A 55780-nucleotide genomic window follows, 5' to 3' on the forward strand; every position below is an offset into this window, starting at 1 on the left:
TGTCGGCAACCCACGTTCACATGTGAGTGAGGCCCCAGCCCCCCATACCGTCTAGGGAGGCTTGGCCCAGCGCGGTCAGGGAGGCGGCGCCCAATACCGTTGGATCGGCGCCCATCTCATCGAGCGTCACCGTGCACAGCGCGGCCCGCGGAGCGGCGTCGGCCCATTCGGCGGCTACCGGCAGCGGATGAACGAGGTCGTCGACGGCGGCAGCCACACCCATCGGTACCGACAGCTTCCCCAGCTCGGTGAGCGTCGGCGCCACATAGGCAGCGGCCTGCTCCAGCGCATCGGGCAGCTGCGGCCACTGCGCGGTCCAGGAGCGGGTCAGCTCATCGCCGAGCCAGGCCGGGCTGGACGCCCGCATCTCGGCGACCACGGCCGCCAACCCGTCGCGGCGCAACTGCCCGGCGCTGAAACGGGCGGCCTGGGCGGCCGGGGCTCCGTCGGGTGTACCCGACCAGGCCGGTAGCGCGGCCAGAACCGCGACCACTTGCCGGGGATGCTGCAGCGCCCAGGCGGCGGCCACCGCCGCTCCGATCGACACGCCGCCGGCGATGATCGGCCCCGACCGGGCCGCCGCGTCGTCCAGCGCCGCCAGGTACCCGGCGATCAGCCGGTCAGGTTCGGGTCGGGGTGCGATCAATCCGGCGCCTACCTGCTGCAACGGTGCCGAAAAAGCCCGGCGGATGTAGTCGTCGTCGGATCCGGTACCCGGAAGTAGAACGGCCGTCGTGTCGTGTAGATCGAATGCCACCCCATGATCGTGCCGGGTCATGTGGCATTCGCTAATCAACAGGTCTACCGTAGCGGTCGCACACACATGAGGAGAGGGCATGGCTGCGCCGAAAGGGTATCTGCGTCGGCTGACGCGGCGGCTGACGGAAGATCTCGAACTGCAGGACGTTGAGGAGCTTTCCGACGAAGCCGCTAACACCGGCGCGCAGCGCGCGATCGACTGCCAACGTGGACAAGAGGTCACCATGGTGGGGGTGTTGCGCAGCGTGGAGGCCAACGCCAAGGGCTGTGTGGGCGGTGTTCGAGCCGAGCTCTTCGACGGTACTGACACGGTGACCCTGGTCTGGCTGGGGCAGCGGCGAATCCCCGGAATCGACTCGGGTCGCACCCTGCGGGTGCACGGCCGACTCGGCAAGCTCGACAGCGGCTGTAAGGCGATCTACAACCCCCATTACGAAATCCAGCAGTGACAGGTGATTTCGACGCCCAGGGGCCGCAGCGGCTTCTGGATCAGATCGGCGGCGTGGCCGGGCTCATCTATTCGTCACTGCCGGTGGTGGTGTTCGTGCCCGTGTCCAGTGCCTTCGGAGTGCGTGCCGCCGTTTTCGCGGCGCTGGGCGTCGCCGCCGCGGTGCTGGTCTGGCGGCTGATCCGCCGGGAGTCCACCCAGCCGGCGATGTCGGGGTTCTTCGGGGTGGCCGTCTGTGCCCTGATCGCCTATCTGATGGGTGACTCCAAGGGGTATTTCCTGCTCGGCATCTGGACGTCGCTGGGGTGGGCGGTGGTGTTCGCCGGTTCGATACTGGTCCGCCGTCCCGCGGTCGGCTACATCTGGAGCTGGGCCAGCGGCCAGGGCTCGGCGTGGCGGGAGCTGCGCGCGGCGATCTACGCCTACGACATCGCCACCCTGGTGTGGGTGCTGGTGTTCGGCGCCCGCTTCGTGGTGCAGCGGTTGCTCTACAACGCCGACCAGACCGGCTGGCTGGGGGTGGCCCGCATCTCGATGGGCTGGCCGCTGACCGCGGTGGCGGCGCTGGTGACCTACCTGGCGGTCAAGTACGTGCAGCGGGCCGTGGATGACGCCCAGCCCGCGCCAGGCGCCGACCGCGAAAGCTCAGTGCGCGGGTAGCAGCAACTCGCGCAGTTCGTCCTCCACACCGGAGGTCGCGACGAACAGCAGCTCGTCGCCGCCTTCGAGCGGCTCGTCGTCCTGCGGCACGATCACCCGCGTCCCACGCAGGATCGTCACCAGCGCGGCGTCGCGAGGCAGCGTGAGCTTACGCACCGGCTTGCCGCCCCACGGGGTGTCGTCGGGCAGGGTGATCTCCAGCAGATTGGCCTGGCCCTTGCGGAACTCCATCAGCCGCACCAGGTCACCGACTGCGACGGCCTCCTCGACCAGTGAGGCCAGCATGCGCGGGGTGGACACCGCCACGTCGACGCCCCAGGCGTCGGTGAACAGCCATTCGTTACGGGGATCGTTGACCCGGGCCACCACCCGCGGCACCGCGAATTCGGTCTTGGCCAACAGCGACAGCACCACGTTGGCCTTGTCGTCGCCGGTGGCGGCGATGACGACGTCGAAGGACTCCAGGTGCACCGACTCCAGCAGGCTCAGCTCGCAGGCGTCACCGAGGTGCCACTGCGCGTCTGAGATGTCCTCGACGGCGATGTGATCGGGATTGCGCTCGATCAACGTCACCTGATGGTCGCTGTCGAGCAGCTCACGGGCGATGGAACGGCCGACGGCTCCGGCCCCGGCTACCGCGACCTTCATTTGTCCAGATCCTCGCTGGGCGGCAGCGCGGCGATCGCGATGGACTCGGCGACTCGGCCGGACACCGCGACGATGTAGACCTGATCGCTGGCCTGGATGACCGTTTTGGGCTCGGGCAGGATCCCGGTGCCGAACCGGATCAAAAACGCCACCCGGGCGTTCACGGACGCCTCCAGATCGGTGACGGGGCGGCCGATCCAGTCCTCGTGCAGGACGACCTCGGCCACCGCCACCGTCCCGGTCGGGTCGCGCCACTTGGTGGTCTCGCTTTCGCGGGTCAACGCGTCGAGCAACCGGTCGGTGGTCCAGGGCACGGTGGCGATGGTGGGAATGCCCAGGCGCTCGTAGACCGCGGCGCGCTTGGCGTCGTAGATACGGGCGACCACCCGCGACACACCGAACGTCTCGCGGGCCAGCCGCGCCGCGATGATGTTCGAGTTGTCACCCGAGGACACCGCGGCGAACGCGCCCGCGTCCTCGATGCCGGCCCGCAGCAGCACGTCGCGGTCGAATCCCATGCCCAGCACCCGCTCGCCGTTGAATTCCGGGCTGAGACGGTTGAACGCAGCGCTGTCACGATCGATGATGGCGACCTCGTGGCCGATCCGGGAAAGCCCGTCGGCCACCGAGGCGCCGACCCGGCCGCATCCCATCACAACTACCCGCACGTGCATGGTCCTTTCGTATTCGGTGAACGCTACCGGCATCGCCGCGCTGCCTTACCCTTGGCTCTCGTGTCGAAGATTTCCACGGCCGCGCGCCGGTTGCTTCTGGGCCGGCCGTTTCGCAGCGACAGGCTCAGCCACACCCTGTTGCCCAAGCGTGTCGCTCTGCCGGTGTTCGCCTCCGATGCGCTGTCTTCGGTGGCCTACGGGCCCGAAGAGGTCTTCCTGGTGCTGTCGGTGGCGGGCATCACCGCCTACCGGATGACGCCCTGGGTGGGTCTGGCGGTGGCGTTCGTGTTCATGACGGTGGTGGCCAGCTACCGCCAGAACGTGCACGCCTACCCGTCCGGAGGCGGCGACTACGAGGTGGTCACCACCAACCTCGGGGCCGCCGCGGGGCTGACGGTGGCCAGTGCGTTGATGGTGGATTACGTTCTGACCGTTGCGGTTTCGATCTCGGCGGGGATCGCCAACATCGGATCGGCGATACCCTACATCGCCGAGCACAAGGTCGTCTTCGCGGTGGGGACGGTGATCGTGGTCGCCGCGGCCAACCTGCGTGGCATCCGGGAGTCGGGGACGGCGTTCGCGATCCCGACGTACGCGTTCATGATCGGCGTGTTCGCCATGCTCGGCTGGGGGCTGTTCCAGATCTTCGTGCTGGGGCACCCGCTGCGGGCCGAGTCGGCGTCGTTCAAGATCCACTCGGCGCACGGTGAGGTGGTCGGACTGGCTCTGGTGTTCCTGGTGGCGAAATCGTTTTCCTCGGGCTGTGCGGCACTGACCGGGGTGGAGGCGATCAGCAATGGTGTGCCGGCCTTCCGCAAACCGAAGTCGCGCAACGCCGCCACCACGCTGCTCATGCTCGGCGGGATCGCGGTCACCCTGATGATGGGCATCATCGTGCTGGCCGGCCAGACCGGGGTGAAGATCGCCGCCCGCCCGCACGAGCAGCTGATCGGTGCGCCGGCCGACTACGACCAGAAGACCCTGCTGGCCCAGTTGGCCGAGACGGTGTTTCGCGGATTTCCGCCCGGCCTGTGGGTTATCGCGGGGGTGACGGCGCTGATCCTGGCGCTGGCCGCCAACACCGCGTTCAACGGGTTCCCGGTATTGGGGTCGATCCTGGCCCAGGACTCCTACCTGCCGCGCCAGTTGCACACCCGCGGCGACCGGCTGGCCTTCTCCAACGGCATCGTCTTTCTGGCGGTGGTGGCCATCACCTTCATCGTGGCGTTCGGCGCGGAGGTGACGGCACTGATTCAGCTCTACATCGTCGGGGTGTTCGTCTCGTTCACGCTGAGTCAGATCGGCATGGTCATCCACTGGAACCGGTTGCTGCGCACCGAAACCGACCGAGCGGCCAGGAGCAAGATGATGCGGTCCAGGGTGGTCAACACCATCGGCTTCATCGCCACCGGTTCGGTGCTGATCGTGGTGGTCCTCACCAAGTTCCTGGACGGGGCGTGGATCGCGATCGTCGCGATGACCGTGCTGTACGCCCTGATGAAACTGATCCGCCGGCACTACGACGCGGTCAGCCAGGAGTTGGAGGCACAGACCGCGGCCTCCGCGGACGAGGCCGTGCTGCCCAGTCGCAACCACGCCCTCGTCCTGGTGTCCAAGCTGCACCTGCCGACTCGGCGCGCGCTGGCCTACGCGCGGGCGACCCGTCCGGACGCCCTGGAGGCCATCACCGTCAGCGTCGACGACACCGAGACCCGAAAGCTGGTGCGGGACTGGGAGGACAGCGACATCACCGTGCCGCTCAAGGTGATCGCGTCGCCGTATCGCGAGGTCACCCGCCCGGTGCTCGACTACGTCAAACGCATCAGCAAGGAGTCGCCGCGTACGGTGGTGACCGTCTACATCCCCGAGTATGTGGTGGGCCACTGGTGGGAACAGGTGCTGCACAACCAGAGTGCGCTACGGCTCAAGACCCGGCTGCTGTTCATGCCGCAGGTGATGGTGACGTCGGTGCCCTGGCAGCTGAACTCCTCGGAGCGGCGCAAGGTGCTGGCGCCGCATCACGCGCCCGGCGACGCCCGACGAGGATTCATGGAGTGAACGAACATCAGCTGACCCTGGTCGCCGAGGCTCCCGCGAACGGCGGCAGTTGTGTGGCCCGCCATGAAGGCCGGGTGATCTTCGTGCGCTATGCGCTGCCCGGAGAGCGGGTGCGGGCGCGCATCACCGCGCAGCGGGGCTCGTACTGGCACGCCGAGACCATCGAGGTGCTCGATCCCGCGGACGGCCGGGTGCCCTCGCTGTGCCCGATCGCCGGGGTGGACGGTGCCGGATGCTGCGACCTGGCGTTTGCCGACCCGGCGGTGGCCCGCGGCCTGAAGGGCGAGGTGGTCGCCAACCAGCTGGCCCGGATCGGCGGGCATCAGTGGCAGGGCGCTGCAGAATCCCTCGGGGACGACGGAGCCACCGGATGGCGAAGCCGGGTCCGGTTGGAGGTCGGCGCCGACGGGCGGGCCGGGTTCCACCGCTATCACAGTGATGAGCTGGTCTGTGACCTGCGTTGCGGGCAGCTGCCGGCCGGGATGATCAAGGGCCTGGCCGAGCAGACCTGGCGGCCCGGTGACCACCTGCACGTGGTGGCCGACGACGACGGCGTCCGGCATGTGGTGAGCACCGGGCGTGATCATCGACCGGAGGTCATCGAGGGCGACTATCACGCCACCCAGTGGGTCGGGCGGCGCCGCTGGCAGATCCCGGTCACATCGTTCTGGCAGGCGCATCGGCGGGCGGCCGCGCTCTACAGTGACCTGGTGGCGCAATGGGCGCAGGCCGAGGCCGGGATGACCGCATGGGATCTCTACGGTGGGGCCGCGATCTTCGCCGCGGCGCTGGCCGAGGCGGTGGGGGAGTCGGGCAAGGTGATCAGCGCCGACACGTCCCGCGCCGCAACCGGTGCCGCCCGGGTCGCGCTGGCAGACCTGCCGCAGATCTCGGTGCGCACCGACTCGGTGCGCCGGGTCTTGGCCGACGCGCAGTCCGGTGCCGATGTCGCTGTGCTGGACCCGCCGCGTGCCGGGGCCGGGCGCGAGGTGATCGAGGCGCTGGCCGCCGCGGACGTGCCACGCATTGTGCACATCGGTTGTGAGGCGGCCTCGTTCGCCCGCGACATCGGCCTGTATCGCAGAAGCGGGTATGCCGTGGAGGCGATCCGGGTGTTCGACGCGTTTCCGCTCACCCATCACGTGGAGTGCGTGGCAGTGCTGACCCGCTGACGGGGCGCTCAGCCGAACACGAAGTAGCGCAACCACAGATACAGCGCTGCGAGCGCAACCGAGACCGCGGTGACCACGATGCCCTTGCGGGTGAACTCCCAGAATGTGATGGGATTCCCTGCGCGACGGGCGATTCCGAGCATTACCACGTTGGCGCTGGCACCCACCGCGGTGAGGTTGCCGCCGAAGTCGGCCCCGAGCGCCAGCGCCCACCACAGTGCGTCCGGGTGCAGGTCGTTGGGAAGTGTGGTGCTCAGCTCGGCCACGATCGGAGTCATGGTGGCGACATAGGGGATGTTGTCGATGATCCCGGACACCGGTGCCGAGACACCGAGGATTCCCAGCGTGGTCAGCACCGCGTTGCCGCCGGTGATGTCGGTGGCGGTCCGGGCCAGTGCGCCGATCGCACCGGTGTCCACCAGCGCGCCGACCATCACGAACAGGCCGGCGAAGAACAGCAACGTCTCCCACTCCACACCGGACAGGTAGTCCGAGCGCTCCATCTTGGAGATCACGATCAGTACGCCGGCGCCCAGCAGTGCGACCACGGATGGTTCCAGGTGCAGGGCCCCGTGACCCAGAAACCCGACGAAAACCGCGGTCAGCACCACGCCGCACTTGATCAACAGGCCGCGATCGCGGATCGCCTCGCGTTCCTCGAGTGCCATCACGTCGGCGACCCGGTCGGGATTCACGGTGAACGATCCGCGGAACAGCCAACGCAGCATGACGATGAACACGACCAGCACAATGGCCACGATCGGCGCCAGGTGCACCAGGAAGGCGTTGAATGTCAGCCCGGCTCGGCTGGCGATGATGATGTTGGGCGGATCGCCGACCAGGGTGGCGGCCCCGCCGATGTTGGAGGCGAACACCTCGGCCATCAGGTAGGGCGCGGGGTTGATCTCGAGCCGGTCGCAGACCAGCAGGGTTACCGGGGCGATCAGCAGCACGGTGGTGACGTTGTCCAGCAGTGCCGATGCGACCGCCGTCACCAGCACCAGCAGGATCATGATCCGCAGCGGAGAACCGTTGGCGCGCTTGGCCGCCCAGATCGCGACATACTCGAAAACGCCGGTCTGGCGCAGCACGCTGACGATGATCATCATGCCCAGCAGCAGGAAGATGACATCCCAGTCGATGCCGGTCTCGCGGGAGTAGAAGATGTCGTCGGAGGAGATGACCGGCAGGATCACCACGGCAGCCGCGCCCGCCAGCGCAACCAGCGTCTTGTTGATGCGGTCGGCGGCTATGAACGCATAGGCGGTCAGAAAGACCGCCACCGCCAGAAATGCCACCCGATCAGACTTCTAGGGCTGCGGCCAGCAACTGCGACGCGGTGATCACGCCGTGCAGTTTACCGTCCTTGACGACGGCGATCAGCGGGGTGCGCAGTCTGGCCATGGTGGAGGCCACTTCGACCAGGGTGTCGGCGGCTCCCGCGGACGGCACATCATGCTGGTGTTCAGGCAAAACGTCGCGCACCGTCTTGCCGTGCAGTTTCTCGGCGACCCGATCGGCCGCGGTCTCGCTGAGCACCCCGGCCAGCGACGGGTCGTCCTGTACGTAGCCCGGCACGATGAACCGCACCACCTGCGAGGCCGGCAGCACCGCGTACGGCATGCCAGTCTGATCGGTCACCACCAGGCCCGGCAACCGGTGTTCGGCCAGCAGCCTGGCCGCCTCCAGTGCCTCGGAGTCGACGGTTACCACCGGGTATTCCTCGGCAATCTCCTCAGCGTGCATGACTCAAGACCATACGGTGCGTGTTCCCCGTCATGCGTAGACTGAGCCGATGCTTGAAGGGATCCGCGGCCCCGCCGATCTGCAGCACCTGTCACAGGCGCAGTTGACCGACCTAGCGGCGGAGATTCGTGAGTTCCTGATCCACAAGGTCGCCGCCACCGGGGGCCATCTGGGGCCCAATCTGGGTGTGGTGGAGCTGACGCTGGCGCTGCACCGGGTGTTCGACTCGCCGCATGACCCGATCGTCTTCGACACCGGGCACCAGGCCTATGTGCACAAGATGCTCACCGGGCGCGCCCCGGACTTCGGCACCCTGCGCAAGAAGGGTGGGCTGTCCGGGTATCCCTCGCGCGCCGAGAGTGATCACGACTGGGTGGAATCCAGCCACGCCAGCTCCGCGCTGTCCTATGCCGACGGACTGGCCAAGGCGTTCGAGCTGACCGGGCACCGCAACCGGCACGTCGTCGCCGTCGTCGGCGACGGGGCACTGACCGGCGGCATGTGCTGGGAGGCGCTGAACAACATCGCGGCGGGCCGCCGGCCGGTTGTGGTGGTGGTCAACGACAACGGCCGCAGCTACGCGCCCACCATCGGAGGCTTCGCCGACCACCTGGCCGCGTTGCGGCTCCAGCCCGCCTACGAGCGGCTGCTGGAGCGGGGCCGCTCTGCGGTGCGTGGCATGCCGGTGGTCGGGGAGTTGGGCTACCAGGTGATCCACAGCTTCAAGGCGGGCCTCAAGGACGCGCTGGCGCCGCAGGCGCTCTTCACCGACCTGGGCCTGAAGTATCTGGGCCCGATCGACGGTCACGACGAGGCCGCGGTGGAGTCCGCGCTGCGGCGCGCGCGCGGCTTCGGCGGGCCGGTGATCGTGCACGTGGTCACCCGTAAGGGCAAGGGTTACGGCCCCGCCGAGAACGACGAGGCCGAGCAGATGCACGCCTGCGGCGTGATCGACCCGCTGACCGGGTACGCCACCGAGACCTCGGGACGTGGCTGGACATCGGTGTTCTCCGACGCGCTCATCGAGTACGGCGCCAAGCGCCGCGACGTCGTCGCGATCACCGCGGCGATGCCCGGCCCGACCGGGCTTGCGGCGTTCGGCCAGCGCTATCCGGACCGGATGTTCGACGTCGGGATCGCCGAGCAGCATGCGGTCACCTCGGCAGCCGGCCTGGCGATGGGCGGCCTGCACCCGGTGGTGGCGGTGTACTCGACGTTCCTCAACCGCGCCTTCGACCAGGTGATGATGGACGTGGCGCTGCACAGGCTGCCGGTCACGCTGGTGCTGGATCGTTCCGGCGTCACCGGGCCGGACGGCGCCAGCCACAACGGCATGTGGGACCTGTCGATTCTGGGGATCGTGCCGGGCATGCGGGTGGCCGCGCCCCGTGACGGCTCCCGGTTGCGCGAGGAACTGGCCGAGGCACTGGATGTCAACGACGGACCCACCGCACTGCGGTTCCCCAAAGGCGATGTGGGCGAGGACATTCCGGCTATCGAGCGGCGCGGCGGGGTGGACGTGCTCGCGGTGCCGGCCGATGAGCTACCCGCCGATGTGCTGCTGGTCGCGGTCGGTGCGTTCGCGCCGATGGCACTGGCGGTCGCCGAGCGGCTGCGCAACCAGGGGATCGGTGTGACGGTGATCGACCCGCGCTGGGTGCTGCCGGTGCCCGCGGTGATCACCGAGCTGGCCGCCGCCCACAAACTGGTGGTCACCTGCGAGGACAACGGGGTGGCCGGCGGCGTCGGCTCAGCGGTGTCGGCGGTGCTGCGGGCCGCCGATATCGATGTCCCGTGCCGCGATATCGGTCTGCCGCAACGTTTTTACGACCACGCCTCGCGGGGCGAGCTGCTGGCCGAGGTCGGCCTGACCGCGCAGGACGTCGCTCGCCAGGTCACCGGCTGGGTCGCGGCGATGGGCGCCTGCAACTGCGTGGAAGAAGTCAGCGAGCAGCTGGATTAATTCGCGCCGCCGCCGAGTGCGGCGGCCAGCACCGACACCGTCAGCTCACGCTGCCATTCCCGGGCGCCGCCGTCGATCAGGAACGCCTCGATCACGGCCGCGGCGTCGCCGGTCGGGGGTTTCCAGTCCCAGCACAGACGGCGCACCAGGTCGGGGCTGAGCAGGTTTTCGGTCGGCACCGTCACCTGCTGCGACAGTTCGCCCAGCGCGAGGCGGGCGGCCTCCAGCCGGGCGGCGGCCTCGGGTTTGCGCCGTGACCAGCGCGATGGCGGCGGGGGACCGGTGTTGGACTCGACGGCCTCCGGCGGATCCGGATTGTCACGGGCGGCGGCCAGCGCCCCCAGCCAGGTGGCCGCGCTGCGCCGCTGCTTGGGCCCGCTGAACACCGGCAGCGCGATCAGGTCCTCCACCGTGGTGGGGTTGGCCACGGCGGCGGCGACGATCGCCGAGTCGGGCAGGATCCGCCCGGGCGCGATATCGCGGCGCTGGGCGATCTGGTCGCGTACCAGCCAGAGCTCGCGCACCGCTGCCAGGCCGCGCTGGTCACGCACCTTGTGGATTCCCGACGTGCGGCGCCACCGGTCGCGCCGGGTCGACGTGGCGATGTCGGTGACCCGAAGATGATTGAATTCCTGTGCCGCCCAGTCGGTTTTACCCTGATCCGCCAGCACCTCGGCAATCGCATGACGCAGTTCGATGAGCACCTCGACGTCCAGTGCGGCGTAGTTGAGCCAGTCCTGGGGAAGCGGGCGTTTCGACCAGTCGGCAGCACCGTGGCCCTTGGCCAGACCCAGCCCCAGCAGGCGCTGCACCATCGCGGCGAGGTTGACCCGGTCGAAACCGGCCAGCCGCCCGGCCAGTTCGGTGTCATAGAGCGCCTTGGGCCACATGCCGACGTCGGACAGGCAGGCCAGATCCTGGTCGGCGGCGTGCAGAATCCATTCGTCGTCGTCGAGCACCTCGGCGACCGGGCGCAGCAGTGCTGCCGGGTCCTCGCCGGCGTCGACCGGGTCGATCAGTACGGTGCCGGCGCCGGCACGCCGAATCTGGATCAGGTACGCCCGATTCGAGTAGCGGAACCCAGATGCCCGCTCGGCGTCCACCGCGAACGGGCCCCGGCCGCCGGACAGCAGGTCGGCGGCGGCGCGGATCTGCGCGGGCGTGACCGACACCTCCGGTACCCCGTCGGCCGGACATGGCAGCGGCGTCGGCTCGGGCTCCTCGGACTCCTCGGGTGCCGGTTCGGTGATCTGCTCTGACATCTCAGACGCGGGTTCGCGAGCTCAGGTCGGTGATCCCGACCGGTGGCAGGCCCGCGGCGTGTTCGAGGACTTCGCAGAACGCCTGCACGTGCGTCCCCAGTTCTGGGGTGGTCGCCGTCCAGGACGCCCGCAGCTCCAGCTGGTGCCCGCGGGGCGGGCCGGAGATGTCGCCGTAGCGCACCGAGGTGGTCGCGGTGACGGTGCCGCCCAGCGCGGTGACGTGCTCGGTGCGGGCCCCCAACGCCTCGACCAGCCAGCTCCATGCCACTTCGGGCAACAGTGGATCGATCGCCTCATTGTGGTCCAGGTCGGCCTGGATGAACGCCACCAGCCGCATGGTGCCATCCCAGGCGTCGGTGCCGTCAGGGTCGTAGAGCAGGATCAGCCTGCCGAACGCGTCGCCGTCGGAGTCCTCCGGGATGAAGTCGGTCTCGGGGTGCTTGACCTCGGCGCCCAGTGCGTAGCTGTAGGGCGCCAGCCGCTGGGGCGGACGGATCGGGCCCAGTTCGATCTCGGACCGCACTGTCGCCGCGTGCATGGTCGCCACCGCTTCACGAAAGGGGGCAGGCTCGGCTGATGTCACGGATGCCGCTCCTTTAACTCATCGCTGTGCGTCGCAGTGACAGCCAGCGGCCGACCCCCAGATGCTGATGCGCACCGCAGCGCCGCGGGTCGCCTGACCTCACGCTAACCCCCGGCGCCGGTCGGTGTGAACAGGCTCGCCGGGCATGGCAGCATTGAGCACGATGAGTGCCCGTCGTGAACTGCCCGATTCCCCCTACCTCAACGCCGCCACCGGCCGGACACCGAGCCGTGTTCCGGTGTGGATGATGCGGCAGGCCGGCAGGTCCCTCCCGGAATATCGGGCGTTGCGCGCACAGCACAGCATGCTGTCGGCCTGCTTCGATCCCGAGCTGGTCTGTGAGATCACCCTGCAACCGGTGCGCCGGCACGACGTCGACGCCGCCATCCTGTTCTCCGACATCGTGGTCCCGCTGCGCGCAGCTGGGGTGGACCTGGACATCGTTCCTGACGTCGGACCCGTGATCGCCGACCCGGTACGCACCGCCGCCGACATCGCCGGGCTCCCGCCGTTGGAGCCCCAGCGGGTGACCGCGGTTGCCGAAGCGGTGTCGTTGCTGGTAGCCGCGCTCGGCGAGGTGCCGCTGATCGGCTTCGCAGGGGCGCCGTTCACCCTGGCGTCCTACCTGGTCGAGGGTGGGCCCAGCCGCACCCATGCTCGCACCAAGGCGATGATGCTGGCCGATCCGGACAACTGGCACCAGCTGATGACCAGGCTCACCGACCTGACCATCGCGTTTCTGACCGTGCAGCTCGACCACGGCGTGGACGCCATCCAACTGTTCGACTCCTGGGCCGGGACCTTGTCGCTGGCCGACTACCGCGCCTTCGTACTGCCGCACAGCTCCCGGGTGTTCGCCACGCTGGCCGACCGGGATGTGCCGATGACGCACTTCGGGGTCCAGACCGCCGAGTTGCTCGGGGCCATGGCGGAAGCCGGTGCCACTGTGGTCGGGGTGGACTGGCGGACGTCGCTGACCGCTGCCGCCGCCCGGGTCGGCGCCGGCACCGCAGTGCAGGGCAACCTGGACCCCGCCGTGCTGCTGGCGGGATGGCCGGTGGTCGAGCGGGCCGCCCGCGCCGTCGTCGACGACGGCCGGGCTGCGGTCGCCGCCGGGGCAAGCGGGCACGTGTTCAACCTCGGGCACGGCGTGCTACCAGACTCCGACCCCGGCATCCTCACCGATCTGGTCTCGTTGGTCCATACGTTGTGACAGCATCGTATTGCGTTGTCGGAGGCGGTATCTCCGGTTTGGCCGCCGCCCACCGGCTGCGTGCGACGCTCGGTGGCGCCGTCGACATCACCGTCTTCGAGCCGGCTGAGCGGCTCGGCGGGGTGCTGCGCACGGAGAGCCTCGGTGGCATCCCGATGGACGTGGGTGCCGAGGCGTTCATCGCGCGCCGACCCGAAGTGCCCGCTCTGCTGGCGGAGCTCGGCCTGGCCGATCGGCAGCGCAGCACCACCGGGGTGCGACCACTGCTCTACAGCCGTCGGCTGCTACACCGGTTGCCGCCGGGCACGCTGAGCGGCATTCCGGCGTCACCGGAATCGATGACCGGCCTGGTCGACGACGAGACGCTGACCCGCATCGCCGCCGAACCCGGCCGGCCGCTGGAGTTCGAACCGGGCAGCGACCCGGCGCTGGGTGCGTTGGTCGCCGACCGGTTCGGCGAGCAGGTGGTGGCTCATTCGGTCGATCCGTTGATAGGCGGGGTGTACGCGGGATCGGCGGCCACCGTAGGGCTGCGCTCGGCGGTGCCCGGCCTGGCCACCGCGTTGGACGCCGGCGCCCCCAACCTCACCGAGGCGGTGCGGCGGGCCCTGCCGGCGACCAGCAGCGCACCGGTGTTCGGCGCCATCGACGGTGGTTACCAGGTGCTGATCGACGCCCTGGCGCGCAGCAGCGGACTGCGTTGGATCCAGTCGGCGGTGACGCAGATCGACCCGGTGGGCGACGGCTGGCAGCTACGCGATTCGGCCGGCGGCGTCCATCGTGCCGACCGGGTGGTGATGGCCGTGCCGGCCCATGTGCTGGCACGGGTCGCGACCGGGTTCGCGCCCGTCGCCGCGGCAGCGGCCAGCCGGATCGACCATGCGTCGTCGGTGGTGGTGGCGATGGCGGTGCCCGCCGGGGCGGCGTTGCCGGACAACTCCGGGGTTCTGGTCGCCACCGGGGAGCGGTTGCACGCCAAGGCGATGACTCTGACCTCGCGCAAGTGGGGCAGCTGGGGCCACGGCGGCAAGGTGGAGTTGCTGCGGCTGTCGTTCGGCCGGTTCGGCGACTCCCGCATCCGGGCCTCTGACGGCCAGCTGGTCACCTGGTCGGTGCAGGACATCGAAGCCGTCTTCGGGGTCGTGGTGGATCCGGTCGAGGTGCGGGTGCAGCGCTGGCCTGCGGCGATGCCGCAATACCGCTCCGGGCATGCGGCGCTGGCCACCACGCTGCGGGCCGGACTGCCTCCGACGGTGGCCGTGGCGGGAAACTTCCTGGACGGTATCGGGGTGCCGGCGTGCATCGCGGCGGCCGATCGGGCGGTGGCGGCCGTGATAAGTGCCACCCCGGCGCCCTAGAGCCTTTTACGACGACCCGTGGCAGCATATGGGCCATGGCGCACCTCGATTATGACAAGTTGAATTCCACCATCCGCTACGTGATGTTCTCGGTGTTCTCGGTTCGTCCTGGAGTGCTCGATGACGGCACGATCAGCCGTTCCGAGGTGGCCGACCAGGCCGCTACCTTCCTCAAGCAGCAGGAGGAGCGCGGCGTGGTGGTCCGCGGTGTCTATGATATCGCGGGCATGCGTGCCGACGCGGATTTCCTGATCTGGACCCATGCCGAGCGGGTCGAGGACCTGCAGGCGGCCTACTCCGAATTCCGGCGCACCGCGCTGGGCCGGGCCAGCAGCCCGGTCTGGAGCAACGTCGGGCTGCACCGGCCTGCGGAGTTCAACAAGAGTCACGTCCCGGCGTTCATCGCCGGTGAACCGGCGGGTGCCTACCTGTGCCTGTACCCCTTCGTGCGCTCGCACGAGTGGTATGTCCTGCCCGAAGAGGACCGCCGCCGGATGCTGCATGAGCACGGGATGGCCGCCCGGCCGTACAAGGAGGTCCGCGCCAACACCGTGCCGGCGTTCGCACTCGGGGACTACGAGTGGTTGCTCGCCTTCGAGGCGCCCGAACTGCACAGCATCGTCGACCTGATGCGCGACCTGCGCAACACCGAGGCCCGCCTGCACGCCCGCGAGGAGACCCCGTTCTTCACCGGCCCGCGAGTTGAGATCGAGCAGCTGGTCGCCTCCCTGCCATGACGGGAAGCTCGGACGCCGAACGCTTCGAGGAGATCTACCGCACCGATCTGACCACCCAGGGACTGCCCGCGGCGACACCCTGGGACATCGGCGGACCGCAACCGGCGGTGCGCCGGCTGGTCGCCCTGGGCGCGATCCGGGGTGCGGTGCTCGACCCCGGCACCGGCCCGGGACATCACGCGATCCACTTCGCCCAGAACGGTTGCACCGCAACCGGTGTCGACGTGGCGGAGACGGCCATCGACCGTGCCCGCGCCAACGCACGGGCGGCCGGGGTGTCGGTGGACTTCCAGGTCGGGGATGCCAAGACCCTCGACGGCTTCACCGACCGCTTCGACACCGTGGTCGACACCGCGTTCTACAACACCTTCGGCGGCCAGGCTCAGCAGCACTACCTGCGGGCGCTGCATCGGGCCACCAGGCCGGGGGCCCGGCTGTTCATGATCGAGGCCGCCGACTACAACATCAACGGATTCTTCATGCCGCCGGCGATGTCGGCCGAGGAGCTGCGGACCGGGCTACCGGCAGGCGGCTGGCGGATCGACTATCTGGGGCCGACCAGCTACCTGGTCAATGTCAGTGCGGCCCGGTTCGCCGCGCAGGTGCAGGAGAATCCGGCTGCCCCGCCCCGGATCCGGGCGATCGCCGATCGACTGGCGGTCATCGAACCGCTGATGGACGGCCAACTGGCGCACGCCCCGTTCTGGGAGATCCACGCCACCCGAATCGACTGATCTCAGGACTCCGGCACCAGCCGCAGGCAGATGGAATTTATGCAGTACCGCTGGTCGGTCGGGGTGGGGTAGCCCTCGCCTTCGAAGACGTGCCCCAGGTGGCTGTGGCAGGACGCGCACAGCACCTCGGTGCGGCGCATCCCCAGCGAGTCATCGGAGCGCAGGATCACCGCGTCGGAGTCCGCCGGGTCGAAGAACGACGGCCAACCGCAGTGCGAGTGGAATTTCTCGGTGCTGCGGAACAATTCGGCGCCGCAGGCCCGACACTCGTAGGCGCCTTCGGTGGTGGTGTCGGTGTACTCGCCGGTGTTCGGCGGCTCGGTGCCGGCGCGGCGCAGCACCGCGAACTCATCGGGGGTCAGCTTCGCGCGCCACTCGTCGTCGGTGAGCGACACCTTGGGAGAGGTCATGCCTCCACGTTAGCCTTCGCCGGCTCGGCGGCCAGCCACGCGGGATCGATCCCGTCATCCAGGCGACCCTGCTCCTTGGCGTCCAGGTAGCGGTAGCACAGCACGGTGGTGATCACGATCAGCAGCAGCGACCAGCCGTAGGTGATCTTGAGGTAGTCCAACGGCCGGCCGACATTCATCCACCGGAAGATCAACCACTTGTCCAGGGTCATGAAACCGTAGATGCCCAGCCACGCCGGCCAGTTGCGCAGGACCGAATTCGGCAGCACCACCGTCATCAGGAACGGGAACAGCACGATCGAGTAGTAGCCCTGGCCCAACGACAGCACCAGGAACGACGTCGTCAGCAGCACTCCCGAGGAGGTCAGCATCCAGAACCGCGGGTCGCGGGTGCGGTAGTAGCGGTACAGCAGCCACAGGCTCACAGCGGCCAGCAGCGTGAAGCCCACCCGCATGAACAGGATCAGCGCGGGCGGCAGGCCGAAGAACATCCCGTTGCCCAGGATCGAGGAATTGAAGTAGTCGCGGGTGCCCATGATGTAGGGCACCGTCTGGGTGAAGTAGCTGGTCGGGTCGCTGGCCAGCGGGTATGCCACCAGGTTGAACAGCACCGGTACCGCGATCGCTCCGACGAACGGCCGCCACTGCCGGCTCAGCAGCGGCAGCAGCAGCAGCGGTGCCAGCACCGGCTTGACCACCAGGGTCACTCCGATCGCCACCCCGGCCCACCACTGCCGGCTGGTCCGGGCGTCGAGCAGCCAGCACAGATACAGCACCTCGGCCAGCAGGATCACACCGTTGATATTGGTGAACACCAGTGTGCTGCTGACACTTTCGGTGAGGAACATGGTGGCCAGCAGCGCCGGCGCGGCCACCGAGCCCAGTCCGAATCCGAACATCCGCAACAGCAGATAGGCGGCGAGCACGATCGCGACGGTGTTGGCGGCGATGAAGGTGTAGCGCGACAGGGTCTCGGGCAGGAACCCGAACGGCGACATCAGCAGGGTGCCGCCGGGGGAGTACAGGTAGTGCGGGTCGACGTAGTCGAAATGCTCGTTGTAGATGTCCAGGCCGTGGCGGAAGTTCAGCACCGCCCGGTACACCGGCTTGAAGTCGTCGGTGATGTTGCCGTTCAGCGGAAGCACCACCGCGCGGTGGATCAGCGACATGATGGCCACCGGCCACAGCACCGAACGCAGCACGGTCGCGGTGCTCGGTGCGCTGGTGGGCGGCCGGAAGGCGGCCGATAGTGCGGTGCTCACCCGGTTTGCAATGGAGTCGGCTGCGCTCACCTGCGCACCGTACACCGAGGCGATATCAGGCCGGGCAGAAGACGTCGGTGTCGGGAAGTTTCCCGCTGTCGAGATAGCCGATCAACGGTGTCAGGGTGCACGCGGAGTACACCGCCGCGCCGTGCCCGGTGCCCTGCCACATCACCCGCTTGCTGGTGGTCCCGGCGTTGATGACCGCTGCCGCGGTGGCCGCCACGCCCTCCTCGCCGACGATCGGATCGTTCTGCGCCCCGAGCAGCAGCACGTCGATCTTGAGGTCCTTCGGCAGCTCCGGGGCGCTGCTGCTGGGCCAGCTCAGGCACTGCGCCATGTCGAGTGCGCCGACCACGCCGAACTGCGGGTAGAGCTTGCCCCAGGCGACCACCAGTTCGCGGATCCGGTCGGGGGTGGGCCGGTTGAGGGCGTCGGCGCACGCGTTGACGAAGTGGCCGTCGGTGCCGACCGTGCCCTGCGCGCGGTTGATGAGGTTGTTCAGCAGGTTCGCGTCGCCGGAATTCGCCGCCGCCAGGGCTTTGCCCAGTTCATTGGTGTTGCTGACCCGGTCTCCGCTGGGGTAACCCAGCGCGGTGACGATGGCCTGGGTGACCGCGGCCGCCGACGGCCCGCCCGGACTGTGTGCCGACCGCGCGGAGTCCAGGACCGCGTTGATCCCACCCTTCGGGTCGGGCGCCAGCGGGCAGTTGATCGCGATGCACTGGGCGGTGAAGGCCTCGAAGGCCGCCTCCTGGCCCTTGATCCGCTGCTCGGCCGCGGCTTCGGCGGCCACCCCCAGCGCAATCGGTGAATCCAGCGCGAGCCGGGCCACCTTGCCGGGGTGGGAGCCGGCGTAGGCGAGCGCGATCTGGGCGCCGTTGCCGATCCCCATCAGCGCCAGTGCCGGAACGTCGAAGATGCTGCGCAGTCGTTCCAGGTCGGTGGCGGCGTGGATGTTGTCGTAGGACGATTCGCCGGGCGAGATGGCGTCGGTGCAGTCGGTGGTGGCCTCGATCACGACGGTGCCCAGGTTGGCGACCGGGTCGTCGCCGGGAGAGAACTGCGCCTGGTTCCACATCGTGTCGCGCTGTGCGCGGTTGCGGCAGTCGACCGGGCTCGACAGCCCGGTACCGCGCCGGTCCACGGCCAGGATCGGGTGGCTCTTGAGCACGTCCGCGCCGGACCGGGCCAGCCAGACCGGGAGCTGCTGCGACGACGGCATGTCCCAGCCGGTGGTGAACACGATCGGCCCGGCGTCGGGCGGGGTCTGCACCGATCGGGCCCGCACCACGCCGATGCTGATCGCCGAGGAACCCCCGCCGAGTGGGTCGACGTCGGCGTCATAGCTCGAACAGTCCAGCCGAACTCCCGGGGTGGCGGGGACCGCGGCGTCACCGAACAGCCGTGCCGTGCAGTCACGCCAGCCCAGGTCGTTCTTGGGGGCCTCGATCGGCGGCGGCCCGGCCTGGTCCGAGGTGGATTCGGGCTGTCCCTGCGGCCGGGCGTCCGAGTTGGTGGCAAAGCGTGGGTCGGCCGCCAGGCCGGGGGCGCAGCCGGCCAACGTCACCGCCACCGGCAAGAAGGCCGCGAGCGCGATCGTGGCGAATCCGGTGTGCCGACTCATGACAGTCACCTTATAGGCGCGTGCTTTTGACGTAGCGGCTGTAGAGGTAGCCGGCCTCGTCGCTGAGCAGATGTGCGCGGTGCATCGGGGTGCTCTGTTCGCCGGCACCCGTGGCGATACGTCGGGCCAGACCCCCGACCAGGTACGGCGCCACGGTCAGGCACAGCTCGTCGAGCAGATCGGCTTCGATGAACGAATCCAGCAGACTCGGGCCGCCTTCGGTGAGCACCCGATGCTGGCCGCGATGGGCCAGCGCGCTCAATACCTCGGCCACGTCGACCCGCGTGGTGTCGGCGCCCGAGCAGGCCAGCACCTCGGCGCGTCCGGCGAGCCGCCGCGCCGTGTCGTCGGCGGCGGCCGCGCTGGTCAGCATCAGTGGCGGCAGTTCGGTTTCGGTGAACACCCGCAGATCGCGGTCCAGGCGCCCGGAACCGGAGACGATCGCCAGCCGGGGTACCTCGGTCTGGCCGCGGTCCCGGCGACGCTGACGTTCGGTGACGTTGAGGTGGGCGCCGCCGTAGTTCTCGACTCGGATTGTGCCGGCTCCGACCACGATGATGTCGGCCAGCGTCCGCAGCAGGGTGAACACGCTGCGGTCGCCCGGCCCGGCCATGCCGCCGGAGGTGCCCGACATGGTCGCGCCGCCGTCGATGCTGCTGATGAAGTTGGCCCGCACCCAGGGGCGTGACTCTTCGGGGTAGGCGTAGAGCTCGGCGAGCTCGGTGTCGTCGACGGGGGCCGTGGAGCCCAACCGCATGAAACCCAGATCGGCACTCAGGTCGGACATGCCCTCGATTGCACCATGTGGCTACAGTTCCTGCGTGCCCAATCCCGCTGTAGCTTCCGTCGACCACCTGGTGGACCGGCATCCCGCGGTCTCGCCGGAGCTGTTGATCGCCCAGCTCACACCGCCGCCGACGTTTGCCGGCGCCAGCTTCGACAGCTACCGGCCCGACCCGGCGCAGCCCACCCAGGCGGCGGCCGTGGCGTCGTGCACCGCGTTCTGCGGGCAGGCACTGACGCGGCGGGCTGGTCGGCGCAAGCTGCTCGGCAGACGTGAGGTGCTCCCCGGTGTGGGGCTCTACCTCGATGGCGGATTCGGGGTCGGCAAGACCCACCTGCTGGCCTCGATCTATCGGCGGATCACCGAGGGCACCGACGGCGGTGACGCGCACCAGACGGCGTTCGCCACCTTCATGGAGCTGACTCAGCTGGCCGGGGTGTTCGGATTCACCGAGTGCATCGAGCTGCTCGGCGGCTACACCGTGGTGTGCATCGACGAGTTCGAACTCGACGACCCGGGCAACACCACGTTGGTGTCACGGCTGCTGTCGGAGCTGGTGGCGCGTGGGGTGTCGATTGCGGCCACCTCCAACACCCTGCCCGATCAACTGGGCGAGGGGCGGTTCGCGGTCCAGGACTTCCTGCGTGAGATCAGTGCGCTGGCAAGCATTTTCACCTCGGTGCGGGTCGACGGCCCGGACTATCGGCACCGCGACCTGCCGCCGGCGCCCGAACCGCCGTCGGCCCAGCGGGTTGCCCAGCTCGCCGCGGCGCGGCCCGGTGCCACGTTGGACGACTTCGACGCCCTGTGCGCGCACCTGGCGACCATGCATCCCTCGCGGTATCTGACCCTGATCGACGGCGTCACCGGTGTGTTCCTGACCGGGGCGCACCCGATCGATGACCAGAATGTCGCGCTGCGACTGGTGGCGCTGACTGACCGGCTCTACGACGCGGGCACTCCGGTGGTGGCCTCGGGGACCAAACTGGACGCAATCTTCAGCGCGGAGATGCTGGCCGGCGGCTACCGCAAGAAGTACCTGCGGGCCACCTCGCGGCTGCTGGCGTTGAGCAGCCCCGGGGCGGGGCTTCGCTAGGGCAGGTTCCACTGCGCCAGGCGCAGGCCGGTGTTGCGGGACAGCATGGTGACGTGGGTGACCAGGCCGCGGTAGACATCCCAGTAGACCCCGCCGGTGATGGTGGAGCCCGCCGGCGCGTTGGTCAGCAGCGCGTCCAGGGTGGTGGGGTCGTCGGTGTGCTTGGCCACGTAGGCGTCTCCGCCCGGAGTGACGCCGTTGAAGGTGGTCGAGGCCGCCATGATGTAGGGGTTGGGTACCGAGATGGGGTGGACGGTGATGTTGGCCCGCCACGGACCGCCCTGATTGCGCCACCGCGGCGAGCCGTTCTGGCCCCAGCCCGGCGGGATCTCGCTGGGCAGCACGTCGTGCACGGTCACGTCGGCGACGATCGGGCCGAAGGCCTCGTCCTTGTACTGGATGCGCAGCGTGTCGCCGAGGCGCCCGATTGGAGCCTCCGGATTGGTGGTCGGCGTGGCGTATCCGGTGGCCGGCGCGCTCAGGGCGGCCGCCACGGTGATGACGGAAGTGGCCAGGGCCAGAATCCAGCGGTGCATCATGAACTTCTCCGATTTCTTTTGGGGAATGATGGCACATCGGCCGCAGCGGTGCAGCAGCCTCTGCGCAGCCGGTCAGTTCGCGGCGATTGACTTCAGTGCCTGCGCCAGGTCGCTCTCGGCTTGGTCCCGGTCCACGCCGGCGCGGTGCAACGGCCCGGTGTCGTCCTCGCACTCCAACAGTGCGAGCAACAGGTGCTCGGTGCCGATGTAGTTGTGGCCCAGGCGAAGTGCGGTACGGAAGGTCAACTCCAGTGCCTTGCGGGCCGGGCCGCTGAACGGAATCAGTGCGGGGGACTCGGCCCCGGCGGGAGGCAGGGTGACGCCGGCGGCGAGGGCTGCGGGGTCGACGTTCTGGGCGGTGAGCAGTGCGGTGGCCAGGGCGCCGGGATCATCGAGCAGTCCCAACACCAGATGGTCGGGGGTGATCTCGGCGTTGCGGGCCCGGTGGGCGGCATTCTGGGCCGCCACCACCGCACTGCGTGCCCGTGGCGTGAAGCGGGCGAAGCCCTGCTCGTCTGCGCCGGCGGCTTCGGCGCGTGGGACGAATCGCTTCTGGGCGGCCTGTTTGGTGACGCCCATGCACTTGCCGATGTCGGTCCAGGACGCCCCGGATCGGCGAGCCTGGTCGACGAAGTGTCCGATCAGATGATCGGCGACCTCGGCGAGGTGCTCGGCGGCCAGCACCGCGTCGGTCAACTGCTCCAGCGGATCGGCGTGTACGCCGGTGATGGCGTTGATCAGGTCGTCGAGGCGGACGGACGGGATGAGGGGCGTGGGATCGACCATGCCGTCAACCCTAGGTTGACGATAAGGGACCGTCAACCACAAATTGACGCTCTTGTGCTCAGGGCAGGTTCCATTCCCCGAAGTCCTCGGCGAATCCCGATGACGGCAGGTATTTGAGCTTGGCCGGGCTGACGTTGGGCGGCAGCGCGAAGACCACGCATCCGGTTGCCGATTGGCCCGGTTGGAGGTTGAACACCCCGGAGTCGAAGTTCGCGCATTCGCTGACGTTCCGCAGATCCGGTGCGAGGCTCTGGCCGTCCGAGGCCACCATCGAGACGTTGATGTTCACGTTGCCCTCGATCGCCGCTGTTCCCGGCGCCGCGACCATCAGCTTGGTGGCGATGTAGGTGACGCCCGGATCGCCGGGGCTGGGAGTCGGTGTCGCGGGGTTGATGACCTCTTGCAGGGTCACCGCGATGGGGCTGTCGTCGGCGCGGGTCAGAGTCAGGGTGTCGCCGATGTGCCCGGTCGCCGCCGGTGTGCCCGTGCCGGGTCCGGAAACGCGGGGGGTCGCGGCCGGCGCGGTCTCGGCGTGGCTGGAGCATCCCGCTGACACGGCGACACTCAACATGGCAGACACCGCAAGGGTCACGTCCGGTCGATTCATGGAAGGCTCGCCTTTCGTCAGTGTGGAGCTGCGCGTGTGGTTCCCAATTGTGCTGCCTGGCCGCCCGTCGACTCGGCTCGACCCCGTCTCGGCTTGAGCGGGCGCGAATCTTGCGCGTCGACGATTTTCATGTTGCCTATTTTCATGTTGCCTGATGAAGGGCAAGAAGGCCTGAGCCGGCACGGAACGCGAAAAACCCCTGTCGTCACCCGGTGACGGCAGGGGTTTTCAGTATGCGAAACCTGGTGCGCGGTACTGGGATTGAACCAGCGACCTCTTCCGTGTCAGGGAAGCGCTCTCCCGCTGAGCTAACCGCGCTTAGAGCCTTGGGACGGAGGTGGAGACGGGAATCGAACCCGTGTGCACGGCTTTGCAGGCCGTTGCCTCACCACTCGGCCACTCCACCGCAAGGGGGTTGAAACCACTTGACACCCTCGAGCGGATGACGGGATTCGAACCCGCGACCCTCACCTTGGCAAGGTGATGCGCTACCAACTGCGCTACATCCGCGTGCCACGGGCGAGATCGTCGCCCGTCGCGAAGCAGAACATTAGTCCACTGATGTGAGGCAACACAACTTGGCCCGTCAGATCGGCGAGTCGATCGGAATTCGGCCTGCGCGTTGAGGCTCCGGGCTTCGGGCGTGCTAGTCTTCGACCTCGTTCATCCGGTCTCGTAGCTCAGGGGGAGAGCGTCCGCCTCACACGCGGAAGGTCGCTGGTTCGATCCCAGCCGGGACCACAAAAAAGCCACCCAAGGGGTGGCTTTTCTGTTTCAGATCGCATGGCTACGCGATCATCGGGTCGATTGCCGCCCTGGGCACCAGCACGTGCAAACCCCCGGCCGAGGCGGGTAACAACACGCCCTGATCGAAGAAGAAGATCACCCCGTCGTTGACCACTGCGAAATTCTGATAGTTGTTCGGGTCGTACAGCGCGGCCGGGGCGATCGGCAACGGTGCCGGTGCCGGTGCTGTGGCGCTGGCCGTGGTGCCGGATGTGTTCGTAGCCGGCGGCGGCGGCGCCAACTGCTGCTGCAGTTCGGTCTGGACGATCGGCGCGACGGTCTTCAGCGGATCGTCCACCTGCCACAGCGGAGCATGGTCTTTGTCGTCCGCTGCAGCCCCGAACAGGATTGACTTGCGGTAGGTCTGGTCCCAGTTGAACGCCTTGTACGTCGTCTGTGGCTGTGCCCCGCCGATGTTCTGGTTCACCGTGAACACCACCGACTGTGTGCCGCGCGGGGGAATCGCCGAGCTGTATTCCGTTGGCTTGATGCTCAACTTGGACTGCGTGCTGCCGGACGCACCGGCCTTGGCCGAGTTGAGGAACGCGTCGCGGGTCGCGGCGATGTACTCGGCGACCGGCTTCTGGTCGGGGTAGTTCAGCGGCATGCTGATGTCGACGGTGTACCCCGTCTCGGAGAGCTGGATCTCACACGTACGGCCGGCATTGCCACCGTGGAGCTCGGCGCAGTAATCCGTCGGGGCCGCCACGGCAACGGCTTGGCAACCGAACGTGGTGGCGCCGATGGCGACCACGGCCACCGCAAAGGACCGCATGGGGATACCTCCTAGCAAAGGCGGCAAGGCGCCGCGACCAAAGAGTAGCGTGCGGTCACCGATACCGAAGCGCGCCCCAGCGGCAGCTTCGCCCAATACGGCTGACGGCGATCAGGCCATCTCCGGCACGTTCAAATGCGCTATCGCCAAGTCGAATTCGGCGACCTCCACCACTTCGGCGGAGGCGTCGTTGACGGCCCTGGCCCAGATCGCCTGCTCGCCGCCCCGGCTGGCCACCATCGCCGCCCGGTCATCGAAGCTGACCGACGACACCGCCCGGCCGGAGCGCCGGTCCACCATCAGCGTGGCGCTGCAGAACCCGCCGAGATCCTCCACCTCGGGCATCAGCGCCAGGTTGTAGGTGTCGATCAGTCGCTCGCACCGCGCCGGGTCGGTCCGCAGCCAGGTGACCCGAGCGCCGGCGTGACGTCGGGACCGGTGGTCGCGGTGCACCGCGGCGATCTCCCAGCGGCTGATCTCGGCGGTGGCGTGAAAGATCTCGGTGGCCCGGTCGCACAGCTGCTGGGCACTGATCTCGCTGGCACGCAGGGTGTCCTCGTCCAGCCAGGACGAGGTGATGATGCAGCGCCCGGCGTCGCGGTCGACCAGCATGGACATCCCCGCGCAGCCGTCGGTGTCGGCCAGTGTCGGCATCACCACGCCGCGGACGTGGGTGATCCCCTCATCGAGGAATGATGGATGTGCGTGTATCGAGGTAGCGCGCGCGAACATGTCGGCCTCCGGGTGATCGGGGCGACACCCCGGCGGTGCCGCCGGTCTCGGTGTCCACCATGCTCCGTCGGCGCGGCGGCGACAACCCCTATTCGGCTGAATAGTCGCTGACAGGATCCGGTTCGGGGCGGTGCTGAGCCTCCAATTCGGCGATCCGGGCGCCGACGCGCCCGCGCAGCGCCATGGTGCCGATGACACCGGCGAGCACCGCGACCAGCAGCGCAACCCAGGAGAAGCGCGACAGCCAGTGCTCAGCCGCCATCCCGGCGTAGTACACCAGGGCGGTGGTGCCCCCGGCCCAGCAGATCGCACCCGTCACGTTGGCCATCAGGAACCGCGGGTATGCCATCTTCAGTGCCCCGGCCAGCGGTCCGGCCAGGATGCGCAGCAGGGCGACGAACCGTCCGAAGAACACCGCCATGACACCCCAGCGGTCGAACAGGCTTTGAGCAAACGCGATGTGGCCGGGCCCGAAGTGATTCGGATAGCGCGCTCCGACCCGGTCGAACAGCGGCATGCCGAATCGCCGGCCGATGGAGTACCCGATCGAGTCGCCCACCACCGCGCCGATGATCGCCGCCGCCGCGACCCCGGCGGGGTGTACCGGCAGATCGTGCCGCGACGACATCAGTGCGGCTCCGACCAGGACCACCTCGCCGGGCAACGGGATTCCGAGGCTTTCGATGCCGATCACCCCGCCGACGAGCAGATAGACCAGCAGGGGCGGTATCGACAACAGCAGGGCATCCACCGACATGCGGCCAAGCATGCACGACGCCCGCCGAATCCGCCCGCAGACCTGCACGCCGCGACCTTGTACGGTAGCGCGGGCAGATGCCCAACCTGCTGGTGCGCGAATCGGAGGAGCGGCAGTGGAGTTCAACCTGGCCCAGGTGTTCACGGCGGTGGCACAGGCCGTCCCCGATCGCGTCTGCATCGTCTTCGGCGACCGGCGATTCAGCTACCGGCAGGTCGAGGATCGGTCGCGCCGGCTGGCGCGGGCGCTGCACGAGCGCGGCCTCGGCCTGCGCCGCGAGCGCTCGGAGCTCGCCGGGCATGAATCCGGTCAGAGCCACTTGGCGTTGTACCTGGCCAACGGCAACGAATACCTCGAGGGCATGCTGGGCGCCTTTTACGCCCGCGTCGCCCCGTTCAACGTCAACTACCGCTACGTCGCCGACGAGCTGGTCTATCTGCTGACCAACGCCGAGGCCGAGGCGATCATGTACCACGCCCGCTACGCGCCGGTGCTGGCCGACGCACTGGCCCACAGCGGCGACCGGTTGCCCACCCCGGTGCTGATCCACGTCGACGACGAGTCGGGCAACGAGCCGCTGCCCGGTGCGGTGCGCTACGAGGAGCTGCTGGCGGCCACCTCGCCGGAGCCGCTGGAGCTGGAGCTGTCCCCGGACGACCTCTATGTGCTCTATACCGGCGGCACCACCGGCATGCCCAAGGGGGTCCTGTGGCGTCAGAACGACATCTTCATCAACGCGATGGGCGGTCGGCCGTTCGGTTCCACCGAGGCAGTCACCAGCATCGCCGAGATCGTGGAACGTGCCTCGGCCGGCGGGCCGGGTTCGATGACGGTGGCGCCGCTGATGCACGGCGCCGCCCAGTGGGCCGCGTTCACCAGCCTGACAGGTGGCCGGCCGTTCGTGATGGGTGCCAACACCGACCGGTTCGATGCCGCCGAGACCTGGGAGATGGTCGCCCGGGAGAAGGTCATCTCACTGTCGGTCGTCGGTGACGCCTTCGGCCGTCCGCTGGCCGACGCGCTGCAGGCCGGGGGCCCGAAGCTAGTTGAAGACCTGTCCTCGTTCTTCGTGGTGGCCAACGGTGGTGCCGCGCTGACGCCGGGCATCAAGGCGCGCCTGCAAGACCTGCTGCCGCATCTGACGATCATCGACGGCGTGGGGTCCTCGGAGTCCGGTGCCCAGATGGGCCAGGTGTCCAGCAAGAGCCAGGCCGCCAGTGGCCGATTCGCCCCGAACCCCGGTGCGGTGGTGGTCAGCGCGGACATGGCCAGGGTGCTCAGCCCCGGCGACGACGAAATCGGCTGGCTGGCCCAGCAGGGCATAGTGCCGCTGGGCTATCTCGGTGACGCGGAGAAGACCGCGCGCACCTTCCCGGTGATCGACGGCATCCGACATTCGGTCCCCGGCGACCGGGCCCGATGGGACGCCGACGGCGGTATCGAGCTGCTCGGCCGCGACTCGGTGACGATCAACTCCGGAGGAGAGAAGATCTTCGCCGAGGAGGTCGAAGCCGCGATCGCCCAGCATCCCGCCGTCTACGACGTGGTGGTGGTCGGCCGGCCCAGCGAACGCTGGGGCAACGAGGTCGTCGCCGTGGTGCAACTGGCCGAGGATGCACAAGCCGCCACGGAGGACATCGTCGCCGAGGCGGCCCGCCACATCGCGCGCTACAAGCTGCCCAAGGACGTGGTGTTCTGTGCGAAGGTGCAGCGTTCGCCGTCCGGCAAGGCCGACTACCGCTGGGCCAAGGAGCAGGCCACCGGCTAGGTGAACCGCGGCTTGCGCTTCTCGCGCACCGCGGCCAGCCCTTCGTGTCGTCGCGGCCGGAGATCGTCTCGCGCCGTGCAGATTTGCCGATTCGGCGGCCTGGAGGGGGCATCGCGACGAGCGCCCGAAATTTAGGCCTACCTATGTCGTTTCTCCAAAAATTCTTGTGTAAACTCTGCTCCCATGGCATATGTGATCGGGAAGCCGTGCGTTGACGTGATGGACCGGGCCTGCGTGGAGGAGTGCCCGGTCGATTGCATCTATGAAGGCGGTCGAGCCCTCTACATCCACCCGGACGAGTGTGTGGACTGCGGCGCCTGCGAGCCGGTCTGTCCGGTCGAGGCCATCTACTACGAAGATGACCTGCCGGACGAGTTGCAGCCCCACCAGGCCGACAACGCGGCGTTCTTCAACGACCCGCTGCCGGGGCGCGACGAGGCGCTCGGCTCACCCGGTGGCGCCGCCAAGATCGGCCCGCTCGGTATCGACACCCCGCTGGTCGCCAGCTTCCCTCCCCAGGGGGAGTGAGCAACATCGCGAAGCTGCCTGGGCCGCCCGGAGGACGTCGCCTCGACGTGCTTCGGCTGCTACAGGCCGCCGAGGCTCCGCTGAGCATCGCGCAGATCGCCGATGAGTTGGGGGTGCACCCCAACACCGTGCGTTTCCACCTCGACACCCTGGTGGAAGAAGGCCGGGTCGAACACACCGAACCCGACCACAAGGGACGTGGTCGCCCCGCGCTGATGTTCCAGGCGATCCGGCAGATGGACCGCGGCGGTACCCGCCATTTCCGGTTGCTGGCCGAGATCCTCACCATCGGGCTGGCAGCCGATCAGGACCCCAGCGGCAAGGCGCTCGCGGCCGGCCGGGAGTGGGGGCGGCGCCTGCGGCCGGCGGACCACAACGGCGATGCACCCGAGGACGCCGACACCACCGATCAGCTGGTGGACATGCTCGACGAGTTGGGATTCGCACCCGAGCGCCTCGAACCCGACACCGCCGGGCAGGAGAGGCTCGGGTTGCGGCACTGCCCGTTCCTCGAACTCGCCGAGGAAGCCACCAACGTGGTGTGTCCGATCCACCTCGGTCTGATGCAGGGTGCCCTTGAATCGATTGACGCATCGATGACGGTGGATCGCCTCGACCCGTTCGCCCAACCCGATCTCTGTGTGGCACACCTGAAGTCGTCGTCGCTGTCGCAGGCCGATCCGGCAGACGGTGCCGTCGGATGAGCCTCGGGTCTGCCGTTGCCACCGCGGCGACATTCCTGTGGCTGGGGATGGTCACCGCGATCTCGTTCATGGAAGCGCCGCTGAAGTTCCGTGCGCCCAACGCGACCATCCCGATCTGCCTGGGTATCGGCCGGCTGGTGTTTCGGGCCCTGAACACCGCCGAATTCACCCTGGCGGCCGCCATCGCCGCGTCGTTCGTCTCCACCCGGCCGACCACGCCCATCGCGGTGACGTTCGCGATCGCGGTGATCATGCTGTTGGCCCAGGTGGTGGCGGTCCGGCCGCGGTTGGGGCGCCGCGCCGATCAGGTGCTGTCCGGGCTGGAGGCGCCGCGCTCCCGCGCCCACTACGCCTATGTCGTCCTGGAAGTGATCAAGGTCGCCGCTCTGGTGCCATTGGGCATTCTGTTGTTGTCCCGCTGAGGTATCCACCGAAAGGAATCCCGATGGAATCGACTTCTCTGAACGCGTTGGCTGACGAGAAGCTGGCCGAGGCGGCCGCTCACCACAGCGGGCGTGCGGCACACACCGTCTACGGCGGCTCCGTGCATCACCTGCGCCAGACGCTCGTCGCGCTGAAATCCGGTCAGGCGCTGGCCGAGCACGACAGCCCGGGGGAGTCCACCTTGCAGGTGCTGCGTGGCCGGGTCCGCCTGACCGCCGGCGACGACGCCTGGGAGGGCTCCGTCGGTGAGATCGTCACGCTGCCGCGCACCCGGCACGCGCTGGAGTCGCTGGAGGACTCGGTGATCCTGCTGACCGTGGCCAAGAGCGCCTCACACTGACCGTGCCGCTGGCCACACCCTGGTCGTCGCGCGCCGGGCTGCGATTGCCGGTGCTCAACGCCCCGATGGGTGGCGTCGCCGGGGGACGGTTGGCCGCCGCGGTCACCGCTGCCGGTGGGCTGGGCATGATCGGCATGGGCAGCACCGCCACCGCAGCCACCCTGGCAGGCGAACTGGCGCACCTGGGAACCTCGTCTCGGTTCGGAATCGGTCTGGTGGACTGGGTGATTCGTAACCAGCCCGATCTGCTCGACGCCGCACTGGCCGCCCGGCCGACCCTGCTGTCGGTGAGTTTCGGCACCGACCTGTCCTGGGTGGACCGCGCACACGGTGCCGGAATCCTGGCCGTCACCCAGGTCTATGACGCCCAGACCGCGCTGCGCGCCCAGGATGCCGGGGTGGACGTGTTGGTGGCCCGCGGCGCCGAGGGCGGCGGACATGGGGAGATGCGGCTGGCCACCCTGCCACTGCTCGACGCCGTGCTCGACATCGCGACCGTGCCGGTGCTGGCAGCCGGTGGGATCGCCTCGCCGCGCAGCCTGGCCGCCGTATTGGCGGCCGGCGCCGCCGGTGCCTGGCTGGGCACCTGCCTGTCGGCCTGCCCCGAGGCGCTGACCGGCGACGGCGCCCGGCGTGCGCTGATCTCCGCGGCCGGCACCGACACCGTCGCCACCCGGGTGTTCGACGTCGGTCAGCGGCTCGACTGGCCGGCGCGGTTCCCGTCGCGGGTGTTGGACAACGACTTCGTGACGCGCTGGGCGGGCCGGGAAGACACCCTGGCCGATGATCCGGATGCCGCCTCGCAACTGGCCGCCGGGATCGCCGCCGAGGATCAGCGGGTGGCTCCGGTCGACGCCGGCCAAGGCGTGGGCATGGTCGTCGACAGCCGTCCGGTGGGGATTTTGCTTGAGGAGCTGTGCGCCGGGGCGGCGGAGTTACTGGCGCGCTGGGGGTAGCCAAGGGCCTGGCAAAATTTCTATAAAACAAAACTCTTGACGGTAGAGCCGGTTCGTTCTAACGTACAAAATATTAGCCGTTAGAACGAGGAGGACGTCATGAGCACCACCAATCGGGCGGGTTCACCCGCTGTCTCGGAGCGCTTGAAGGATCCGCTGTTCGAGGCGTTCTTCCTACTACGCACCCTGTTCACGGTCGCTCCGATCCTGTTCGGCGTGGACAAATTCTTCAATCTGCTGCCGCACGTGCCCGGCGCAACGGGATCGAGTCACTGGGACAAGTACCTCGCCGGGTGGATCAACGACATTCTGCCGGGCAACGGCGACCAGGCCATGTACCTGATCGGCGTCATCGAGATCGTCGCCGGTGTGCTGGTTGCGGTCGCGCCGCGCATCGGGGCCTGGGTGGTGGCGGCGTGGCTCGCCGGCATCATCTTCGACCTGCTCACGCTGTCCGGCTACTACGACGTCGCCCTGCGTGACTTCGGTCTGCTGGTCTCCGCGGTCGTGCTGGCACGGCTGGCACAGGCTGTGCACGTCCGTCAGCTGACCTGACACCGCCACGACCCCCCACCGGCTTGCGGCCGCGCCACGGCTGACCCCGACCTGTCCGTGGCGTGGCCGCATCTTGTCGGTCATGTCAACTCATGTCAGTGAGGCCACCACCCTGCGCGGCGGTCGTAGCGGCAACGCTTAAATAGGGGGGGTGCCACACGCCGGCGGCGGTTTCAATCCGCCCGAACCGACCGATAAGGGCGGGCCGGACTACGGCCGGTTCCTGGAGGCCATGCGCGCTCTGCAGGACCACGCCCGGGCCGCCAACGCCCCCGACGAGGTGTTCAGCCGGGCTGCCGACGCAGTGCAGCAGGTCTGCGACCTGCTGGCGCCGTTCGACGCCGACGAATGGTCGTCGCCGTCGGGGCGCCGGCTGGACCTGCCGATGCGCGGCAACCTGCTGCCGGTGCCGATGAAGGTGGAGCGGGAACGCTCGCAGGACGGGTCCGCCGACCGGCTGCGTGGCTGGGCCCGATTCCGGCGCTTCCACCTAGGGCGCAACGGGGCAGCGCACGGTGGGGCCATCGCGTTGCTGTTCGACTCGGTGCTGGGAACCGCGTCGTGGCTGCTCACCGGCGGGCCCTATCAGCGCACCGCCTACCTGCACATCAACTACCGCAACATCGTCCCGATCGACAAGGAGCTGCAGATCGAGGCATGGGTCAGCCGCACCGAGGGCCGCAAGATCTTCGTCGAGACCCGGCTGTGCGACGGCGACACGCTGCTCACCGACGCCGAGGCCTTGTTCGTGGTGCTCAAACCCGGCCAGCCGTGAGGTCGGCGTACTCCCGAGCGGCCGGCCGGATCAGCCCCGATAGCATGGCCGCAGACGTTTCGACACTTCACATCCCCTTGGAGACCACACCATGAGTGCGCCCGCACAGCCCGCCCCGATCCGGGTTCCTGCCGGCACCACTGCCGCCGACGCGGTGCGCACAGCGGGTCTGCCCAGCCGGGGGGCGCCGGACGCGATCGTGGTGGTGCGTGACGGGTCCGGCAAACTGCGCGACCTGAGCTGGATTCCCGACACCGACGCCGAGGCGGTCCCGGTGCCGGCCGACACCGACGACGGCCGCAGCGTCATCCGGCACTCGTGTGCCCACGTGCTCGCCCAGGCGGTCCAGGACCTGTTCCCGGCCGCCAAGCTCGGCATCGGCCCGCCGATCACCGACGGCTTCTACTACGACTTCTACGTGCCGGAGGCCTTCACCCCGGAGGATCTGGAAAAACTCGAGAAGCGCATGCGCGCGATCATCAAGGACGGCCAGCTGTTCGCCCGCCGCGTCTATGAGTCCAAGGACGCCGCCCGCGCTGAGCTGGCCGGTGAGCCGTTCAAGCTGGAGCTCGTGGACGACAAGTCCGGTGACAGCGACATCATGGAAGTCGGTGGAGATGAGCTCACCGCCTACGACAACCTGAATCCCCGTACCCGGGAACGGATCTGGGGCGACCTGTGCCGTGGCCCGCATATCCCGACCACCCGGTTCATCCCGGCGTTCAAGCTCACCCGCTCCTCGGCTGCCTACTGGCGCGGTGATCAGAACAACGCAAGCCTGCAGCGCGTCTACGGCACCGCATGGGAATCGCAGGAGGCCTTGGACAGCCACCTCGAGCTGATCGAGGAGGCGCTGCGCCGCGACCACCGCAAACTCGGCGTCGAGCTGGACCTGTTCAGCTTCCCCGACGAGATCGGTTCGGGCCTACCGGTTTTCCACCCCAAGGGCGGCATCATCCGCCGGGAGCTGGAGGAGTACTCGCGACGCAAGCACATCGAGGCCGGCTACCAGTTCGTCAACACCCCGCACATCACCAAGTCCGAGCTCTACGAGACGTCCGGCCACCTGGAGTGGTACCGCGAGGGCATGTACCCGGCGATGCACATCGACGCGGAGCTCGCCGAAGACGGCACCCTGCGCAAGCCCGGCCAGGACTACTACCTCAAGCCGATGAACTGCCCCATGCACCACCTGATCTTCCGGTCGCGGGGGCGCTCCTACCGAGAACTTCCATTGCGGCTCTTCGAGTTCGGCAGCGTCTACCGCTACGAGCGTTCCGGTGTGATCCACGGGCTGACCCGGGTCCGCGGCATGACCCAGGACGACGCGCACATCTACTGCACGCGCGAGAACATGCGCGAGGAATTGACGTCGCTGCTGCGGTTCGTGCTCGACTTGCTCGCCGACTACGGCCTGGACGACTACTTCCTGGAGTTGTCCACCAAGGACCCGGAGAAGTACGTCGGCTCCGACGAGGTGTGGGAGGAGGCGACCGAGACGCTGCGCGAGGTCGCCGAAGCCTCCGGGCTGACCCTGGTTCCCGACCCCGGTGGCGCGGCGTTCTACGGGCCGAAGATCTCGGTGCAGGTCAAGGACGCCCTCGGGCGCAGCTGGCAGATGTCGACCATCCAGCTCGACTTCAACATGCCCGACCGTTTCGAGCTGGAGTACACCGCCAGTGATGGAACCCGGCAGCGGCCGGTGCTCATCCACCGGGCACTGTTCGGTTCGATCGAGCGGTTCTTCGGGGTGCTCACCGAGCATTACGCCGGCGCCTTCCCGGCCTGGCTGGCGCCGGTGCAGGTGGTCGGCATCCCGGTCGCCGGCCAGCACGTGGGCTACCTGGAAGACGTTGCCGCGCAACTGCGCAGCCAGGGCGTGCGCGTCGAGGTGGACGCCAGCGACGACCGGATGCCCAAGAAGATCGTCAACCACACCAACCAGCGGGTGCCGTTCATGCTGCTCGCCGGCGACCGGGACGTCGAGGCGGGCGCGGTGAGCTTCCGGTTCGGCGACCGCACCCAGATCAACGGGGTGCCCCGAGATGAGGCGGTGGCGGCGATCACCGGCTGGATCGCGGCGCGGGACAACACCGCACCGAACGCCGACACGGTGAAGGTGGGCGGCAGCGCGTGACCGCCGGCGAGGAGCAGTCGATCGTGGACACCGGCGCCGGTGAGCCCGATCGCCTCGAGCGGCTCTGGACCCCCTACCGGATGACCTACCTGGCCGAGGGACCGCTGCAGCGCACCGGGTCCGCACGCTCCAGCCGGCCCTTCACCGACATCCCCACCATGTCCGACGAGGACGGGCTGGTGGTGGCCCGCGGCGAACACGTCTACGCGGTACTGAACCTCTACCCGTACAACCCCGGCCATCTGATGGTGGTGCCCTACCGGCGATTCTCGGAGTTCGAAGACCTCACCGAGGCCGAGGGCACGGAGTTGATGAAGTTCATCCAGAAGTCGATTCGCGTCATCAAGGCGGTCTCCCACCCGCACGGGTTCAACGTCGGGCTGAACCTGGGCGAGTCGGCCGGCGGGTCGCTCGCCGAGCACCTGCATGTACACGTGGTGCCGCGCTGGGGCGGCGACGCGAACTTCATCACGGTCGTCGGCGGGTCCAAGGTGATTCCACAGCTGCTGCGCGACACCCGGCGGCTGCTCGCCGAGGAGTGGGCGAAACAGCAATGAGCCGGCTGCCTTTCCTGTCCCGGGCGACCTTCGCCGGTCTCACCACTCCGGTGGCGCGGGCGTTTCTGCGCGCCGGGCTCACCGCCGACATGGTCACGATCATCGGAACCGCCGGTGCGGTGCTCGCGGCGCTGACCCTGTTTCCCGCCGGGCATCTGTTCGCCGGCACCCTGATCGCCTGGTTCTTCGTGCACTTCGACATGGTCGACGGCGCGATGGCCCGCCAGACCGGCGGCGGCAGCGCTTTCGGCGCGGTGCTGGACGCCACCTGCGATCGGATCAGCGACGGTGCGGTGTTCTGCGGGCTGGCCTGGTGGGCGGCCTTCGGTCTGCACTGCCCGCCGCTGGTGGTTGCGACGTTGATCTGCCTGGTCACCTCGCAGGTGATCTCCTACATCAAGGCGCGCGCCGAGGCCAGCGGCCTGCGCGGCGACGGCGGCTACATCGAGCGCCCCGAGCGGCTGATCATCGTGCTGGTGGGCGCCGGGCTGTCTGATCTGCCGGGCTTCCCGCTGCCGTGGGCGCTGCACGTGGCGATGTGGCTGCTGGCGGTGGCAAGCCTGATCACCTGCGCCCAGCGCCTACACACCGTGCGGACCTCGCCGGGCGCGATGGAGCCGCTGCCTTCTGCCGACGCGCAGGGGAACACGGGATCGTGACCTTCATCCCGAGCGGTCTGCGCGTTCCCGGCCTGAGCCAGCTCGACGCCTGGGCCACCGACGCCGGTTTCGCCGCCGGCTGGATGATGGTCCGTGCGATGCCGGAGTTCTTCGCCCGCAACGCGTTCGATGCCGGTGCGTTGTATGCGGCGCGTGGTGGGGGACCGGAGCAGCTGCGCAAGAACCTGGCGCGGGTGCTGGGAGTGACACCGGCACAGGTGCCCTCGAAGCTGATGCGCGAGTCGCTGGCCTCCTACGGGCGGTACTGGCGTGAGGCGTTCCGGCTGCCCGCCATGGACCACGCGGCGGTGGCCGCCCGGGTCGACGAAACCGTCGTCGGTGCCGACAACGTCGACGCCGCGTTGGAGGCCGGTCGCGGGGCGGTGCTGGCGTTGCCGCACAGCGGCAACTGGGACATGGCTGGGGTATGGCTGGCCCAGACCCACGGCGGGTTCACCACGGTGGCCGAACGCCTCAAACCGGAGTCGCTCTACCGGCGTTTCCTGGCCTTCCGGGAAGGCCTCGGATTCGAGGTGCTGCCGCTCTCGGGTGGGCCCCGCCCGCCGTTCGAGGTGCTGGCCGAGCGACTCACCGCGAACCGGCTGGTGTGCCTGATGGCCGACCGGGACCTGACCCGCAACGGTGTGCCGGTCGACTTCTTCGGCGAACAGACCCGGCTGCCCGCCGGCCCCGCCAAACTCGCGATCCAGACCGGGGCGGCGCTGCTGCCCACGCACACCTGGTTCGACGGCGACGGCTGGGGGCTGCGCATCGGCCCGCCGCTGGACTGCCGTGGTCGCGGCGACGTCGCTGAACGAGTTGAAGCGATCACCCAGGCGCTGGCCGACACGTTCGCAGCCGGGATCGCGGCTCATCCGGCCGACTGGCACATGCTGCAGCCGCAGTGGGTCGCTGATCTCCCCGAGTCCCGACGGGCACGGTTGGAGGAGAGCTGATGCGGATCGGCATGGTCTGCCCCTACTCGTTCGACGTGCCCGGCGGCGTGCAGGCGCACGTGCTGCAGCTCGCCGAGGTGCTGCGCAACCGCGGTCACGACATCAGCGTGCTGGCACCGGCATCGCCACACGTCGAGCTGCCCGAGTACGTGGTGTCGGCGGGCAAGGCCGTGGCCATTCCCTACAACGGGTCGGTGGCCCGGCTGCAGTTCAGCCCGGCCGCGCACCGCAAGGTCAAAAAGTGGCTCAAGCGGGGCGATTTCGATGTGTTGCACCTGCACGAACCCAACGCACCCAGCCTGTCGATGCTGGCGCTCAACACGGCCGAGGGCCCGATCGTGGCGACTTTTCACACCTCGACGACCAAATCGTTGACCCTGAGCATGGTGCAGGCGCTGCTGCGACCGATGCACGAGAAGATCATCGGCCGGATCGCGGTGTCGGATCTGGCCCGGCGCTGGCAGATGGAGGCGCTCGGGTCCGACGCGGTGGAGATCCCCAACGGGGTCGACGTCGCCTCTTTCGCGTCCGCCCGGCCGTTGCCCGGGTATCCGCGGCCCGGCCGAACCGTGCTGTTTCTGGGCCGCTACGACGAACCGCGCAAGGGCATGGCGGTGCTGGTGGCCGCACTGCCGACTCTGGTCGCGAAGTTCCCCGACGTGCAGGTGTTGATCGTCGGTCGCGGCGACGAAGACGAATTGCGCAGCAATGCGGGGAAGTTAGCTTCGTGCCTTCGTTTTCTCGGGCAGGTCAACGACGCTGAGAAGGCATCCGCGTTGCGCAGCGCCGACGTCTACTGCGCACCCAACACCGGTGGCGAGAGCTTTGGGATCGTGCTGGCCGAGGCGATGGCCGCGCGCACCGCGGTGGTCGCCAGCGACCTCGACGCGTTCCGCCGGGTGCTGCGCGACGGACAGGCGGGCCGGCTGGTGCCCGTCGACGACTCCGCGGCGCTGGCGGCCGCACTGATCGAGGTGCTCGACGACGACACTTTGCGGGCGTCGTATGTTGCGGCCGGCTCCGAGGCGGTGCGGCGCTACGACTGGTCGGTGGTGGCCGACCAGATCATGCGGGTCTACGAGACGGTCGCCGGCGTCGGCGGCAAGGTCACGGTGGGTGACTGATGGGGTGGCCGACGGTGGTGACCCTGCTGGTGCTCACAGGCGTGGCGGTGCTGGCCGCCTGGTTGGCCTGGGCGTATCAGACCGCCAGCCGGCTCAACCGGCTGCACGTGCGCTGCGATCTGTCCTGGCATGCACTGGATGCGGCGCTGGCGCGCCGCGCGGTGGTGGCGCGGGCCGTCTCGATCGAGGCCCATGGCGACGCGGCGGCCGGCCGGCGTCTGGCGGGCCTGGCCGACGCCGCCGAGCGGGCGAAACGCGAGGATCGTGAGGTCGCCGAGAACGCGTTGTCAGCCCAGCTGGCGATGATCGGCCCTGATTCCCTGCCGGTGGCGCTGGTCGCCGAGATGGCCGACGCCGAAGCCCGGGTGCTGCTGGCCCGCCGGTTCCACAACGATGCGGTCCGCGACACCGTGGCGCTGCGGGAGCGCCCGCTGGTGCGGGCATTGCACCTGGGCGGGACCGCGCCGATGCCACGGTATTTCGAGATCGTCGAGCGGGCCGTCATGCACGGGGGCGCCCCGCCTGCGGAGAGCGGGTAGATGCCGCGCGTCTCGGCGCGGGTGGTGCTGCTCGACGAGGGCGGGGCGGTGCTGCTGCTGCGGGGTCGCGATCCGGCGCTGCCCGACGACGGCCCGGCCGGCCCGGCGCCGCGCTGGTGGTTCACCGTCGGCGGGCAGGTCGGGCCGGACGAGCCGCTGGCCGACGCCGCGGCCCGCGAAGTGGCCGAGGAGACCGGCCTGCGCGTCGAGCCGGGGGAGCTGATCGGACCGATCTGGCGCCGCGAGGCGGTCTTCGAGTTCAACGGCGAGCGGATCGACAGCCAGGAGTTCTTCTTCGTCCACCGCACCGGCCGGTTCGAGCCGTCCGGCGCGAACCGGACCGGGTTGGAGCAGCGCTACCTGAATGGTCATCGCTGGTGTGATGCGCAGGAGATCGCCGAACTGGCCGGCGCGGGGGAGACGGTGTACCCGTTGCAGCTGGGTGAGCGGCTGACCGAGGCCGCGGCGCTAGCCGACACGACCGGCGTGACCCCGGGCATTCGCCGGATCGCCTGACCGAAGGCAGGTGCTGCTCGCACGCTGGGTTGCCGCTCGGGGGCGGCATAGGATCCACCCATGTCATCCCACCGCGCCGTGCACGTCCAATCCGCCGGGGCCGCGCTGGCCCTCGTCGACGTCGACACCTCGGGCCCCGGGGCCGATCAGGTCCGCATCGCCGTTGCCGCCTGCGGTGTGTGCGGCACCGATCACGGCATCGTCAACGGCGGATTCCCCGGCCTGCGCTGGCCGTTGACTCCGGGACACGAGATCGCCGGGACCATCGCCGAACTCGGGACCGGTGTGACGGGGTGGGCGGTCGGCGACCGGGTCGCGGTGGGCTGGTTCGGCGGGCACTGCAACCATTGCATCCCCTGCCGCAAAGGCGATTTCATCCACTGCGCCAACGGGCAGGTGCCCAGCTTGGCTTACCCGGGCGGCTACGCCGAGTCGGTCACCGTGCCGGCCAACGCGCTGGCGCGCATCCCCGATCAGCTGTCCTTCGCCGAAGCGGCACCGATGGGCTGCGCCGGGGTGACCACTTTTCATGCGCTGCGCTCCACCCGGGCACTGCCCGGTGACCGGGTCGCGGTGCTGGGCCTCGGCGGACTGGGGCATCTGGGTGTGCAGTTCGCCGCCGCCATGGGTTTCGAGACTATTGCCATCGCCCGCGGCGCCGGCAAGGCCGAGGACGCCCGCGCGCTGGGAGCCCACCACTACGTCGACTCGACCGCCGGTGACGTCGCGGCCGCGTTGCGCGACCTCGGCGGCGCATCGGTGGTGCTGGCCACGGCCGCCAATTCGCAGGCCATGGCCGACACGCTCGGCGGGCTGGCGCCGCGCGGCGAGCTGGTGATCATCGGGGTGAGCGCAGAGCCGTTGCCGATCTCCCCGGTGCAGTTGATCGGGCCGGGACTCAGCGTGACCGGCCACCCCTCGGGCACCGCCCGCGACGTCGAGGAGACCATGGCCTTCGCAGTGCAGTCGGGGGTGCGGGCCCGCATCGAAGAGATGCCGCTGGCGCGGGCCGCCGAGGCCTACGCCGCCATGGCGGAGGGCCGGGCGCGCTACCGCATGGTCTTGACCATGTGAGCGGTGTATCCCTCAGGCGGCGTCGTAGTCCCAGCGGGTCGGCGGCTTCATGGATCACCGTGGACTGACGAGGGGAAAATCGGCTGGCGACCGCCCACTACACTGGATCGGTATCCCGGTCAGCAAGGAGAAGCATTCAGTGGACAGCGCGGCGCAGAACGGCTCGGCAGCCGGCGGACAGACCGGCACGGCACGGGTCAAGCGCGGCATGGCCGAGATGCTCAAGGGCGGCGTCATCATGGACGTCGTCACCCCCGAGCAGGCCCGCATCGCCGAAGCCGCCGGCGCCGTCGCGGTGATGGCACTCGAGCGGGTGCCCGCCGACATTCGCGCCCAGGGCGGGGTGTCGCGGATGAGCGATCCGGACATGATCGAAGGCATCATCGCGGCGGTCACCATCCCGGTGATGGCCAAGGTCCGCATCGGCCACTTCGTCGAAGCGCAGATCCTCCAAAGCCTCGGGGTGGACTACATCGACGAGTCCGAGGTGCTCACCCCCGCGGACTACACCCACCACATCGACAAGTGGCGCTTCACCGTGCCGTTCGTGTGCGGGGCCACCAATCTCGGTGAGGCGCTGCGCCGTATCACCGAGGGTGCGGCCATGATCCGCTCCAAGGGCGAGGCCGGCACCGGCGACGTCTCCAACGCCACTACCCACATGCGTTCCATCGGCGGGGAGATCCGCCGGCTCACCTCGCTGTCGGAAGATGAATTGTTCGTTGCGGCAAAGGAATTGCAGGCGCCCTACGAGCTGGTCGCCGAGGTGGCACGGGCCGGCAAGCTGCCGGTGACGTTGTTCACCGCCGGCGGCATCGCCACCCCGGCCGACGCGGCGATGATGATGCAGCTCGGCGCCGAAGGCGTGTTCGTCGGCTCCGGGATCTTCAAGTCCGGCGACCCGGCGGCCCGTGCGGCGGCCATCGTCAAGGCCACCACCTTCTACGACGACCCCGATGTACTGGCGAAGGTGTCCCGCGGCCTGGGCGAGGCCATGGTCGGCATCAACGTCGAGGACATCGCGCAGCCGCACCGGCTGGCCGAACGCGGCTGGTAGCGGTACACGGTGGCGATCCAAGAGATCCTCGATCTCGAGCAACTCGAGAACGACATCTTCCGCAGTACCGTCGTCAACGATTCCCCCGGAATCCGCAACCGCGCATTCGGTGGCCGGGTGGCCGGCCAATCGCTGGTGTCGGCGGTGCGCACCGTGGACCCCCGCTACCAGGTGCACTCACTGCACGGGTACTTCCTGCGGCCCGGAGATCCGGTGGCTCCCACAGTGTTTCTGGTTGAGCGGGTTCGCGATGGCAGCTCGTTCTGCACCCGCCGGGTCAGCGCGGTACAGCACGGCAAGTCGATCTTCCATATGCAGGCGTCCTTTCAGGTGCCCCAACTCGGTATCGAGCACCAGAACACGATGCCGAGTGCACCCGAACCGGACAGCATCCCCGAGATCAGCAGCATGATCGCCTTTGACGACGAAGGCTTCAAACAGTTCGAGGAATGGGACCTGCGCCGGGTGCCGCGTACGCAACTGCCGCACCTGCCGGGCAAGGTCGCCGAGCAGCAGGTGTGGTTCCGGCACCGCGATCCGCTGCCCGATGACCCGGTGCTGCACATCTGCGCGCTGGCTTACATGAGCGACCTCACCCTGCTGGGCACCTCGTGGGCGATTCACCCGAAAGAAGAGCGCGACCGCCTGGAGGTGTCGTCGCTGGACCACGCGATGTGGTTCCTGCGGCCGTTCCGCGCCGACGAATGGCTGCTCTACGACGAGTCGTCGCCATCGGCGGTCGCCGGGCGAGCGCTGTGTCAGGGCAAGATCTACAACCGCTCCGGAGACATGGTGGCCGCGGTGATGCAGGAGGGCCTGACCCGGTTCCCGCACACTGGCGCTTCGTGACGCCCCGCATCGGGGTGCTCGCACTGCAGGGCGACGTCCGCGAACATCTGACCGCCCTGACGGCCGCCGGCGCCGAACCGGTGCCGGTACGCCGCCGCACCGAGCTCGACGCCGTCGACGCGCTGCTGATCCCGGGCGGCGAGTCGACCACGATCAGTCACCTGCTGCGCGAGCTGGAGCTGGCCGATCCACTGCGGGCCCGGCTGGCCGGCGGCATGCCGGCCTACGGATCGTGCGCGGGAATGATCCTGCTGGCCACCGAGATCGTCGACGCCGGGGCGCCTGGGCGTGCCGCCATCCCGCTCTGCGGTATCGATATGACCGTGCGGCGCAACGCTTTCGGACGCCAGGTCGATTCCTTTGAAGGCGACGTGGACTTCGACGGCCTGGACGAACCGGTGCATGCGGTGTTCATCCGGGCGCCGTGGGTGGAACGGATCGGACCCGGCGTGCAGGTTTTGGCCGAGGCCGCTGGCCACCCGGTCGCGGTGCGTCAGGGCGCTGTGCTGGCCACCTCGTTTCATCCGGAGGTGACCGGTGATCGGCGCGTCCACCGGCTCTTCGTCGACGTCGTAGCCGGGTGGGCCTGACGTGCCCGCGTAGACTGATCAGCCTGACTTTGCGAGCGAGAAGAAGAGGTAGTGCATGAGCGGCCATTCCAAGTGGGCCACCACGAAGCACAAGAAGGCCGTCATCGACGCCCGCCGGGGCAAGAACTTCGCTCGGTTGATCAAGAACATCGAGGTCGCGGCCCGGGTCGGCGGCGGCGACCCGTCGGGTAACCCGACGCTCTACGACGCCATTCAGAAGGCTAAGAAGAACTCGGTGCCCAACGACAACATCGAGCGGGCCCGCAAGCGCGGCGCCGGTGAGGAAGCCGGTGGGGCGGACTACCAGAACATCACCTACGAGGGCTACGGGCCCAACGGTGTGGCGGTGCTCATCGAGTGTCTGACCGACAACCGCAACCGCGCCGCCAGCGAGGTGCGGGTGGCGATGACCCGCAACGGCGGCCAGATGGCCGACCCCGGTTCGGTCGCCTACCTGTTCAGCCGCAAGGGCACGGTCACCCTGGACAAGAACGGGCTGACCGAGGACGACGTGCTGGTGGCGGTCCTCGATGCCGGCGCCGAGGACGTCAACGACCTGGGCGAGAGCTTCGAGGTCATCTCCGAGCCGGGGGACCTGGTGGCGGTGCGCAGCGCGCTGGTCGAGGCCGGCATCGACTACGACTCGGCCGAGGCGAGCTTTCAGCCGTCGGTCAGCGTCCCGGTTGACGTCGAGGGGGCCCGCAAGGTGTTCAAGCTGGTCGAGGCCCTCGAAGACAGTGACGACGTGCAGAACGTGTGGACCAACGTCGACCTGTCCGACGAGGTGCTGGCCGCACTCGAAGCCGAGTAGCGGACAGTACTGGTGCCGGCGATCCATTTCATCTCGGGGTTGCCCCGCTCGGGCTCGACGCTGCTGGCCGCACTGCTGCGCCAGAATCCGCGTTGTCACGCCGGTATGTCAGGGCCGTTGGCGGGGCTGTTCGGCGCCCTGCTGGGTGAGATGAGCGCTCGCAACGAGTTCTCGGTGTTCATCGACGACGCCAAGCGGGAGCGGGTTCTGCACGGGCTGTTCGACAGCTTCTACGCCGACAATCCCGCCGAGGTCATCTTCGACACCAACCGGGCGTGGTGCGGCTGGATGCCCGCGGTCTCACGACTGTTCCCGGACGCCAAGGTGATCGCCTGTGTGCGCGACGTGCAGTGGGTGGTCGACAGCATCGAGCGACTGATCCAGCGCAACGTCTTCACCCCGTCGTCGATCTTCGGCTTCAACCCCGGCGGCACCGTCTACACCCGCGCCAACGGGATCGTGGCCCAGGACGGGCTGGTCGGCGCGCCCTACGACATGCTCAAACAGGCCTGCTTCGGTGCGCAGCGCGACCGGCTGCTGGTGGTGCAGTACGAGACCCTGACCACCGACCCGGAACGCACCATGCGGGCGGTCTATGACTTCATCGGCGAGCCGGCCTTCGAGCACACCTTCGATGACATCGACTACGATGTCACCGAGTTCGACGAACGCGCCGGGACGCCTGGACTACACACCGTGCACAGGAAGATCGGGTCCCGCTCGCGGGAGACGATTCTGCCGCCGGACCTGTTCAATCGCTTCGTCAACGACGCGTTCTGGCGCAATCCCGAAACCGTGCCCGAGGGCCTGAGGGTCGTCTAGTCCGGATTTACCCGGGCGAACCGCCGCGTGTCGTGCGTGCCGGTGTCAGCCCGACCCGCTACTGTTCGAACAGATGTTCACAACGGTAGGGAGCGCGCGGTGCGGGTGATGGGTGTCGACCCCGGGCTGACCCGCTGCGGGCTGTCGGTGGTCGAGGGCGGGCAGGGCCGCCAGGTCACCGCGCTGGACGTCGACGTGGTGCGCACACCCGCCGATCAGCCGCTGCCGCAGCGGCTGCTGACGATCAGCGATACCGCCGAGCACTGGTTCGACACCCACCGGCCCGACGTCGTCGCCGTTGAGCGGGTGTTCGCCCAGCAGAACGTCTCCACCGTGATGGGCACCGCCCAGGCCGGCGGAGTGATCGCACTGGCGGCCGCCCGCCGCGGTATCGAGGTGCACTTCCACACACCCAGTGAGGTCAAGGCCGCGGTCACCGGTAACGGCGCCGCGGATAAAGCGCAGGTGACGGCCATGATCACCAGAATCCTTGGCCTGCAACAGAAGCCGACACCTGCCGACGCGGCGGACGCGCTGGCGTTGGCGATCTGCCACTGCTGGCGAGCCCCGATGATCGCCCGGATGGCCGCCGCCGAGGCGCTGGCCGCCGAACACAAGCGCCGGTATGCCGCCAAACTCAAGGCGGCCCGGGCATGATCGCCTCGGTGCGTGGCGAGGTCATCGACATAGCCCTGGACCACGCGGTCGTCGAGGCGGCCGGGGTCGGCTACAAGGTGATGGCCACTCCGTCGACGTTGTCGACGCTGCGCCGGGGAACCGAATCCCGTCTGATCACCGCGATGATCGTGCGCGAGGATTCGATGACGCTGTACGGCTTTCCCGACGGCGACGCACGCGACCTGTTCCTGACCCTGATCGGGGTGTCGGGCATCGGGCCCAAGATCGCCCTGGCCGCACTGGCCGTCTACGACGCCACCGCACTGCGCCGGGTACTCGCCGATTCCGATGTCACCGCGCTGACCCGGGTTCCCGGGATCGGCAAGCGCGGCGCCGAGCGGCTGGTGCTGGAGTTGCGCGACAAGATCGGTGCCGCCCCGGCGTCCGACGGACTCGCGTTCAGTGCTCATGGCGTGCGCGCACCGGTGATCGAAGCGCTTGTGGGGCTTGGCTTTGCCGCCAAGCAGGCTGAGGAGGCCACCGACAAGGTGCTCGCCGATGACCCGGAGATCAGCACCCCCGCAGCCCTGCGGACCGCGCTGAGCCGGCTGGGGAAGACCAAGTGAGTGAGCCCGACGACGCTCGGGAGATGTCCCCGGCGCTGACCGTCGGCGAAGGGGACGTCGACGCCGGACTGCGCCCGCGCAGCCTGGCTGAGTTCATCGGCCAGCCCCGGGTCCGCGAGCAGCTGCAGTTGGTGCTCGAGGGCGCCAAGAATCGTGGTGGCACACCGGATCACATCCTGCTGTCCGGCCCGCCCGGGCTGGGCAAGACATCGCTGGCGATGATCATCGCCGGTGAGCTTGGCAGCTCGCTGCGGGTCACGTCGGGCCCAGCTCTGGAACGGGCCGGTGACCTGGCGGCGATGCTGAGCAACCTGGTCGAGCACGACGTGCTGTTCATCGATGAGATCCACCGCATCGCCCGGCCGGCCGAGGAGATGCTGTACCTGGCCATGGAGGACTTCCGCGTCGACGTCGTCGTCGGCAAAGGCCCTGGGGCGACATCGATTCCGCTGGAGGTGGCGCCGTTCACCCTGGTCGGTGCGACCACCCGGTCCGGTGCGCTCACCGGCCCACTGCGCGACCGGTTCGGGTTCACCGCGCACATGGACTTCTACGAGCCGCCGGAGTTGGAGCGGGTGCTGGCGCGCTCGGCGAGGATCCTCGGCATCGAGCTCGGGTCCGAGGCCGCCGCTGAGGTGGCGCGGCGCTCCCGCGGCACGCCGCGGATCGCCAACCGGCTGTTGCGCCGGGTGCGTGACTACGCCGAGGTGCGTGCCGACGGGGTGATCACCCGCGACGTGGCCAAGGCCGCGCTGGCCGTCTACGACGTCGACGAACTCGGCCTGGACCGACTGGACCGGGCGGTGCTCTCGGCACTGACCCGCAGCTTCGGCGGGGGACCGGTGGGGGTGTCCACTCTGGCGGTGGCAGTGGGTGAGGAGGCCACCACAGTCGAGGAGGTCTGCGAGCCGTTCCTGGTGCGCGCCGGGATGATCGCCCGGACGCCGCGCGGCCGGGTCGCCACGCCGGCGGCCTGGACTCATCTGGGCATGGTGCCGCCGGTCGGGGCGGGCAGGCTGGGGCAACAGGGGCTCTTCGAGACCGACTGAGCCCGCTAGAGCTTCCCCAGCTCGCCGATCAGCACGTCCAGACCTTCTTCGAGCAGCTCGTCGCTGATGGTCAGCGGCGGCAGCAGTCGCACCACGTTGCCGTAGGTTCCGCAGGTCAACACGATCACGCCGGCCCGGTGGCACGCCGTCGCCAGCGCCTTGGTCAGTGCTCGATCCGGTTCGCAGGTTCCCGGCTGAACCAGCTCGACGGCGATCATCGCGCCGCGACCGCGAACGTCGCCGATCCGTTCGTCGTCGGCCTGCGCCAGGCCCAGCCTCTGCAGCATCAGCCGCTCGATCTGGCGGGCCCGGCCCATCAGGTCGTCGGCCTCGACGGTGGCCAGGGCCCCGAGTGCGGCGGCGCACGCCACCGGGTTGCCGCCGAACGTCCCGCCCAATCCGCTGACATGCGGGGCGTCCATGATCTCGGCTCGTCCGGTGACCGCTGCCAGCGGCAGCCCGCCACCGATGCCCTTGGCGGTGCAGATCAGGTCGGGGACCAGACCGCCCTCGTGCTCGCAGGCGAACATCGCCCCGGTGCGCGCGAAGCCGGTCTGCACCTCGTCGGCGATGAACACCACGTTGTTGTCGCGGCACCAGGCCGCCAGTGCCGGCAGAAAGCCCGGGGCCGGAACGATGAAGCCGCCTTCGCCCTGGATCGGTTCGATGACCAGCGCGGCCAGGTTGTGGGCGCCGATCTGGCTCTCGATGACGCCGATGGTGCGGGCGGCGGCCAGGTCTCCGTCGGCGGCCAGATCCTTGTCGAACAGACCGTCGCGGTAGGGATAGGAAGCCGGGGCGCGGTAGACGTCCGGCGCGAACGGCCCGAACCCGCTCTTGTAGGGCATCGACTTGGCCGTCAGCGCCATCGTCAGGTTGGTGCGGCCGTGGTAGCCGTGGTCGAACGCCACCACCGCGGTCTTGCGGGTGTAGGACCGGGCGATCTTGACTGCGTTCTCCAAGGCCTCGGCGCCGGAGTTCAACAGCACTGAGCGCTTCTCGTGGCTGCCCGGGGTGAGTCGGTTGAGCTCCTCGGCCACCGCCACATACCCCTCGTAGGGGGTGACCATGAAGCAGGTGTGGGTGAACGCGCCGACCTGATCGCGCACCGCCTCCACCACGCGGGGTGCAGCGGCGCCGACGGTGGTGACCGCGATCCCCGAGCCCAGGTCGATCAGCCGGTTGCCGTCGACGTCCTCGACGATCCCGCCGTCGGCGCGTGCGGCGTAGACCGCCAAGGTGCTGGAGACCCCGCGCGGTATGGCAGCCGCCCGCCGCTGCGCCAGCCGCAGCGAACCCGGCCCCGGAATCTCGGTGGCCAGGTGACGGCTCTGCGGTAGCGGCAGCACCTGATCTACAGCTGGCCGAGTGGCCGGCAGGCGTTGCCGAAGGGGTTCCACCATTCGCCGGGCGGGCAGCTCAGCGGTGTCGGTCCCTGGCCCAGCGGCATGCAACTGTTGGTGCTGGGCTCCCAGTAGGCACCGCCCGGGCAGTCCAGGGGTGTCGGTCCCTGGCCCAGCGGCATGCAGCTGTTGGTGCTGGGCTCCCAGTACTGGCCGCCCGGGCAGTTCAGCGGTTCCGCAGACCCGACGGCGGGCAACGCGATAGTTCCCACCGCCAGGGGAGCTGCCGCCAGGGCGACGGCGGCCGCCAGACCGCGTGCAAGGTTTCTCATGGGTCCAACCTTCCCTCAAGAAATTCGGTCGTGCCCCACAATGGCACACTGGAGCCATCGCGGCGGCACACCGCATCCCTTTGCGGGCCGATGCTGAACTCCAGATCCGAACCAACTGAAAGATCGAATGCTGTCATGAACCAAATGGTTGCCTTCTTGCCGCTGCTCATCGTGATGGGCGCGTTCATGTTCTTCGCCTCGCGTCGGCAGCGCCGCGCGATGCAAGCCACCATCGACCTGCATGAGTCCCTGCAGATCGGCGACCGGGTCCACACCACCTCCGGGATGGAGGCCACGATCACCGGTATCACCGACGACAACGTCGAGCTGGAGATCTCGCCCGGTGTGGTGACTACCTGGATGAAGCTGGCGATTCGGGACAAAATCGAGGCTGACGACTTCACCGCCGAGGCTGTGATCGAACAGGCCGCCGAGGGCGCGTAACCGTTCGACGCGCCGAACCCGCCGCCCAACGGTCACACCGGTGGGCGCGACACGTACCCTTTTGCGGATGCAGTCGAACTGATCGGCGCCGCATCGCGCATTGAGCGAAGGAGAATCAACAACGTGGCATCGCCTTCGGCGCCGGTGCACCCTGCCCGCAGTCTGGCGGTTTTCCTGGCAATGCTCATCGGTGTCTACCTGCTGGTATTCCTGACCGGAGACAAGCTGGCCGAACCCAAGCTGGGTATCGACCTGCAGGGCGGCACCCGCGTGACACTCACCGCGCGCACGCCGGACGGTTCGGCGCCCACCCGCGACGCGCTCAACCAGGCGCAGCAGATCATCAGTTCGCGCGTCAACGGCCTCGGGGTGTCCGGGTCCGAGGTGATCATCGACGGCAACAACCTGGTCATCACCGTTCCCGGCAGTGACGGCAATGAGGCTCGCAGTCTGGGACAGACGGCCCGGCTCTACATCCGTCCGGTGACCCTGGGTATCTCGGTGGAGGAGGCGCTGCGCAGCGCCGGCATGGCGCCCAGACTTCCGGGCGGTCCCGGTGGTCCCGGCCTGCCGCCCGGTGTTCCCGGTGTTCCCGGCGCGGTACCGGGTCAGCCCGGCTCACCGGTCACCGGCGGCCAGTCCGATCAGGGCGGTCTGCCCGGTGGGTTCGGCGCGGGCGGTGCCGGCGGCGGTCTCGGCGGCGAGGGTGCGCTCGGCGGCAACGGCGTGCAGCAGCCCGCGACGGCTCCGGCGCAGCCCCGGCCGTTCCCGCGGGACCCGACCCCGACACCGGGCACCACCTCGGAGAGCCCCGGCGATGAGGGCGGCACCGAGACCGCGACCACGCCCGCACCGAGCGAGCCGCAGAACCCGGTCGGGCAGCACCCCGCCGGCCAGACACCAGTCAGCCCGGCACTTCCCGGTCTGCCCGGCATGCCTGGTCAGCACGGCCACCCCCGCGAGATCGGCCTGGCGGCTCGGATCGCCGCGGAGAAGCAGCTGCGCCAGAGCGACAACATCCTGATGCAGGGCGTGGCCATGAAGAGCATGGCCAGCCGCTGCGCCAAGGCCGACTTCGAAGACGTCCTGGCCGGCAACGACGACCCGGACCTGCCGCTGGTCACCTGCTCGCAGGACCACCAGACGGCCTACCTGCTGGCACCCTCGATCATCAGCGGTGACCAGATCGCCGACGCGAGTTCGGGTATGGATCAGCGCAGCGGCGCCAACATCGTCCAGGTGAAGTTCAAGAGCGCCGCCGCCGACACCTGGGCGGAGTTCACCGCCGCCCACATCGGTACCCAGACGGCATTCACGTTGGACTCGCAGGTGGTCAGCGCGCCGCAGATCCAGGAAGCCATCCCCGGCGGCAACACCCAGATCACCGGTGGCTCACCGGGATTCACGCAAGACCAGGCGCGTCAGCTGGCCAACGTCTTGAAGTACGGGTCGCTGCCGTTGTCGTTCGAGGCGTCGGAAGCCGAAACCGTCTCGGCCACACTGGGAATGACGTCGCTGCGGGCGGGCCTGATCGCCGGCGCGATCGGCCTGGCGCTGGTGCTGGTCTACTCGTTGCTGTACTACCGGGTGCTGGGCGTGCTCACCGCGCTGTCACTGGTGGTCGCCGGCGCCATGGTCTACGCGATCCTGGTGCTGTTGGGCCGCTACATCAACTACACCCTCGACCTGGCCGGTATCGCCGGTCTGATCATCGGTATCGGCACCACCGCAGACTCCTTCGTGGTGTTCTTCGAACGCATCAAAGACGAGATCCGGGAAGGCCGTTCGTTCCGCTCGGCGGTTCCGCGCGGATGGGCTCGGGCCCGCAAGACCATCGTGTCCGGTAACGCCGTGACGTTCCTGGCCGCTGCGGTGCTGTACTTCCTGGCGGTCGGCCAGGTGAAGGGCTTCGCGTTCACGCTGGGCCTGACCACCATCCTCGACCTCGTCGTGGTGTTCCTGGTGACCTGGCCGCTGGTGTATCTGGCGTCGAAGTCCCCGACACTTGCCAAGCCGGCCTACAACGGCCTCGGCGCCGTCCAGCAGGTCGCGCGCGAGCGGCGTGCGGTGGCGAAGGCCGGCGGCCGGGCCGGGGCCAAAGCGAGCGCGCGGGTGACCGCCCAGTCGACGGGACGGGGATAGCCAGATGGCCAAACCGAGCACCAAGGGTGACAAGAGCGAGACGACGGCGGTCGAACTCACCGAGAGCAGCGCCGCGTCGGCCCAGAAACCCCGCAGGCCCAAAGCGCCTGCGCCTGCCCCCAAGCACGGCTTCCTGTCGCGGCTCTACACCGGAACCGGCGCCTTCGAGGTCATCGGCAAGCGCCGGATGTGGTACGCGATCAGTGGCGCCATGGTCGCGATCGCCATCATCAGCATCCTGGTCCGCGGCTTCACCTTCGGCATCGACTTCGCCGGCGGCACGAAGGTGTCGTTCCCGCGCGGTGACACCAACGTCAGCCAGGTCGAAGAGGTCTTCCGCGACACCATCGGAAACAGCCCCGAATCGGTGGTGGTGGTCGGCAACGGCACGTCGGCGACGGTGCAGATCCGGGCTGAAACGCTGACCAACGACCAGACCGAAAAGCTGCGGGACGCGCTGTTCGACAAGTTCGCGCCCAACGGGCCCGACGGCCAGCCCAGCAAGCAGGCGATCAGCGACTCCGCGGTGTCGGAGACCTGGGGCGGGCAGATCACCGAGAAGGCAGTCATCGCACTGGTGGTGTTCCTGTTGCTGGCGGCGTTCTACATCACCGTGCGTTACGAGTGGTACATGACCATCGCGGCGATGGTCTCGATGGTGTTCGATGTCGCGGTCACCGCCGGTATCTATTCGCTGGTCGGGTTCGAGGTGACGCCGGCCACCGTGATCGGCCTGCTCACGATCCTCGGCTTCTCCATCTACGACACCGTGATCGTGTTCGACAAGGTCGAGGAGAACACCCACGGCTTCGAACACCGCACCAAGCGCACCTATGCCGAGGAAGCCAACCTGGCGGTCAACCAGACCTTCATGCGGTCGATCAACACCAGCCTGATCTCGGCGCTGCCGATCATGTCGCTGATGGTGGTCGCGGTATGGCTGCTGGGCGTGGGAACACTGCAGGACCTTGCGCTGGTGCAGCTCGTCGGTGTGGTCGTCGGCACCTACTCGTCGATCTATCTGGCCACGCCGCTGCTGGTCACGCTGCGGGAGCGTACCGAGCTGGTGCAGAACCACAACCGACGGGTGATGCGGCGGCGCAAGCCGACGTCGGGCTCCAAGTCCATGCCGGCCGCCGCGGCTGACTACGACACGGACATCGACGTCGACAGCGGCGATGACGAAGAGGCCTCGGCGGTGAGCACCGCTGCCGCGCCTTCCGCGCCGGCGCCGGGTGCCAAGCCGGTACGTCCCACCAGCCGGCGCACCCAGCGTCCGACCGGCAAGCCGGGCGCCGGCGGGTAACCGGCGATGGCGGCCCGCGGTCGGCACGCTGCGGCCCTGGTGGTGGCGATCGTCACCGCAGCCGGGTCTTTGTCGGCATGCACCAGTGCCGCCGTCGACCAGATCGACTACAGCGTCGACGGCAGCCTGCACACCTACAACACCACGTCGGTGGCCGGTGCGGCTTCGGCTGCGCCGCAAGCGTTCTCACGCACGTTGACCGGTTTCGGCTATCACGGTCCGGACGGGCAGATCCTCACCGATCGCGACTTCGGCGCCGTCTCGGTGGTGGGTCGCGCCCCGCTGGTGCTGGACTACCAGATCAACGACGCTGCGGTGTATTCCGACGACAAGCCGGTCACCTGTGACGATCTGGTGCTGGCCTGGGCGGCGCAGTCGGGGCGTTTCCCGGGGTTCGACGCCGCCAGCCGGGCGGGCTATCTGGACATCGACCACATCGAATGCCGGCCCGGTGAGAAGAAGGCCCGGGTGTCGTTCTTTCCCGACCGCGCCATCGTGGACTACGACGACCTGTTCACCGCGACGTCGATGATGCCGTCGCACATCATCGGCGAGAAACTCGGGCTCAACACCACCGAGGTGCTGCTGGCCCCGCCCGGACCCGCCGATGAGGGCAAGGCCAAGATCGCCGAGGCCTGGAACACCACCTGGCAGCTCGACCGATCCTCCGACCTGAACCACTTCCCGTCGTCGGGGCCCTACAAGATCGACTCGGTGCTCGATGGGGGCGCCGTGGTGCTGGTGGCCAACGAGAAGTGGTGGGGCGCCAAACCGGTCACCAAGCGGGTCATCGTCTGGCCGCAGAGCGCCGACGTCGCCGACCGGGTCAGCAAGCGGGCGGTCGACGTCGTCGACGTCGCGACCGGCTCGGCCGGGTCGCTGATCACCCCGGACGACTACCAGAGCAGCAACACGCCGTCGGGTGGCATCGAGCAGCTGATCTTCGCCCCGTCGGGACCACTGTCGGAGACTTCCGCGCGCCGGGCGGTGGCGCTGTGCACTCCTCGTGACGTGATCGCCGCCGATGCGGGTGTCCCACTGGTCAATTCGCGGCTCAACACCGCCATCGACGACGCGTTCGACCAGGCCGAGAACGTGCCCGAGACCGCCCAGTTCGCGCACGCCGACCCGAAGGCCGCCAGTGAGGCGCTGTCCGGCAAACCCCTGACCGTGCGCATCGGCTACCGCGGACCCAACACCCGACTGGCCGCGGTGGTGGGCGCGATCAGCAGCTCGTGCGCCCCGGCGGGTGTCACCGTCAACGAGGTGGCGTCCGACGCCATCGGACCGCAGGCACTGCGGGAGGGCCAGATCGATGTACTGCTGGCCAGCACCGGCGGCTCCACGGGCAGTGGGTCGACCGGCTCGTCGGTGATGGACGCCTACGAATTGTTCAGCGGCAACGGCAACAACCTGTCGGGCTATCACAACGACCAGATCGACGGAATCATCTCCGCGCTGGCGATCACCGCCGACCCGACCGAACAGGTCCGGCTGCTGGAGGAGAGTGGACCGGTGCTGTGGGCCGATATGCCGACGCTGCCGCTGTTCCGCCAGCAGCGCACCCTGCTGTGGTCGAAGAAGACCTACGGCGTGGTCGCCAACCCCACCCGGTGGGGGGCGGGCTGGAACATGGACCGCTGGGAGCTGCAGCAGTGAAGCCGGCCGGCCCGGCTGACGGCACCGTTGCCGATGTCGTCGCGGCGCTGACCCGCGAGGTCGCGGACTTCCCGGTTCCCGGCGTCGCGTTCAAAGACCTGACGCCGGTGTTCGCCGACGCCGCCGGCCTGGCCGCGGTGATCGACGCGCTGGCCGCCGTTGCCGACGGCGCAGACCTGGTCGCCGGGATCGACGCACGCGGATTTCTGCTGGCCGGAGGGGTCGCCGACCGGCTCGGGTTGGGCGCGCTGGCGGTCCGCAAGGGCGGAAAGCTGCCGCCGCCGGTGTTCTCGGAGACCTACCAGCTCGAGTACGGCCACGCCGTGCTGGAGATCCCGGCCGACGGCCTGACGCTGACCGGTCGCCGGGTGGTGATCGTCGACGACGTGCTGGCCACCGGCGGCACCCTGGCGGCGACGCTGCGGCTGCTGCGCAGGGCGGGAGCCGAGGTGGTCGCGGCGGCCGTGGTGCTCGAGCTGGGTGTGCTGGACGGGCGCGACGCGGTGGCTCCGCTGCCGGTGCACAGCCTGCGCGTCGTTTAGCCGATATTCTCGTGGTCGGAGGTGAACGACGTGGGTCTTGAGGAGAGCTTCGACGAGGCCGTCGAAGAGGGGGTTGCTCAGGACTCGCCCACCGAGCGTACCGACCTGCTGAAGGTTCCCACCAGCGCCTCGCGGCGGGTCCGGGCCCGCATCGCGCGCCGGATCACCGCCCAGCGCGGTGCGTTCAGCCCGGTACTGGAGCCGTTGGTCGCGGTGCACCGGGAGTTCTACCCGAAGGCGAACCTGGCGCTGCTGCAACGTGCCTACGAGGTCGCCGAACAGCGGCACGCCAGCCAGCTGCGGCACTCCGGCGACCCTTACATCACCCACCCGGTGGCCGTCGCAACCATCCTGGCGGAGTTGGGCATGGACACCATCACGCTGGTGGCCGCGCTGTTGCACGACACAGTCGAGGACACCGGCTACACCCTGGAGGGGCTGGGCGCCGAGTTCGGTGACGAGGTCGCCCACCTGGTCGACGGGGTGACCAAGCTGGACAAGGTGGTGCTGGGCACCGCGGCCGAGGCCGAGACCATCCGCAAGATGGTCATCGCCATGGCGCGTGACCCACGGGTGCTGGTGATCAAGGTCGCCGACCGGCTGCACAACATGCGCACCATCCGATTCCTGGCGCCGGAGAAGCAGGCGCGCAAAGCCCAGGAGACGCTGGAAGTCATTGCGCCGCTGGCGCATCGGCTGGGTATGGCCACCGTCAAGTGGGAGCTCGAGGATCTGTCGTTTGCGATCCTGCACCCGAAGAAGTACGAGGAGATCGTCCGGTTGGTGGCCGACCGTGCACCGTCGCGGGACACCTACCTGGCCAAGGTGCGCGCCGAGATCGTCAACACGCTGGCGAAGTCGAAGATCACCGCGACTGTCGAGGGCCGGCCCAAGCACTATTGGTCGATCTACCAGAAGATGATCGTGCGGGGCCGCGACTTCGACGACATCTACGACCTGGTGGGGCTGCGGATCCTGTGCGATGAGATCCGGGACTGCTACGCCGCGGTCGGCGTGGTGCACTCACTGTGGCAGCCGATGGCCGGCCGGTTCAAGGACTACATCGCCCAACCGCGTTACGGGGTCTACCAGTCGCTGCACACCACGGTGATCGGTCCGGAGGGCAAGCCGCTGGAGATACAGATCCGCACCCGCGAGATGCACCGTACCGCCGAATACGGCATCGCCGCGCACTGGCGTTACAAAGAGTCCAAGGGCCGCAACGGCGTTCCGCAGTCGGGCACCCCCACCGAGATCGACGACATGGCCTGGATGCGTCAGCTGCTGGACTGGCAGCGGGAGGCCGCCGACCCGGGGGAGTTCCTCGAATCCCTGCGCTATGACCTGGCGGTCAAAGAGATCTTCGTGTTCACCCCCAAGGGCGATGTGATCACCCTGCCTACCGGTTCGACGCCGGTCGACTTCGCCTACGCGGTGCATACCGAGGTCGGACACCGCTGTATCGGTGCCCGGGTCAACGGCCGGCTGGTCGCGTTGGAGCGCAAGCTCGAAAACGGGGAAGTGGTGGAGGTTTTCACCTCCAAGGCCCAGAACGCCGGGCCGTCACGGGACTGGTCTCAGTTCGTGGTGTCGCCGCGGGCCAAGGCCAAGATCCGGCAGTGGTTCGCCAAGGAGCGCCGCGAGGAGGCACTGGAGTCGGGCAAGGACGCCATCGCCCGCGAGGTGCGCCGGGTGGGGCTGCCGCTGCAGCGCCTGGTCAACGGTGAGTCGATGGCGGCCGTCGCCCGTGAACTGCACTACACCGACGTCTCGGCGCTCTAC

General features: G+C 68.7%; 58 protein-coding genes, 4 tRNA genes and 1 pseudogene (1 of these 63 cut by a window edge). 40 read left to right on the forward strand and 23 right to left on the reverse strand.

Annotated features, from left to right (window positions below):
- Positions 1–16 precede the first annotated feature (16 nt).
- Entirely contained in the window at positions 17–757 is a 741-nt protein-coding gene (locus K6T84_RS18975) for an alpha/beta hydrolase (RefSeq protein ID WP_225400246.1), read from the reverse strand.
- Between the two features lie 79 nt (positions 758–836).
- On the opposite strand from K6T84_RS18975, the gene K6T84_RS18980 reads away from it, so the two are divergent.
- Both K6T84_RS18980 and K6T84_RS18985 read left to right on the forward strand, forming a co-directional pair.
- Positions 837–1208: an OB-fold nucleic acid binding domain-containing protein gene (locus K6T84_RS18980; RefSeq protein ID WP_224860924.1), complete on the forward strand. Its 372-nt coding sequence runs from the start codon at positions 837–839 to the stop codon at positions 1206–1208.
- On the forward strand, positions 1205–1867 hold the full coding sequence (locus tag K6T84_RS18985) for a DUF3159 domain-containing protein (protein ID WP_224860922.1): 663 nt from the start codon (positions 1205–1207) through the stop codon (positions 1865–1867). The genes K6T84_RS18980 and K6T84_RS18985 overlap by 4 nt, the downstream gene beginning before the upstream one ends.
- Here the strand turns inward: K6T84_RS18985 and K6T84_RS18990 are convergent.
- On the reverse strand, positions 1853–2515 hold the full coding sequence (locus K6T84_RS18990) for a potassium channel family protein (RefSeq protein ID WP_224860920.1): 663 nt from the start codon (positions 2513–2515) through the stop codon (positions 1853–1855). The genes K6T84_RS18985 and K6T84_RS18990 overlap by 15 nt on opposite strands.
- Positions 2512–3183 carry a potassium channel family protein gene (locus tag K6T84_RS18995; protein ID WP_224865832.1) on the reverse strand — a complete coding sequence of 224 codons (672 nt, stop codon included), beginning with the start codon at positions 3181–3183 and terminating at the stop codon, positions 2512–2514. The genes K6T84_RS18990 and K6T84_RS18995 overlap by 4 nt, the downstream gene beginning before the upstream one ends.
- Positions 3184–3249: 66 nt before the next feature.
- Between K6T84_RS18995 and K6T84_RS19000 the strand changes: the two genes are divergently transcribed.
- Positions 3250–5247, forward strand: a complete 1998-nt coding sequence (locus tag K6T84_RS19000) for an APC family permease (RefSeq protein ID WP_224860918.1) — start codon at positions 3250–3252, stop codon at positions 5245–5247.
- On the forward strand, positions 5244–6419 hold the full coding sequence (locus K6T84_RS19005) for a class I SAM-dependent RNA methyltransferase (protein ID WP_225400245.1): 1176 nt from the start codon (positions 5244–5246) through the stop codon (positions 6417–6419). Before K6T84_RS19000 ends, K6T84_RS19005 begins: the two co-directional genes overlap by 4 nt.
- Before the next feature lie 8 nt (positions 6420–6427).
- Here the strand turns inward: K6T84_RS19005 and K6T84_RS19010 are convergent, their stop codons facing one another.
- Positions 6428–7717 carry an ArsB/NhaD family transporter gene (locus K6T84_RS19010; RefSeq protein ID WP_224860914.1) on the reverse strand — a complete coding sequence of 430 codons (1290 nt, stop codon included), beginning with the start codon at positions 7715–7717 and terminating at the stop codon, positions 6428–6430.
- A gap of 4 nt (positions 7718–7721) precedes the next feature.
- Positions 7722–8165, reverse strand: a complete 444-nt coding sequence (locus K6T84_RS19015; RefSeq protein WP_224860912.1) for a CBS domain-containing protein — start codon at positions 8163–8165, stop codon at positions 7722–7724.
- 49 nt (positions 8166–8214) lie between these two features.
- Here K6T84_RS19015 and dxs point away from each other — a divergent pair, with 49 nt between their 5' ends.
- Complete coding sequence (dxs, locus tag K6T84_RS19020) at positions 8215–10128, forward strand: 1-deoxy-D-xylulose-5-phosphate synthase (protein ID WP_224860910.1); 1914 nt, start codon at positions 8215–8217, stop codon at positions 10126–10128.
- On the opposite strand, the gene K6T84_RS19025 is transcribed toward dxs, so the two are convergent.
- Positions 10125–11378, reverse strand: a complete 1254-nt coding sequence (locus tag K6T84_RS19025) for an HRDC domain-containing protein (protein WP_408066143.1) — start codon at positions 11376–11378, stop codon at positions 10125–10127. The two genes, dxs and K6T84_RS19025, sit on opposite strands and share 4 nt — an antisense overlap.
- 13 nt (positions 11379–11391) lie before the next feature.
- Positions 11392–11928: a DUF3000 domain-containing protein gene (locus K6T84_RS19030; RefSeq protein WP_304621339.1), complete on the reverse strand. Its 537-nt coding sequence runs from the start codon at positions 11926–11928 to the stop codon at positions 11392–11394.
- Positions 11929–12136: 208 nt separating this feature from the next.
- Between K6T84_RS19030 and hemE the strand changes: the two genes are divergently transcribed.
- The 4 genes from hemE to K6T84_RS19050 are packed head-to-tail and all read left to right on the forward strand — an operon-like array spanning position 12137 to position 16015.
- On the forward strand, positions 12137–13186 hold the full coding sequence (gene hemE, locus K6T84_RS19035; RefSeq protein ID WP_224860904.1) for a uroporphyrinogen decarboxylase: 1050 nt from the start codon (positions 12137–12139) through the stop codon (positions 13184–13186).
- The gene (locus tag K6T84_RS19040; RefSeq protein ID WP_224860902.1) at positions 13183–14544 is read left to right on the forward strand and encodes a protoporphyrinogen oxidase; all 1362 of its coding nucleotides are present in this window, start codon (positions 13183–13185) and stop codon (positions 14542–14544) included. The genes hemE and K6T84_RS19040 overlap by 4 nt, the downstream gene beginning before the upstream one ends.
- Positions 14545–14579: 35 nt before the next feature.
- Entirely contained in the window at positions 14580–15281 is a 702-nt protein-coding gene (hemQ, locus tag K6T84_RS19045; RefSeq protein ID WP_224860900.1) for a hydrogen peroxide-dependent heme synthase, read from the forward strand.
- Positions 15278–16015 (forward strand): class I SAM-dependent methyltransferase, encoded by a 738-nt coding sequence (locus K6T84_RS19050; protein WP_224860898.1) that lies wholly within the window; start codon positions 15278–15280, stop codon positions 16013–16015. Before hemQ ends, K6T84_RS19050 begins: the two co-directional genes overlap by 4 nt.
- Positions 16016–16017: 2 nt before the next feature.
- On the opposite strand, the gene msrB is transcribed toward K6T84_RS19050, so the two are convergent.
- Genes msrB through K6T84_RS19070 form a run of 4 tightly spaced genes read right to left on the reverse strand, consistent with a single transcriptional unit; the run spans position 16018 to position 20101 of the window.
- A complete protein-coding gene (gene msrB / locus K6T84_RS19055; protein ID WP_224860896.1) occupies positions 16018–16425 on the reverse strand; it encodes a peptide-methionine (R)-S-oxide reductase MsrB in 408 nt (135 codons plus the stop codon).
- Positions 16422–17732, reverse strand: coding sequence for an arabinofuranan 3-O-arabinosyltransferase (aftC, locus tag K6T84_RS19060; RefSeq protein WP_225400244.1), 1311 nt, complete (start codon positions 17730–17732; stop codon positions 16422–16424). The genes msrB and aftC overlap by 4 nt, the downstream gene beginning before the upstream one ends.
- A 10-nt stretch (positions 17733–17742) precedes the next feature.
- Positions 17743–19314 carry an alpha/beta fold hydrolase gene (locus K6T84_RS19065; protein WP_225400243.1) on the reverse strand — a complete coding sequence of 524 codons (1572 nt, stop codon included), beginning with the start codon at positions 19312–19314 and terminating at the stop codon, positions 17743–17745.
- Between the two features lie 10 nt (positions 19315–19324).
- A complete protein-coding gene (locus K6T84_RS19070) occupies positions 19325–20101 on the reverse strand; it encodes a pyrimidine reductase family protein (RefSeq protein ID WP_225400242.1) in 777 nt (258 codons plus the stop codon).
- Between K6T84_RS19070 and zapE the strand changes: the two genes are divergently transcribed.
- The gene (gene zapE / locus K6T84_RS19075; RefSeq protein ID WP_224860888.1) at positions 20100–21194 is read left to right on the forward strand and encodes a cell division protein ZapE; all 1095 of its coding nucleotides are present in this window, start codon (positions 20100–20102) and stop codon (positions 21192–21194) included. The two genes, K6T84_RS19070 and zapE, sit on opposite strands and share 2 nt — an antisense overlap.
- On the opposite strand, the gene K6T84_RS19080 is transcribed toward zapE, so the two are convergent.
- The 6 genes from K6T84_RS19080 to K6T84_RS19105 all read right to left on the reverse strand — a co-directional run bounded on the left by K6T84_RS19080 (position 21191) and on the right by K6T84_RS19105 (position 23636).
- Positions 21191–21730, reverse strand: coding sequence for a hypothetical protein (locus tag K6T84_RS19080; protein WP_225402026.1), 540 nt, complete (start codon positions 21728–21730; stop codon positions 21191–21193). The genes zapE and K6T84_RS19080 overlap by 4 nt on opposite strands.
- A 75-nt stretch (positions 21731–21805) precedes the next feature.
- Complete coding sequence (locus K6T84_RS19085) at positions 21806–22519, reverse strand: Clp protease N-terminal domain-containing protein (RefSeq protein ID WP_225400241.1); 714 nt, start codon at positions 22517–22519, stop codon at positions 21806–21808.
- 58 nt (positions 22520–22577) lie between these two features.
- Complete coding sequence (locus K6T84_RS19090) at positions 22578–23126, reverse strand: DUF4352 domain-containing protein (protein ID WP_225400240.1); 549 nt, start codon at positions 23124–23126, stop codon at positions 22578–22580.
- A gap of 243 nt (positions 23127–23369) precedes the next feature.
- Positions 23370–23444: transfer RNA gene (locus tag K6T84_RS19095), tRNA-Val, on the reverse strand.
- A 17-nt stretch (positions 23445–23461) separates the two neighbouring features.
- Positions 23462–23532, reverse strand: a tRNA-Cys gene (locus tag K6T84_RS19100).
- A 31-nt stretch (positions 23533–23563) separates the two neighbouring features.
- Positions 23564–23636, reverse strand: a tRNA-Gly gene (locus K6T84_RS19105).
- 159 nt (positions 23637–23795) lie between these two features.
- Between K6T84_RS19105 and K6T84_RS19110 the strand changes: the two genes are divergently transcribed.
- A tRNA-Val gene (locus tag K6T84_RS19110) sits at positions 23796–23867 on the forward strand.
- A gap of 46 nt (positions 23868–23913) precedes the next feature.
- Here K6T84_RS19110 and K6T84_RS19115 read toward each other — a convergent pair.
- The 3 genes from K6T84_RS19115 to K6T84_RS19125 form a co-directional block, all read right to left on the reverse strand.
- Positions 23914–24687, reverse strand: a complete 774-nt coding sequence (locus K6T84_RS19115) for an RsiV family protein (RefSeq protein ID WP_224860867.1) — start codon at positions 24685–24687, stop codon at positions 23914–23916.
- Positions 24688–24798: 111 nt separating this feature from the next.
- Positions 24799–25419 (reverse strand): hypothetical protein, encoded by a 621-nt coding sequence (locus tag K6T84_RS19120; RefSeq protein ID WP_224860865.1) that lies wholly within the window; start codon positions 25417–25419, stop codon positions 24799–24801.
- An 88-nt stretch (positions 25420–25507) separates the two neighbouring features.
- Positions 25508–26176 carry a DedA family protein gene (locus tag K6T84_RS19125; RefSeq protein ID WP_224860863.1) on the reverse strand — a complete coding sequence of 223 codons (669 nt, stop codon included), beginning with the start codon at positions 26174–26176 and terminating at the stop codon, positions 25508–25510.
- Between the two features lie 115 nt (positions 26177–26291).
- Here K6T84_RS19125 and K6T84_RS19130 point away from each other — a divergent pair, with 115 nt between their 5' ends.
- The 23 genes and pseudogenes from K6T84_RS19130 to ruvB all read left to right on the forward strand — a co-directional run bounded on the left by K6T84_RS19130 (position 26292) and on the right by ruvB (position 46230).
- Positions 26292–27944 carry an acyl-CoA synthetase gene (locus tag K6T84_RS19130; protein WP_225400239.1) on the forward strand — a complete coding sequence of 551 codons (1653 nt, stop codon included), beginning with the start codon at positions 26292–26294 and terminating at the stop codon, positions 27942–27944.
- A 183-nt stretch (positions 27945–28127) separates the two neighbouring features.
- Positions 28128–28472: a ferredoxin gene (fdxA, locus tag K6T84_RS19135; protein WP_224860859.1), complete on the forward strand. Its 345-nt coding sequence runs from the start codon at positions 28128–28130 to the stop codon at positions 28470–28472.
- Entirely contained in the window at positions 28469–29176 is a 708-nt protein-coding gene (locus K6T84_RS19140; protein ID WP_224860857.1) for a helix-turn-helix transcriptional regulator, read from the forward strand. The genes fdxA and K6T84_RS19140 overlap by 4 nt, the downstream gene beginning before the upstream one ends.
- A complete protein-coding gene (locus K6T84_RS19145; protein WP_224860856.1) occupies positions 29173–29598 on the forward strand; it encodes a hypothetical protein in 426 nt (141 codons plus the stop codon). The genes K6T84_RS19140 and K6T84_RS19145 overlap by 4 nt, the downstream gene beginning before the upstream one ends.
- 23 nt (positions 29599–29621) lie before the next feature.
- A complete protein-coding gene (locus K6T84_RS19150) occupies positions 29622–29960 on the forward strand; it encodes a cupin domain-containing protein (protein WP_224860854.1) in 339 nt (112 codons plus the stop codon).
- 65 nt (positions 29961–30025) lie between these two features.
- Complete coding sequence (locus K6T84_RS19155; RefSeq protein ID WP_225402025.1) at positions 30026–30916, forward strand: NAD(P)H-dependent flavin oxidoreductase; 891 nt, start codon at positions 30026–30028, stop codon at positions 30914–30916.
- A gap of 99 nt (positions 30917–31015) precedes the next feature.
- Positions 31016–31471, forward strand: a complete 456-nt coding sequence (locus tag K6T84_RS19160) for a DoxX family membrane protein (RefSeq protein ID WP_224860852.1) — start codon at positions 31016–31018, stop codon at positions 31469–31471.
- Positions 31472–31622: 151 nt separating this feature from the next.
- Entirely contained in the window at positions 31623–32246 is a 624-nt protein-coding gene (locus K6T84_RS19165) for a PaaI family thioesterase (RefSeq protein WP_224860850.1), read from the forward strand.
- Positions 32247–32337: 91 nt separating this feature from the next.
- Entirely contained in the window at positions 32338–34383 is a 2046-nt protein-coding gene (thrS, locus tag K6T84_RS19170) for a threonine--tRNA ligase (RefSeq protein ID WP_224860848.1), read from the forward strand.
- Positions 34380–34940 (forward strand): ATP adenylyltransferase, encoded by a 561-nt coding sequence (locus K6T84_RS19175; RefSeq protein WP_225400238.1) that lies wholly within the window; start codon positions 34380–34382, stop codon positions 34938–34940. Before thrS ends, K6T84_RS19175 begins: the two co-directional genes overlap by 4 nt.
- A complete protein-coding gene (pgsA, locus tag K6T84_RS19180) occupies positions 34937–35599 on the forward strand; it encodes a phosphatidylinositol phosphate synthase (RefSeq protein ID WP_224860844.1) in 663 nt (220 codons plus the stop codon). Before K6T84_RS19175 ends, pgsA begins: the two co-directional genes overlap by 4 nt.
- Before the next feature lie 5 nt (positions 35600–35604).
- Positions 35605–36555, forward strand: coding sequence for a phosphatidylinositol mannoside acyltransferase (locus K6T84_RS19185; protein ID WP_408066144.1), 951 nt, complete (start codon positions 35605–35607; stop codon positions 36553–36555).
- Positions 36555–37679, forward strand: a complete 1125-nt coding sequence (locus tag K6T84_RS19190) for a glycosyltransferase family 4 protein (protein WP_225400237.1) — start codon at positions 36555–36557, stop codon at positions 37677–37679. The genes K6T84_RS19185 and K6T84_RS19190 overlap by 1 nt, the downstream gene beginning before the upstream one ends.
- Positions 37679–38734, forward strand: a pseudogene (locus K6T84_RS19195) (NUDIX hydrolase). Before K6T84_RS19190 ends, K6T84_RS19195 begins: the two are co-directional and overlap by 1 nt.
- A 60-nt stretch (positions 38735–38794) precedes the next feature.
- Entirely contained in the window at positions 38795–39808 is a 1014-nt protein-coding gene (locus tag K6T84_RS19200; protein ID WP_224860838.1) for an alcohol dehydrogenase catalytic domain-containing protein, read from the forward strand.
- Between the two features lie 139 nt (positions 39809–39947).
- On the forward strand, positions 39948–40865 hold the full coding sequence (gene pdxS / locus K6T84_RS19205) for a pyridoxal 5'-phosphate synthase lyase subunit PdxS (RefSeq protein ID WP_224860836.1): 918 nt from the start codon (positions 39948–39950) through the stop codon (positions 40863–40865).
- Positions 40866–40874: 9 nt separating this feature from the next.
- A complete protein-coding gene (gene tesB, locus K6T84_RS19210; protein WP_224860827.1) occupies positions 40875–41714 on the forward strand; it encodes an acyl-CoA thioesterase II in 840 nt (279 codons plus the stop codon).
- Entirely contained in the window at positions 41711–42304 is a 594-nt protein-coding gene (gene pdxT / locus K6T84_RS19215) for a pyridoxal 5'-phosphate synthase glutaminase subunit PdxT (RefSeq protein WP_224860825.1), read from the forward strand. The genes tesB and pdxT overlap by 4 nt, the downstream gene beginning before the upstream one ends.
- Before the next feature lie 55 nt (positions 42305–42359).
- Positions 42360–43115: a YebC/PmpR family DNA-binding transcriptional regulator gene (locus tag K6T84_RS19220; protein ID WP_224860823.1), complete on the forward strand. Its 756-nt coding sequence runs from the start codon at positions 42360–42362 to the stop codon at positions 43113–43115.
- 12 nt (positions 43116–43127) lie between these two features.
- Positions 43128–43937, forward strand: coding sequence for a sulfotransferase family protein (locus tag K6T84_RS19225; protein WP_224860821.1), 810 nt, complete (start codon positions 43128–43130; stop codon positions 43935–43937).
- Between the two features lie 99 nt (positions 43938–44036).
- On the forward strand, positions 44037–44594 hold the full coding sequence (ruvC, locus tag K6T84_RS19230) for a crossover junction endodeoxyribonuclease RuvC (protein WP_224860819.1): 558 nt from the start codon (positions 44037–44039) through the stop codon (positions 44592–44594).
- The gene (gene ruvA / locus K6T84_RS19235; RefSeq protein WP_225400236.1) at positions 44591–45181 is read left to right on the forward strand and encodes a Holliday junction branch migration protein RuvA; all 591 of its coding nucleotides are present in this window, start codon (positions 44591–44593) and stop codon (positions 45179–45181) included. The genes ruvC and ruvA overlap by 4 nt, the downstream gene beginning before the upstream one ends.
- Before the next feature lie 23 nt (positions 45182–45204).
- The gene (ruvB, locus tag K6T84_RS19240; RefSeq protein WP_224865820.1) at positions 45205–46230 is read left to right on the forward strand and encodes a Holliday junction branch migration DNA helicase RuvB; all 1026 of its coding nucleotides are present in this window, start codon (positions 45205–45207) and stop codon (positions 46228–46230) included.
- A 5-nt stretch (positions 46231–46235) separates the two neighbouring features.
- Here the strand turns inward: ruvB and gabT are convergent, their stop codons facing one another.
- Genes gabT through K6T84_RS19255 form a run of 3 tightly spaced genes read right to left on the reverse strand, consistent with a single transcriptional unit; the run spans position 46236 to position 48042 of the window.
- Positions 46236–47579 (reverse strand): 4-aminobutyrate--2-oxoglutarate transaminase, encoded by a 1344-nt coding sequence (gene gabT, locus K6T84_RS19245; RefSeq protein WP_224860815.1) that lies wholly within the window; start codon positions 47577–47579, stop codon positions 46236–46238.
- Between the two features lie 5 nt (positions 47580–47584).
- On the reverse strand, positions 47585–47905 hold the full coding sequence (locus K6T84_RS19250) for a hypothetical protein (protein WP_224860813.1): 321 nt from the start codon (positions 47903–47905) through the stop codon (positions 47585–47587).
- Complete coding sequence (locus tag K6T84_RS19255) at positions 47902–48042, reverse strand: hypothetical protein (protein WP_329786715.1); 141 nt, start codon at positions 48040–48042, stop codon at positions 47902–47904. Before K6T84_RS19255 ends, K6T84_RS19250 begins: the two co-directional genes overlap by 4 nt.
- On the opposite strand from K6T84_RS19255, the gene yajC reads away from it, so the two are divergent.
- The 6 genes from yajC to K6T84_RS19285 all read left to right on the forward strand — a co-directional run.
- On the forward strand, positions 48041–48349 hold the full coding sequence (gene yajC, locus K6T84_RS19260) for a preprotein translocase subunit YajC (protein ID WP_224860811.1): 309 nt from the start codon (positions 48041–48043) through the stop codon (positions 48347–48349). The genes K6T84_RS19255 and yajC overlap by 2 nt on opposite strands.
- A 123-nt stretch (positions 48350–48472) precedes the next feature.
- Positions 48473–50491 carry a protein translocase subunit SecD gene (secD, locus tag K6T84_RS19265; RefSeq protein ID WP_224860809.1) on the forward strand — a complete coding sequence of 673 codons (2019 nt, stop codon included), beginning with the start codon at positions 48473–48475 and terminating at the stop codon, positions 50489–50491.
- Positions 50492–50495: 4 nt separating this feature from the next.
- Entirely contained in the window at positions 50496–51797 is a 1302-nt protein-coding gene (gene secF, locus K6T84_RS19270; RefSeq protein ID WP_225400235.1) for a protein translocase subunit SecF, read from the forward strand.
- 6 nt (positions 51798–51803) lie between these two features.
- The gene (locus K6T84_RS19275) at positions 51804–53456 is read left to right on the forward strand and encodes an ABC transporter substrate-binding protein (protein WP_225400234.1); all 1653 of its coding nucleotides are present in this window, start codon (positions 51804–51806) and stop codon (positions 53454–53456) included.
- Complete coding sequence (locus tag K6T84_RS19280) at positions 53453–53998, forward strand: adenine phosphoribosyltransferase (RefSeq protein ID WP_225400233.1); 546 nt, start codon at positions 53453–53455, stop codon at positions 53996–53998. The genes K6T84_RS19275 and K6T84_RS19280 overlap by 4 nt, the downstream gene beginning before the upstream one ends.
- Positions 53999–54019: 21 nt before the next feature.
- Positions 54020–55780 carry the 5' portion of a RelA/SpoT family protein gene (locus K6T84_RS19285; protein WP_224860801.1) on the forward strand. Its footprint extends 597 nt past the window's final position, so 1761 of the gene's 2358 nt are visible here — the first part of the coding sequence; it begins with the start codon at positions 54020–54022; the stop codon falls past the right edge of the window.

The organism is Mycobacterium zoologicum (assembly GCF_020181635.2).
Classification (GTDB): Bacteria; Actinomycetota; Actinomycetes; order Mycobacteriales; family Mycobacteriaceae; genus Mycobacterium; species Mycobacterium zoologicum.

Bases quoted from the DNA above. Each gene is read 5' to 3' on its own strand.
- K6T84_RS18980 (WP_224860924.1), top strand. From the start codon at position 837: ATGGCTGCGCCGAAAGGGTATCTGCGTCGGCTGACGCGGCGGCTGACG.
- K6T84_RS18990 (WP_224860920.1), bottom strand. From the start codon at position 2,515: ATGAAGGTCGCGGTAGCCGGGGCCGGAGCCGTCGGCCGTTCCATCGCC.
- K6T84_RS19015 (WP_224860912.1), bottom strand. From the start codon at position 8,165: ATGCACGCTGAGGAGATTGCCGAGGAATACCCGGTGGTAACCGTCGAC.
- dxs (WP_224860910.1), top strand. From the start codon at position 8,215: ATGCTTGAAGGGATCCGCGGCCCCGCCGATCTGCAGCACCTGTCACAG.
- K6T84_RS19030 (WP_304621339.1), bottom strand. From the start codon at position 11,928: ATGCACGCGGCGACAGTGCGGTCCGAGATCGAACTGGGCCCGATCCGT.
- hemE (WP_224860904.1), top strand. From the start codon at position 12,137: ATGAGTGCCCGTCGTGAACTGCCCGATTCCCCCTACCTCAACGCCGCC.
- hemQ (WP_224860900.1), top strand. From the start codon at position 14,580: ATGGCGCACCTCGATTATGACAAGTTGAATTCCACCATCCGCTACGTG.
- K6T84_RS19050 (WP_224860898.1), top strand. From the start codon at position 15,278: ATGACGGGAAGCTCGGACGCCGAACGCTTCGAGGAGATCTACCGCACC.
- msrB (WP_224860896.1), bottom strand. From the start codon at position 16,425: ATGACCTCTCCCAAGGTGTCGCTCACCGACGACGAGTGGCGCGCGAAG.
- K6T84_RS19065 (WP_225400243.1), bottom strand. From the start codon at position 19,314: ATGAGTCGGCACACCGGATTCGCCACGATCGCGCTCGCGGCCTTCTTG.
- zapE (WP_224860888.1), top strand. From the start codon at position 20,100: ATGCCCTCGATTGCACCATGTGGCTACAGTTCCTGCGTGCCCAATCCC.
- K6T84_RS19070 (WP_225400242.1), bottom strand. From the start codon at position 20,101: ATGTCCGACCTGAGTGCCGATCTGGGTTTCATGCGGTTGGGCTCCACG.
- K6T84_RS19080 (WP_225402026.1), bottom strand. From the start codon at position 21,730: ATGCACCGCTGGATTCTGGCCCTGGCCACTTCCGTCATCACCGTGGCG.
- K6T84_RS19085 (WP_225400241.1), bottom strand. From the start codon at position 22,519: ATGGTCGATCCCACGCCCCTCATCCCGTCCGTCCGCCTCGACGACCTG.
- K6T84_RS19090 (WP_225400240.1), bottom strand. From the start codon at position 23,126: ATGAATCGACCGGACGTGACCCTTGCGGTGTCTGCCATGTTGAGTGTC.
- K6T84_RS19115 (WP_224860867.1), bottom strand. From the start codon at position 24,687: ATGCGGTCCTTTGCGGTGGCCGTGGTCGCCATCGGCGCCACCACGTTC.
- K6T84_RS19120 (WP_224860865.1), bottom strand. From the start codon at position 25,419: ATGTTCGCGCGCGCTACCTCGATACACGCACATCCATCATTCCTCGAT.
- K6T84_RS19125 (WP_224860863.1), bottom strand. From the start codon at position 26,176: ATGTCGGTGGATGCCCTGCTGTTGTCGATACCGCCCCTGCTGGTCTAT.
- fdxA (WP_224860859.1), top strand. From the start codon at position 28,128: ATGGCATATGTGATCGGGAAGCCGTGCGTTGACGTGATGGACCGGGCC.
- K6T84_RS19145 (WP_224860856.1), top strand. From the start codon at position 29,173: ATGAGCCTCGGGTCTGCCGTTGCCACCGCGGCGACATTCCTGTGGCTG.
- K6T84_RS19150 (WP_224860854.1), top strand. From the start codon at position 29,622: ATGGAATCGACTTCTCTGAACGCGTTGGCTGACGAGAAGCTGGCCGAG.
- K6T84_RS19155 (WP_225402025.1), top strand. From the start codon at position 30,026: ATGGGTGGCGTCGCCGGGGGACGGTTGGCCGCCGCGGTCACCGCTGCC.
- K6T84_RS19160 (WP_224860852.1), top strand. From the start codon at position 31,016: ATGAGCACCACCAATCGGGCGGGTTCACCCGCTGTCTCGGAGCGCTTG.
- thrS (WP_224860848.1), top strand. From the start codon at position 32,338: ATGAGTGCGCCCGCACAGCCCGCCCCGATCCGGGTTCCTGCCGGCACC.
- pgsA (WP_224860844.1), top strand. From the start codon at position 34,937: ATGAGCCGGCTGCCTTTCCTGTCCCGGGCGACCTTCGCCGGTCTCACC.
- K6T84_RS19190 (WP_225400237.1), top strand. From the start codon at position 36,555: ATGCGGATCGGCATGGTCTGCCCCTACTCGTTCGACGTGCCCGGCGGC.
- K6T84_RS19200 (WP_224860838.1), top strand. From the start codon at position 38,795: ATGTCATCCCACCGCGCCGTGCACGTCCAATCCGCCGGGGCCGCGCTG.
- K6T84_RS19220 (WP_224860823.1), top strand. From the start codon at position 42,360: ATGAGCGGCCATTCCAAGTGGGCCACCACGAAGCACAAGAAGGCCGTC.
- ruvA (WP_225400236.1), top strand. From the start codon at position 44,591: ATGATCGCCTCGGTGCGTGGCGAGGTCATCGACATAGCCCTGGACCAC.
- ruvB (WP_224865820.1), top strand. From the start codon at position 45,205: ATGTCCCCGGCGCTGACCGTCGGCGAAGGGGACGTCGACGCCGGACTG.
- K6T84_RS19250 (WP_224860813.1), bottom strand. From the start codon at position 47,905: ATGAGAAACCTTGCACGCGGTCTGGCGGCCGCCGTCGCCCTGGCGGCA.
- yajC (WP_224860811.1), top strand. From the start codon at position 48,041: ATGAACCAAATGGTTGCCTTCTTGCCGCTGCTCATCGTGATGGGCGCG.
- K6T84_RS19255 (WP_329786715.1), bottom strand. From the start codon at position 48,042: ATGACAGCATTCGATCTTTCAGTTGGTTCGGATCTGGAGTTCAGCATC.
- secF (WP_225400235.1), top strand. From the start codon at position 50,496: ATGGCCAAACCGAGCACCAAGGGTGACAAGAGCGAGACGACGGCGGTC.
- K6T84_RS19275 (WP_225400234.1), top strand. From the start codon at position 51,804: ATGGCGGCCCGCGGTCGGCACGCTGCGGCCCTGGTGGTGGCGATCGTC.